Annotated in this window: 71 protein-coding genes and 1 tRNA gene (2 of these 72 running past the window's edge); 33 read left to right on the top strand and 39 right to left on the bottom strand. The window is 37.3% G+C overall.

The window, feature by feature from the left end; translation table 11 throughout:
• The 5 genes from purU to PHC76_RS08750 form a co-directional block, all read left to right on the top strand.
• Positions 1 to 652: the 3' portion of a formyltetrahydrofolate deformylase gene (gene purU / locus PHC76_RS08770; RefSeq protein ID WP_299971884.1), read on the top strand. 188 nt of this gene lie to the left of the window's left edge; the window shows 652 of its 840 coding nt (coding positions 189-840); its start codon lies beyond the left edge, outside the window; the stop codon is at positions 650 to 652.
• Complete coding sequence (locus PHC76_RS08765) at positions 652 to 1,122, top strand: tRNA (cytidine(34)-2'-O)-methyltransferase (RefSeq protein ID WP_299971883.1); 471 nt, start codon at positions 652 to 654, stop codon at positions 1,120 to 1,122. The genes purU and PHC76_RS08765 overlap by 1 nt, the downstream gene beginning before the upstream one ends.
• Positions 1,122 to 1,247, top strand: a complete 126-nt coding sequence (locus PHC76_RS08760) for a hypothetical protein (RefSeq protein ID WP_299971881.1) — start codon at positions 1,122 to 1,124, stop codon at positions 1,245 to 1,247. Before PHC76_RS08765 ends, PHC76_RS08760 begins: the two co-directional genes overlap by 1 nt.
• 234 nt (positions 1,248 to 1,481) lie before the next feature.
• On the top strand, positions 1,482 to 2,141 hold the full coding sequence (locus PHC76_RS08755) for a LexA family transcriptional regulator (protein WP_299971879.1): 660 nt from the start codon (positions 1,482 to 1,484) through the stop codon (positions 2,139 to 2,141).
• Positions 2,142 to 2,160: 19 nt separating this feature from the next.
• Positions 2,161 to 3,624 carry an SH3 domain-containing C40 family peptidase gene (locus PHC76_RS08750; protein ID WP_299971877.1) on the top strand — a complete coding sequence of 488 codons (1,464 nt, stop codon included), beginning with the start codon at positions 2,161 to 2,163 and terminating at the stop codon, positions 3,622 to 3,624.
• Here the strand turns inward: PHC76_RS08750 and PHC76_RS08745 are convergent.
• Entirely contained in the window at positions 3,614 to 3,919 is a 306-nt protein-coding gene (locus PHC76_RS08745; protein ID WP_299971875.1) for a flagellar basal body rod C-terminal domain-containing protein, read from the bottom strand. The genes PHC76_RS08750 and PHC76_RS08745 overlap by 11 nt on opposite strands.
• Before the next feature lie 88 nt (positions 3,920 to 4,007).
• Positions 4,008 to 5,204, bottom strand: coding sequence for a tetrahydrodipicolinate N-succinyltransferase N-terminal domain-containing protein (locus tag PHC76_RS08740; RefSeq protein WP_299971874.1), 1,197 nt, complete (start codon positions 5,202 to 5,204; stop codon positions 4,008 to 4,010).
• 106 nt (positions 5,205 to 5,310) lie between these two features.
• Here PHC76_RS08740 and PHC76_RS08735 point away from each other — a divergent pair, with 106 nt between their 5' ends.
• Positions 5,311 to 5,796 carry an ankyrin repeat domain-containing protein gene (locus PHC76_RS08735; RefSeq protein ID WP_299971872.1) on the top strand — a complete coding sequence of 162 codons (486 nt, stop codon included), beginning with the start codon at positions 5,311 to 5,313 and terminating at the stop codon, positions 5,794 to 5,796.
• A gap of 224 nt (positions 5,797 to 6,020) precedes the next feature.
• On the opposite strand, the gene PHC76_RS08730 is transcribed toward PHC76_RS08735, so the two are convergent.
• The gene (locus tag PHC76_RS08730; RefSeq protein ID WP_299971870.1) at positions 6,021 to 6,764 is read right to left on the bottom strand and encodes a molybdopterin-binding protein; all 744 of its coding nucleotides are present in this window, start codon (positions 6,762 to 6,764) and stop codon (positions 6,021 to 6,023) included.
• A gap of 81 nt (positions 6,765 to 6,845) precedes the next feature.
• Here PHC76_RS08730 and glyS point away from each other — a divergent pair, with 81 nt between their 5' ends.
• Positions 6,846 to 8,969 (top strand): glycine--tRNA ligase subunit beta, encoded by a 2,124-nt coding sequence (glyS, locus tag PHC76_RS08725; RefSeq protein ID WP_299971868.1) that lies wholly within the window; start codon positions 6,846 to 6,848, stop codon positions 8,967 to 8,969.
• Here glyS and PHC76_RS08720 read toward each other — a convergent pair.
• Positions 8,959 to 9,324, bottom strand: coding sequence for a hypothetical protein (locus PHC76_RS08720; RefSeq protein ID WP_299971866.1), 366 nt, complete (start codon positions 9,322 to 9,324; stop codon positions 8,959 to 8,961). The genes glyS and PHC76_RS08720 overlap by 11 nt on opposite strands.
• Before the next feature lie 106 nt (positions 9,325 to 9,430).
• Between PHC76_RS08720 and PHC76_RS08715 the strand changes: the two genes are divergently transcribed.
• The 3 genes from PHC76_RS08715 to PHC76_RS08705 are packed head-to-tail and all read left to right on the top strand — an operon-like array spanning position 9,431 to position 11,205.
• Positions 9,431 to 9,724 carry a type II toxin-antitoxin system HigB family toxin gene (locus tag PHC76_RS08715; protein WP_299971865.1) on the top strand — a complete coding sequence of 98 codons (294 nt, stop codon included), beginning with the start codon at positions 9,431 to 9,433 and terminating at the stop codon, positions 9,722 to 9,724.
• Between the two features lies 1 nt (position 9,725).
• Positions 9,726 to 10,079, top strand: coding sequence for a DNA-binding protein (locus PHC76_RS08710; RefSeq protein WP_299971863.1), 354 nt, complete (start codon positions 9,726 to 9,728; stop codon positions 10,077 to 10,079).
• A 4-nt stretch (positions 10,080 to 10,083) separates the two neighbouring features.
• A complete protein-coding gene (locus PHC76_RS08705; protein WP_299971861.1) occupies positions 10,084 to 11,205 on the top strand; it encodes an FAD-binding oxidoreductase in 1,122 nt (373 codons plus the stop codon).
• Here the strand turns inward: PHC76_RS08705 and PHC76_RS08700 are convergent.
• Both PHC76_RS08700 and PHC76_RS08695 read right to left on the bottom strand, forming a co-directional pair.
• Positions 11,196 to 11,660, bottom strand: coding sequence for a hypothetical protein (locus tag PHC76_RS08700; protein WP_299971860.1), 465 nt, complete (start codon positions 11,658 to 11,660; stop codon positions 11,196 to 11,198). The two genes, PHC76_RS08705 and PHC76_RS08700, sit on opposite strands and share 10 nt — an antisense overlap.
• 5 nt (positions 11,661 to 11,665) lie before the next feature.
• A complete protein-coding gene (locus PHC76_RS08695; RefSeq protein WP_299971859.1) occupies positions 11,666 to 12,454 on the bottom strand; it encodes a C40 family peptidase in 789 nt (262 codons plus the stop codon).
• 144 nt (positions 12,455 to 12,598) lie between these two features.
• On the opposite strand from PHC76_RS08695, the gene hemH reads away from it, so the two are divergent.
• From hemH to PHC76_RS08665, 6 genes are read left to right on the top strand one after another with little or no spacing between them, the layout of a single operon-like run.
• Positions 12,599 to 13,546, top strand: coding sequence for a ferrochelatase (gene hemH, locus PHC76_RS08690; protein WP_299971857.1), 948 nt, complete (start codon positions 12,599 to 12,601; stop codon positions 13,544 to 13,546).
• A gap of 2 nt (positions 13,547 to 13,548) precedes the next feature.
• Positions 13,549 to 14,187 carry an HAD family hydrolase gene (locus PHC76_RS08685; RefSeq protein ID WP_299971855.1) on the top strand — a complete coding sequence of 213 codons (639 nt, stop codon included), beginning with the start codon at positions 13,549 to 13,551 and terminating at the stop codon, positions 14,185 to 14,187.
• A 3-nt stretch (positions 14,188 to 14,190) separates the two neighbouring features.
• Complete coding sequence (locus tag PHC76_RS08680; protein ID WP_299971853.1) at positions 14,191 to 15,423, top strand: hypothetical protein; 1,233 nt, start codon at positions 14,191 to 14,193, stop codon at positions 15,421 to 15,423.
• Positions 15,424 to 15,470: 47 nt separating this feature from the next.
• Positions 15,471 to 16,202, top strand: coding sequence for a DUF695 domain-containing protein (locus tag PHC76_RS08675; protein WP_299971851.1), 732 nt, complete (start codon positions 15,471 to 15,473; stop codon positions 16,200 to 16,202).
• The gene (locus PHC76_RS08670; RefSeq protein WP_299971850.1) at positions 16,189 to 16,557 is read left to right on the top strand and encodes a diacylglycerol kinase; all 369 of its coding nucleotides are present in this window, start codon (positions 16,189 to 16,191) and stop codon (positions 16,555 to 16,557) included. The genes PHC76_RS08675 and PHC76_RS08670 overlap by 14 nt, the downstream gene beginning before the upstream one ends.
• Before the next feature lie 59 nt (positions 16,558 to 16,616).
• Positions 16,617 to 17,801: a saccharopine dehydrogenase family protein gene (locus tag PHC76_RS08665; protein ID WP_299971848.1), complete on the top strand. Its 1,185-nt coding sequence runs from the start codon at positions 16,617 to 16,619 to the stop codon at positions 17,799 to 17,801.
• Here the strand turns inward: PHC76_RS08665 and PHC76_RS08660 are convergent.
• The gene (locus tag PHC76_RS08660) at positions 17,798 to 19,021 is read right to left on the bottom strand and encodes an EAL domain-containing protein (RefSeq protein WP_300209993.1); all 1,224 of its coding nucleotides are present in this window, start codon (positions 19,019 to 19,021) and stop codon (positions 17,798 to 17,800) included. The genes PHC76_RS08665 and PHC76_RS08660 overlap by 4 nt on opposite strands.
• A gap of 196 nt (positions 19,022 to 19,217) precedes the next feature.
• On the opposite strand from PHC76_RS08660, the gene PHC76_RS08655 reads away from it, so the two are divergent.
• Complete coding sequence (locus tag PHC76_RS08655; RefSeq protein WP_299971844.1) at positions 19,218 to 19,973, top strand: M15 family metallopeptidase; 756 nt, start codon at positions 19,218 to 19,220, stop codon at positions 19,971 to 19,973.
• Here the strand turns inward: PHC76_RS08655 and amrB are convergent.
• Together amrB and amrA are read right to left on the bottom strand one after the other, a co-directional pair.
• Positions 19,970 to 20,770: an AmmeMemoRadiSam system protein B gene (gene amrB / locus PHC76_RS08650; RefSeq protein ID WP_299971842.1), complete on the bottom strand. Its 801-nt coding sequence runs from the start codon at positions 20,768 to 20,770 to the stop codon at positions 19,970 to 19,972. The genes PHC76_RS08655 and amrB overlap by 4 nt on opposite strands.
• A complete protein-coding gene (amrA, locus tag PHC76_RS08645; RefSeq protein ID WP_299971840.1) occupies positions 20,763 to 21,320 on the bottom strand; it encodes an AmmeMemoRadiSam system protein A in 558 nt (185 codons plus the stop codon). The genes amrB and amrA overlap by 8 nt, the downstream gene beginning before the upstream one ends.
• A gap of 108 nt (positions 21,321 to 21,428) precedes the next feature.
• On the opposite strand from amrA, the gene nspC reads away from it, so the two are divergent.
• On the top strand, positions 21,429 to 22,574 hold the full coding sequence (gene nspC / locus PHC76_RS08640) for a carboxynorspermidine decarboxylase (protein WP_299971838.1): 1,146 nt from the start codon (positions 21,429 to 21,431) through the stop codon (positions 22,572 to 22,574).
• Here nspC and PHC76_RS08635 read toward each other — a convergent pair.
• Genes PHC76_RS08635 through tgt form a run of 4 tightly spaced genes read right to left on the bottom strand, consistent with a single transcriptional unit; the run spans position 22,571 to position 26,469 of the window.
• Positions 22,571 to 23,650: a PilZ domain-containing protein gene (locus tag PHC76_RS08635; protein WP_299971836.1), complete on the bottom strand. Its 1,080-nt coding sequence runs from the start codon at positions 23,648 to 23,650 to the stop codon at positions 22,571 to 22,573. The two genes, nspC and PHC76_RS08635, sit on opposite strands and share 4 nt — an antisense overlap.
• Positions 23,650 to 24,573 carry a 4-hydroxythreonine-4-phosphate dehydrogenase gene (pdxA, locus tag PHC76_RS08630; protein WP_299971834.1) on the bottom strand — a complete coding sequence of 308 codons (924 nt, stop codon included), beginning with the start codon at positions 24,571 to 24,573 and terminating at the stop codon, positions 23,650 to 23,652. The genes PHC76_RS08635 and pdxA overlap by 1 nt, the downstream gene beginning before the upstream one ends.
• Positions 24,561 to 25,346: a pyridoxine 5'-phosphate synthase gene (locus PHC76_RS08625; RefSeq protein ID WP_299971910.1), complete on the bottom strand. Its 786-nt coding sequence runs from the start codon at positions 25,344 to 25,346 to the stop codon at positions 24,561 to 24,563. The genes pdxA and PHC76_RS08625 overlap by 13 nt, the downstream gene beginning before the upstream one ends.
• A gap of 1 nt (position 25,347) precedes the next feature.
• Positions 25,348 to 26,469, bottom strand: a complete 1,122-nt coding sequence (tgt, locus tag PHC76_RS08620) for a tRNA guanosine(34) transglycosylase Tgt (RefSeq protein WP_299971832.1) — start codon at positions 26,467 to 26,469, stop codon at positions 25,348 to 25,350.
• Between the two features lie 111 nt (positions 26,470 to 26,580).
• On the opposite strand from tgt, the gene PHC76_RS08615 reads away from it, so the two are divergent.
• On the top strand, positions 26,581 to 27,066 hold the full coding sequence (locus tag PHC76_RS08615) for a hypothetical protein (RefSeq protein WP_299971830.1): 486 nt from the start codon (positions 26,581 to 26,583) through the stop codon (positions 27,064 to 27,066).
• Here PHC76_RS08615 and PHC76_RS08610 read toward each other — a convergent pair.
• From PHC76_RS08610 to gltX, 3 genes are read right to left on the bottom strand one after another with little or no spacing between them, the layout of a single operon-like run.
• Complete coding sequence (locus PHC76_RS08610) at positions 26,975 to 28,633, bottom strand: transglycosylase SLT domain-containing protein (RefSeq protein WP_299971828.1); 1,659 nt, start codon at positions 28,631 to 28,633, stop codon at positions 26,975 to 26,977. The two genes, PHC76_RS08615 and PHC76_RS08610, sit on opposite strands and share 92 nt — an antisense overlap.
• On the bottom strand, positions 28,630 to 28,917 hold the full coding sequence (locus PHC76_RS08605; RefSeq protein WP_299971826.1) for a YggT family protein: 288 nt from the start codon (positions 28,915 to 28,917) through the stop codon (positions 28,630 to 28,632). The genes PHC76_RS08610 and PHC76_RS08605 overlap by 4 nt, the downstream gene beginning before the upstream one ends.
• Positions 28,914 to 30,212 carry a glutamate--tRNA ligase gene (gene gltX / locus PHC76_RS08600; protein WP_299971824.1) on the bottom strand — a complete coding sequence of 433 codons (1,299 nt, stop codon included), beginning with the start codon at positions 30,210 to 30,212 and terminating at the stop codon, positions 28,914 to 28,916. The genes PHC76_RS08605 and gltX overlap by 4 nt, the downstream gene beginning before the upstream one ends.
• 167 nt (positions 30,213 to 30,379) lie before the next feature.
• Here gltX and PHC76_RS08595 point away from each other — a divergent pair, with 167 nt between their 5' ends.
• The 9 genes from PHC76_RS08595 (at position 30,380) to PHC76_RS08555 (ending at position 39,143) form a co-directional block, all read left to right on the top strand.
• Entirely contained in the window at positions 30,380 to 30,811 is a 432-nt protein-coding gene (locus tag PHC76_RS08595; RefSeq protein ID WP_299971823.1) for a CoA-binding protein, read from the top strand.
• Positions 30,812 to 30,821: 10 nt separating this feature from the next.
• Positions 30,822 to 32,033 carry a threonine ammonia-lyase gene (gene ilvA / locus PHC76_RS08590; protein WP_299971821.1) on the top strand — a complete coding sequence of 404 codons (1,212 nt, stop codon included), beginning with the start codon at positions 30,822 to 30,824 and terminating at the stop codon, positions 32,031 to 32,033.
• An 11-nt stretch (positions 32,034 to 32,044) separates the two neighbouring features.
• Positions 32,045 to 34,174, top strand: coding sequence for a hypothetical protein (locus PHC76_RS08585; protein ID WP_299971818.1), 2,130 nt, complete (start codon positions 32,045 to 32,047; stop codon positions 34,172 to 34,174).
• 4 nt (positions 34,175 to 34,178) lie between these two features.
• Positions 34,179 to 35,081 carry a phosphatase gene (locus PHC76_RS08580; RefSeq protein ID WP_299971816.1) on the top strand — a complete coding sequence of 301 codons (903 nt, stop codon included), beginning with the start codon at positions 34,179 to 34,181 and terminating at the stop codon, positions 35,079 to 35,081.
• Between the two features lie 83 nt (positions 35,082 to 35,164).
• Entirely contained in the window at positions 35,165 to 36,859 is a 1,695-nt protein-coding gene (locus tag PHC76_RS08575; protein ID WP_299971813.1) for an acetolactate synthase large subunit, read from the top strand.
• Positions 36,859 to 37,329, top strand: a complete 471-nt coding sequence (gene ilvN, locus PHC76_RS08570; RefSeq protein WP_299971810.1) for an acetolactate synthase small subunit — start codon at positions 36,859 to 36,861, stop codon at positions 37,327 to 37,329. The genes PHC76_RS08575 and ilvN overlap by 1 nt, the downstream gene beginning before the upstream one ends.
• A complete protein-coding gene (gene lpxD, locus PHC76_RS08565) occupies positions 37,329 to 38,279 on the top strand; it encodes a UDP-3-O-(3-hydroxymyristoyl)glucosamine N-acyltransferase (protein ID WP_299971807.1) in 951 nt (316 codons plus the stop codon). The genes ilvN and lpxD overlap by 1 nt, the downstream gene beginning before the upstream one ends.
• Before the next feature lie 18 nt (positions 38,280 to 38,297).
• Positions 38,298 to 38,849 carry a hypothetical protein gene (locus PHC76_RS08560; RefSeq protein ID WP_299971805.1) on the top strand — a complete coding sequence of 184 codons (552 nt, stop codon included), beginning with the start codon at positions 38,298 to 38,300 and terminating at the stop codon, positions 38,847 to 38,849.
• A gap of 72 nt (positions 38,850 to 38,921) precedes the next feature.
• Complete coding sequence (locus PHC76_RS08555) at positions 38,922 to 39,143, top strand: hypothetical protein (RefSeq protein WP_299971802.1); 222 nt, start codon at positions 38,922 to 38,924, stop codon at positions 39,141 to 39,143.
• Positions 39,144 to 39,182: 39 nt separating this feature from the next.
• Here the strand turns inward: PHC76_RS08555 and PHC76_RS08550 are convergent, their stop codons facing one another.
• Complete coding sequence (locus PHC76_RS08550; RefSeq protein WP_299971799.1) at positions 39,183 to 40,349, bottom strand: pyridoxal phosphate-dependent aminotransferase; 1,167 nt, start codon at positions 40,347 to 40,349, stop codon at positions 39,183 to 39,185.
• A gap of 147 nt (positions 40,350 to 40,496) precedes the next feature.
• Here PHC76_RS08550 and PHC76_RS08545 point away from each other — a divergent pair, with 147 nt between their 5' ends.
• Together PHC76_RS08545 and PHC76_RS08540 are read left to right on the top strand one after the other, a co-directional pair.
• A complete protein-coding gene (locus tag PHC76_RS08545) occupies positions 40,497 to 40,964 on the top strand; it encodes a DUF420 domain-containing protein (protein WP_299971796.1) in 468 nt (155 codons plus the stop codon).
• 9 nt (positions 40,965 to 40,973) lie between these two features.
• Positions 40,974 to 41,579: a class I SAM-dependent methyltransferase gene (locus PHC76_RS08540; protein WP_299971793.1), complete on the top strand. Its 606-nt coding sequence runs from the start codon at positions 40,974 to 40,976 to the stop codon at positions 41,577 to 41,579.
• Between the two features lie 107 nt (positions 41,580 to 41,686).
• Here the strand turns inward: PHC76_RS08540 and PHC76_RS08535 are convergent, their stop codons facing one another.
• The 21 genes from PHC76_RS08535 to PHC76_RS08440 all read right to left on the bottom strand — a co-directional run bounded on the left by PHC76_RS08535 (position 41,687) and on the right by PHC76_RS08440 (position 52,678).
• The gene (locus PHC76_RS08535) at positions 41,687 to 42,046 is read right to left on the bottom strand and encodes a D-Ala-D-Ala carboxypeptidase family metallohydrolase (RefSeq protein ID WP_300209989.1); all 360 of its coding nucleotides are present in this window, start codon (positions 42,044 to 42,046) and stop codon (positions 41,687 to 41,689) included.
• Complete coding sequence (locus PHC76_RS08530) at positions 42,043 to 42,234, bottom strand: hypothetical protein (protein ID WP_300209986.1); 192 nt, start codon at positions 42,232 to 42,234, stop codon at positions 42,043 to 42,045. Before PHC76_RS08530 ends, PHC76_RS08535 begins: the two co-directional genes overlap by 4 nt.
• On the bottom strand, positions 42,234 to 43,004 hold the full coding sequence (locus PHC76_RS08525; RefSeq protein WP_300209983.1) for a hypothetical protein: 771 nt from the start codon (positions 43,002 to 43,004) through the stop codon (positions 42,234 to 42,236). The genes PHC76_RS08530 and PHC76_RS08525 overlap by 1 nt, the downstream gene beginning before the upstream one ends.
• 18 nt (positions 43,005 to 43,022) lie before the next feature.
• Positions 43,023 to 43,370 (bottom strand): hypothetical protein, encoded by a 348-nt coding sequence (locus tag PHC76_RS08520; RefSeq protein ID WP_300209981.1) that lies wholly within the window; start codon positions 43,368 to 43,370, stop codon positions 43,023 to 43,025.
• Between the two features lies 1 nt (position 43,371).
• The gene (locus PHC76_RS08515; RefSeq protein ID WP_300209979.1) at positions 43,372 to 43,716 is read right to left on the bottom strand and encodes a hypothetical protein; all 345 of its coding nucleotides are present in this window, start codon (positions 43,714 to 43,716) and stop codon (positions 43,372 to 43,374) included.
• Between the two features lie 475 nt (positions 43,717 to 44,191).
• Positions 44,192 to 44,557: a hypothetical protein gene (locus PHC76_RS08510; protein WP_300209976.1), complete on the bottom strand. Its 366-nt coding sequence runs from the start codon at positions 44,555 to 44,557 to the stop codon at positions 44,192 to 44,194.
• Positions 44,558 to 45,382 carry a hypothetical protein gene (locus PHC76_RS08505; RefSeq protein WP_300209974.1) on the bottom strand — a complete coding sequence of 275 codons (825 nt, stop codon included), beginning with the start codon at positions 45,380 to 45,382 and terminating at the stop codon, positions 44,558 to 44,560. It abuts the gene before it with no gap.
• Positions 45,379 to 45,558, bottom strand: coding sequence for a hypothetical protein (locus PHC76_RS08500; protein ID WP_300209972.1), 180 nt, complete (start codon positions 45,556 to 45,558; stop codon positions 45,379 to 45,381). The genes PHC76_RS08505 and PHC76_RS08500 overlap by 4 nt, the downstream gene beginning before the upstream one ends.
• A 10-nt stretch (positions 45,559 to 45,568) precedes the next feature.
• Complete coding sequence (locus PHC76_RS08495) at positions 45,569 to 46,354, bottom strand: hypothetical protein (protein WP_300209969.1); 786 nt, start codon at positions 46,352 to 46,354, stop codon at positions 45,569 to 45,571.
• On the bottom strand, positions 46,351 to 47,760 hold the full coding sequence (locus PHC76_RS08490) for a hypothetical protein (protein ID WP_300209967.1): 1,410 nt from the start codon (positions 47,758 to 47,760) through the stop codon (positions 46,351 to 46,353). Before PHC76_RS08490 ends, PHC76_RS08495 begins: the two co-directional genes overlap by 4 nt.
• Before the next feature lie 125 nt (positions 47,761 to 47,885).
• Positions 47,886 to 48,395, bottom strand: coding sequence for a hypothetical protein (locus PHC76_RS08485; protein ID WP_300209965.1), 510 nt, complete (start codon positions 48,393 to 48,395; stop codon positions 47,886 to 47,888).
• A 61-nt stretch (positions 48,396 to 48,456) separates the two neighbouring features.
• Positions 48,457 to 48,690 (bottom strand): hypothetical protein, encoded by a 234-nt coding sequence (locus PHC76_RS08480; RefSeq protein WP_300209962.1) that lies wholly within the window; start codon positions 48,688 to 48,690, stop codon positions 48,457 to 48,459.
• Positions 48,691 to 48,732: 42 nt separating this feature from the next.
• Positions 48,733 to 49,326: a hypothetical protein gene (locus PHC76_RS08475; protein WP_300209959.1), complete on the bottom strand. Its 594-nt coding sequence runs from the start codon at positions 49,324 to 49,326 to the stop codon at positions 48,733 to 48,735.
• A gap of 2 nt (positions 49,327 to 49,328) precedes the next feature.
• Positions 49,329 to 49,535, bottom strand: a complete 207-nt coding sequence (locus PHC76_RS08470) for a hypothetical protein (protein ID WP_300209957.1) — start codon at positions 49,533 to 49,535, stop codon at positions 49,329 to 49,331.
• Positions 49,536 to 49,548: 13 nt separating this feature from the next.
• Positions 49,549 to 50,805 carry a hypothetical protein gene (locus PHC76_RS08465; RefSeq protein ID WP_300209955.1) on the bottom strand — a complete coding sequence of 419 codons (1,257 nt, stop codon included), beginning with the start codon at positions 50,803 to 50,805 and terminating at the stop codon, positions 49,549 to 49,551.
• Between the two features lie 170 nt (positions 50,806 to 50,975).
• Positions 50,976 to 51,347 (bottom strand): hypothetical protein, encoded by a 372-nt coding sequence (locus tag PHC76_RS08460; RefSeq protein ID WP_300209953.1) that lies wholly within the window; start codon positions 51,345 to 51,347, stop codon positions 50,976 to 50,978.
• Entirely contained in the window at positions 51,340 to 51,531 is a 192-nt protein-coding gene (locus tag PHC76_RS08455; RefSeq protein ID WP_300209950.1) for a hypothetical protein, read from the bottom strand. The genes PHC76_RS08460 and PHC76_RS08455 overlap by 8 nt, the downstream gene beginning before the upstream one ends.
• Entirely contained in the window at positions 51,532 to 51,789 is a 258-nt protein-coding gene (locus tag PHC76_RS08450) for a hypothetical protein (protein ID WP_300209947.1), read from the bottom strand.
• A 2-nt stretch (positions 51,790 to 51,791) separates the two neighbouring features.
• Positions 51,792 to 52,163: a hypothetical protein gene (locus PHC76_RS08445; protein ID WP_300209944.1), complete on the bottom strand. Its 372-nt coding sequence runs from the start codon at positions 52,161 to 52,163 to the stop codon at positions 51,792 to 51,794.
• 13 nt (positions 52,164 to 52,176) lie between these two features.
• Positions 52,177 to 52,362 carry an HTH domain-containing protein gene (locus tag PHC76_RS14930; protein WP_366943499.1) on the bottom strand — a complete coding sequence of 62 codons (186 nt, stop codon included), beginning with the start codon at positions 52,360 to 52,362 and terminating at the stop codon, positions 52,177 to 52,179.
• The gene (locus PHC76_RS08440; RefSeq protein WP_300209942.1) at positions 52,352 to 52,678 is read right to left on the bottom strand and encodes a hypothetical protein; all 327 of its coding nucleotides are present in this window, start codon (positions 52,676 to 52,678) and stop codon (positions 52,352 to 52,354) included. The genes PHC76_RS14930 and PHC76_RS08440 overlap by 11 nt, the downstream gene beginning before the upstream one ends.
• Positions 52,679 to 52,764: 86 nt before the next feature.
• Between PHC76_RS08440 and PHC76_RS08435 the strand changes: the two genes are divergently transcribed.
• The 3 genes from PHC76_RS08435 (at position 52,765) to PHC76_RS08425 (ending at position 53,814) form a co-directional block, all read left to right on the top strand.
• Complete coding sequence (locus PHC76_RS08435; RefSeq protein WP_299971790.1) at positions 52,765 to 52,971, top strand: hypothetical protein; 207 nt, start codon at positions 52,765 to 52,767, stop codon at positions 52,969 to 52,971.
• Between the two features lie 105 nt (positions 52,972 to 53,076).
• The gene (locus PHC76_RS08430) at positions 53,077 to 53,625 is read left to right on the top strand and encodes a response regulator (RefSeq protein ID WP_299971786.1); all 549 of its coding nucleotides are present in this window, start codon (positions 53,077 to 53,079) and stop codon (positions 53,623 to 53,625) included.
• A 114-nt stretch (positions 53,626 to 53,739) separates the two neighbouring features.
• Positions 53,740 to 53,814, top strand: a tRNA-Glu gene (locus tag PHC76_RS08425).
• A 29-nt stretch (positions 53,815 to 53,843) separates the two neighbouring features.
• Here the strand turns inward: PHC76_RS08425 and PHC76_RS08420 are convergent.
• Positions 53,844 to 54,727, bottom strand: the final stretch of a protein-coding gene (locus tag PHC76_RS08420) for a hypothetical protein (protein ID WP_299971783.1). The gene runs 1,498 nt beyond the window's last position; 884 of the gene's 2,382 nt are visible here — the last part of the coding sequence; the start codon falls outside the window, past its right edge; it ends in the stop codon at positions 53,844 to 53,846.

Here is a 54,727-nt window from a genome sequence, read left to right as displayed (position 1 = left end):
TGAGCTATTAGCAGTTTTACCAAAAGAATCTCGCTTAGAGGTTATTGCACCGCGAAAAAAACGGATTGTTTTAATGGTTACCAAAGAGTCTCATGCGTTGGGAGATATTCTCATCCGTTATGAAGCAGGTGAATTGGATGCAACCATCGTCGGGGTAGTCTCAAACTATGACCTTCTCGAACCGTTGGTCTCTAAATTTGACATCCCTTTTTATACTGTTTCTCATGAAGGAGTGGATAGAGATACTCACGAAGCACGTGTTCTTGAGTGTTTACACTCTTTCGGTGAACTTGATTATATCGTTTTAGCAAAATACATGCGTATCTTAACACCCCGTTTTGTTGATGCGTATGAAGATAAAATTATCAATATCCACCACTCATTTTTACCGGCATTTATTGGGGCAAATCCTTATAAGCAGGCGTATGAGCGTGGTGTTAAGATTATCGGTGCAACGGCCCATTTTGTCAATAATCATCTCGATGAAGGGCCGATTATTGCTCAAGATGTTATTCATGTCGATCATGCTTACGGTTGGGAAGATATGCAACGCTCAGGGCGTGACGGTGAAAAAATAGTCCTCTCCAAAGCGTTAAAATTGGCTTTGGAAGATCGCATTTTCGTCCATAGTAATCGCACAGTTATCTTTTAATGTTTAATATTGTACTAGTAACACCGCAAATTCCGAATAACACGGGAGCTATTGGTCGTCTTTGTGTCAATACTGGCTCAACGCTCCATTTAATCAAACCACTCGGGTTTGATATCGATGAAAAAGCAGTTCGTCGTGCAGGTCTGGATTATTGGCATAAGATTGATTTGCGTGTATGGGAAAATATTGATGAGTTTTTTGCCGAAAACCCACTCAGCGAGCGTTTTTTCTTTGCCACAACTAAAACAACTATCCCCTATTTCGACCACCAATTTAGAGAAGGTGATTATCTCTTTTTCGGAAGCGAAACAGCAGGTATCCCCTCTGAAATTTTATTAGCATCACCACAACAATGCATGACAATCCCGATGACCAAAGAGGGACGTAGCCTCAATCTTGCTATCAGTACCGGAATAATTTTATACGAAGCAATCAAACAAAACTTTACCACGTATCAAGAGGGGATGTAATGCTTTTTCAAATTGTCGATAATCTTATCATCATTCTATTTGTCCTTTTCCTCATTTATATCTTTCGAGGTTATCACCTATCACGACGGGAAAAAGAGTTTAACGACGATGAATGTGATGAGTAATAGAACGTAATTAAAACAATTGGGATGCCCATTTCTCCATTTGTGACTCAAATCGAGTCATAAATCCATTTGCTTTTTTGATAACCTTTGCCATCTTCTACTCCTTGAGTAACTTTTTATTGACAAAGTGTAGAAAAAAAATAAATATAGTATTAAAAATATTGCAAATTGACATATTATTTCTAAAAATATGGCATAATGGTGTTTTAAATTGGATTTGGAGGGTAAATTACGATGAAAAGTTTTTATGATATTGTCGAAATGATTAAAGATGTTATTTCCAACGAATATGCCGACAAGAAAGTTTTCGATAAAGATGTTGCGGAGTTGCTCGGTATTTCACAGATGAATTTTGCAACAATGAAAAAGCGCAATAAAATCCCTTTTAATGAGTTATTGGACTTTTGTGCCAAACGCTCTATTGCTATCAATTGGCTTTTATACAATCAATCTCCTGAAAGTCTCATCGAACCAACCAATAAAGTCTACATGGTTCGTTATTTTTCATCGGTGAGTGCATCAGCTGGTGGTGGCGCAGATAACGATGAATTTGAATCTGAACCGTTGATGCTAGAAGAGAATTTTGTTGCATCATTAGGTGGTGAAAAAGAGCTTCGATATATTGAAGCGATTAATGTTTCGGGAGATTCCATGGAACCCTCTTTTAGTTATAACGATATTGTTTTTATTAACCGTTCAAAAATCGATGTCGGTCGTGGAGGAATTTTTACAATTCGTACTGAACACGGGCTCTTTATTAAACGTATTCAAGTAAGAATTGATGGCAAACTCGATATTATTTCGGACAATAAAGATTACCCTATCTCTATTGCACGTCGTGATGAAGTAGAGGTAATAGGGCGTGTTGTCGGTCGTTTTGGCAGTATAGATTAGTAGAGGATTTCATTTTTACATGCATTATAAATTTTTAGTATTTTTAGTTATCATTTTTTTTACTGGTTGTAGCTCTACAAAATCTCCTGTAATCTCTCAAATTCCTTTAGCTCCACCCCCTCCGCTTATTTGTAAAGAAAACAATATAAGCGTTACTTCTGATGAGCAAATTTTTGTACAAGAGATAGAAAATGAGATTCCTCAATATGGTAAAAAAGCAAATGATTTAGAAAATTTCCCTCAAGATATTAGTGTTTACGTAGATAAAAACGGTATGAATCAGGAATCGATTTTTGAAATTCAAAAACAGTTTGAAGGCAACTATTATCGGCCATGGAATTACACCACTGCACCGATTTGTGCCAAAGAAGCTATGTGGCCGATAGGTGCATTTAAAAGCGGGTATGGGAGTAATTTAAAGCCACATGATACGACATGGTTTCGTGAGATGGAATTGCAAAGTAATTTTAGTGCTTTTTCAACGGTTAATAAGCCTGCAATCACAACCCGATGGATGAATCTTCGGGTAATGCCGACGATCAAACCTCTCTATAAAAATCCAGCAAAACCGGGTGAAGGGTATCCGTTTGATTTACTCCAAAATAGCAGTATAGCCTTTAATGAGCCTATATTTATCTCCCATTACTCACAAGATGGAGCATGGGCATACGTTTTTACCAATAACGCTTCTGGTTGGGTTGAAGCCAATAGTATAGCGATCCTTAGAATGGATCAAATTGATTTGTTAAAGAAAAAAGAGAAGCTCTTTATCACACAAGATAGGATTCCACTTAAAAGTATCGATAACCAATTTATAACCTATTCACGTATCGGAATGGTGTTGTCTGCCATCGGTGAATCCGATGAGGAGTATAAAGCATTATGGATTGATAATAGCGGAGCTGTGAGAGAATTGCGTGTTCCGAAATATGCAGCACATATCGGTATACGTTTGATTACAAAAGAAGAGTTACATCAAATTGGCTCTAATCTGTTACGTAATACATATGGCTGGGGTGGTATGTTTGAAGAGCGTGATTGCTCTTCCATGATACGTGATTATTTTACCCCTTTTGGGATTTGGTTACCTCGTAATTCGGCAGAACAAGCACGAAAAGGGGAAGTGATTTCACTCAAAGATTTAAATAATACCCAGAAACTGACCCTTATCAAAGAGAAAGGGATCCCTTTCCAAACAATACTCTATAAAAAAGGGCATGTTCTCCTTTATGTGGGTACGTATGATGATACGGTTATGGTAATGCATAATATATGGGGAATACGTACTAAAAATAAAGAAGGTGTCAAGGGTAGGGTAGTTATTGGAAAAGCAGTGATTAGCACACTTGAGCTGGGTCGTGATGTCGAAGATTTTGATTTTGAAAATATGCTCTTAAGTACGATTACCAGTATGAATATTTTTACAAAACCGTCACTACCGATTGCACAAAAGAAAAGCGATAAAAAGCTTTCTAAGCTTTAATATCGAGTAGTGAACCTAGCATCTCATTTTGGGTACGGATTGCTTGTACATTGGCTTCACTCACTTTTTCGATAGAGATTTGGTCTGTAACCTCTTTGGTGAGATCAGTTTGTGATTTTTCACTTCCATTTGAAGTTGCCATTGATGTATTCGCTTTAGTACCACCATTGGTTGTTTCGCTAATAGTCGTATTACGTGGAATGTATCCATCGGTATTAACATTTGCAACATTAGAAGCATTATTATTCATGTATGTTTGATTAGACATTAATGAAGAGACATTTGAGCTTATCATCTAAAGCTCCTTTTATATCAAATATGAGAAAAGTATAGACCCCTTCACCTTAAAAGAGAAGAGGAAAGAGAAACTAATTATTCTATTGTTAGTGCAAATCGGCGTTAAGTTTTACTTCACGAGTTGAACGACGGATGAGCAATTGTCCTGTGGTAGAGTCTTGGCGGTAATGGATACCGTTCAATCCGACCAAATCTTTCCCTTTGAAACTCGTACCGCTGAGGGTTTTCGATGGGTTTGCTTCTTGGATTTTGGTAAGTTCTTCGGTATTTACTGCAAACTTGGTTCCCGCTAATACCGCGATTCCTGCATCAACGATACATCCATCACCGAGTGCGATACCCGTCACCGAGTTAGCACCTAGAAGAGTGTTTTTACCGATAGTGACAGGGATACCGTCCGTTCCGCTGAGAACTCCTAGAATTGATGCTCCTCCGCCAACGTCTGAACCATCACCCACAACAGCAGAGCTTGAAATGCGACCCTCTACCATGCTTACACCAGTAGTTCCCGCATTGAAGTTAACATAACTCGCTCCTGGCATAATGGTGGTTCCTGCATGAAGTTGTGCTCCGAAACGGACTTTTGAATCATCTAAAATACGAGTATTGTTAGCAGGAATAATGTGTTGGAGATAGCGAGGAAATTTATCGACGAAATCGATTTTCGGATATTCATTAGCAAATTTGAGTTCAATCTCATTTTCACGAAGCCATTCGAGTTCGATTGGTTGCCCATCCGACCATGCGACATTGTGCAATGCACCGAATGCACCGTTAAGATTAAGTGAGCGAAGAGCCGCTTTAGAAGTAGAGAGTGCGTAGAGTTTGAGGTATGTCCCCTCTACGCTCGTACACGCTACATCGTTAAAGAGGATAACAAGACGAAACTCGCCATCGCGCATACCATGCTCTTTGATTTGATTGTAGAGGTGATAAACAACTTGAATATTTTTATGAGCATCACCGAATGCTTCATCCGCATAAGGGGTAAATGCATTTAAACACCCCTCTAAAAATTTCAACGTTACGGGGATAATCACTTCATCAGCGGTAAAATCAATAGTGTAACCTTGTTCTTGTGCATTAGCAATAAAGATTGCAGCACTGCCGAAGTTTTCATTCCAGTTGATATGAGGGAATGTTGCTTGTAATATCTTTGAACTGTCAAGTTGCCCGAAATCGACACGGCAAATTCCGAATGCGAGTGGATTTTTGTACCCATCTGACCCCGCTATAGCACTAACACACTCTTTGAATGCACTTTCTGTTTCGATAATTGTCATAAAAACTCTCTTATAGTAAAATGAATAGTGTATTTTAGCATAGGAGTACCGAGGTAGAGTTGAAGGTGACATGTTATACTACGTGAAATTATTGCATGGATTTTGTATGGAACAATGGATTGGATTATTAAAAGCAAATGATTATCTTGGGGTAAAAAAATATCTCAAAAATGGCGGAAATCCTAATGAAGTAGAGGAAAACGGTGAGTCGGTCATTTGTTTTGCGATGCGGTATCATTGTGATAGTGAAATTCTCGATTTACTCATCGACAATGGTGCTGATATTCATCATACTGATATCGAAGGGGTAAGTGTTTTCGATGTAGCGGTAACGTATAATAATATCGCGTTGATCGAAAAACTGATTGCTGATGGTTTTGATGTTAATACCTCAACAAGACGCAGTGGTTTCACACCGTTGATGGGAGCTGTCTGTTATGGGCGTAGTGACGTGATTAAAAAACTGCTTGAGTTGGGTGTAGATGTTCGTGCACGTGATGGTCATGGATTAAGTGCAATTGATTTTGCCCGTAAAATGCATAAAAAATCTATATTGGCTTTATTGGAACGCGATAAAGAGGAAAATATATAATTGTTATACCCATTCGGTATTATTACTTGTAATCCTATTATTCGTGTTCGATTTTGAGTGTAAAATGAGGTTTATGTGATGTTGATATATTTTTTTGAAAAAAATAATACCGATAAAAAAAGTAGGCTATGACCATAACTACGAGGGCAATAATTAAATAACCTATCATAATTTTCCCCTAAAAAAGTTTCTATATAACTAGATCGTCTTTTTAAGTAATAATCTTAAATAATAATCTCGAATTTTATATTTTTTTGTTCCAAATCACGTTCAAAAAGGGCAAAATTTTCTTCACATAGCTCTTTATCGTGGGATGCAATAGAAATTTCAACAGTAGGTTGTCCGTTATTAATCATCGGCAAAGAGGAAAAATCAACATCACTATTGAGTATTTCCATCACTTCTATCAACGTATTTTCCGAGGTTTGCGCGATGAGAGTTTTTCGGTACGTTATCACTGATTTGGGATAAAAACGCTCCAACGCCTCCTCTACCATAGCATGAGACATTTCAGGGAAACCGGGCATGAAAAAGTAGCGATCTTCCAAATAAAATCCCGACATATTATTGATAATATTGTGCAATAATCCCGAATTTTTTGGTAACAATGCCATATTAACACGATGGGGAAATGCTTGATCTCCAAAACGCTCTAAAATATCACTGTAAAATTGGGGATGAGAAATAAGTTCTCCATCACTAAAGACATCACTAGCAAGTTGTCGGGTTAAATCATCAGGTGTTGAGCCGATACCACCGAAGCTGAACATCACACCATTGGGATCATTTTTAACAAGTGAAAAAATGGAGTTGATGAGATTTGTATCATCTTTGATGATAAATGTCGAAAATAAAACATGCCCTCGATGTAATAGAGCATCACGAATGAAGGTAAAATGTTTATCTTCACGACGGCCGTTGAGAATTTCTGAGCCGATTATAACGGCATAAAAGTGTGGTGTTTTCATGAGATGATTATAGCGTAACAGCCTATTTTAACCAATATAGCGGTAAAATCTACCCCAATAATATTAGATTGGATAGAGAGTATGACAAAACCACTTTTGATAGAAATCGGTGTTGAAGAACTTCCGGCAGTCCCATTACTCAAAGAGTTGAGTGAAATAGAGAAAAAATGGGCTGATATTTTAGAAAAAAATACCCTTATGTGTGAGTTCGAATTTTATTACACCCCTAGACGTTTAGTGCTATGGCACAGAGAGTTCAAAACTCAACAAGAAGATCGTATTGAGGAATTTTTCGGCGCACCCGTTGATATTGCGATTAAAGATGGCATACCAACCCCAGCGGCGTTAGGGTTTGCTAAAAAATGCGGTGTAGAGTTTAGTGCAATCAGTCGCAATGAAAAAGGTGGTAAAGAGGTTCTTTATTATGCTAAAAACATTGAAGGACAAGAGAGCTCAAAACTCCTCTCTGGCATGATTAACCAGTGGATTAAAAGCCTAAATTTCGGAAAATCGATGCGTTGGGGTAGCAACAGCGAGAGTTTTATCCGTCCGATCCGTTGGCTCAATGTGATGTTAGGGGACAAGCAAGTAGAAGCAGAGCTGTTTGGTGTCCAATCAGCTCCTTTGACCTATGTCCATCGTATCAGCCATTTTGAAGCCAAGCCGCTTGGATCATTGCATGAGTATTTTGATGTACTTAAAAACGGTGCTGTGACCTTGTTTCCGGAAGTGCGCCGTAGCACTATTTTAGAAGCATTTAAAAATCTAGAGAATGAACATGGAGTGACTATCGAAATCGATGATGATTTGCTCGATGAAGTAGTTGCAATCACCGAACATCCGACACCGTTATTAGGCAAATTTGACGAAACATTTTTGGAACTTCCTCCCGAAGTTATCATCACTTCGATGAAAGAGCATCAACGCTATTTTCCTGTGTTCAAAGAGGGGAAACTCATCAACGCATTCGTCGTGGTCTCTAATGCCCTCACCGATGATTTCAGCCATGTTATCGAGGGGAATGAACGGGTTCTCCGCCCACGCCTCTCCGATGCACTCTTTTTCTACCGGAATGACCTCAAAAAAGGGCTCAGTACAGCAGGGTTAGAAAAAGTGGTCTTTATGAACGGCTTGGGGACGTTGGCAGAGAAAATAAAACGGGAAAAAGTAGTTGCAACGACTATCGCCAATCTCATATATGATAATATTAATCCTAATTATTTAGAGCGTGCGATGGAATTAGCAAAAGCCGACTTAATGTCGGAAATGGTCTATGAGTTTACTGAACTTCAGGGGCTTATGGGGTATTACTATGCGTTAGCTCTGGGGGAATCTACCGAAGTAGCCACCGCGATCAAAGAGCAATATCTCCCTACGGGTGAAGATAGCGCATTGCCAAGCACAATGCTCAGTGCTATCGTTGCCATGTCGATGAAAGTCGATACTCTCATCGGTATGTTCAGTATTGGTGAAATTCCAACAGGTTCACGAGACCCGTTTGCCCTTCGTCGTGCCGTTACTGGGATTATCAAAATTACCGAAGCATATCAAATTCCGTTAGACTTCTCTACCTTGATCGATCAGCTCTCATCACTCTATCCGCAGGGCAAAGAATACAAAAAGAATATTGAGACCTTTATCATTGAGCGTCTCGGTGGTGCTTATGATGATGTCAATCCATCGATTATTCAATCGGTTATTGCATCACCTAAAGGAGTGGAACGTAAAGCTAATGTTGGAACAGTAAAAGTGATTGTAGATAATGAAATTCACAATGCTATGACAGAAACTGAAAAATCAAATATTAGTTTAAACATACTTGAAATTGGACGTAAAATACGAGCAGTCTCTGCTATCGCATCATCCGAGTCATTCCTCGAAGCATTTTCTACCTTTAAACGGGTCAGTAATATCCTCAAAGACGAAGCGATGGACAAAGGTTTCAGTGTCAATGAATCACTCTTTGAAAACGACTCTGAGCGTAATCTCTATTCTGCCGCAACGTCTGCTATCTCTACGAACTACGAAACCCTCGAAGAGCGTTTAGATGCGTTGTTCGCTCTCAAAGCACCTCTCGATACCTTTTTCGACAATGTTATGGTCAATGCAGAAGATTTAAACGTTAGAGCTAACCGTAAAGCGTTGGTTGGTATGATTTATGCCGAAATTTATTCGATTGCCGACATCAAAAATATCACTCTCTAGCTTTCTCGTCATTCCCGACTTGATCGGGAATCCATTGTTCACTTTTTTTGGCTGTTTTATTTGATATACGTTGAAAAAAAGTCATTAAAATAATCCACCAAAGTAGAAGTCCATACAAAAGGCTATTTATGTTAGTTGCAATAATTGGACTATGTAATGGATCATTTTCTATTGCTGAATAAAACCAACTATCAGGAAAAATAAAAAGTAGTATGGCGTTTATAACCATTCCAGGATAAAAAAATAAGTACATGATTAGAGTTGCATTGCTTGCCATTAAAATAGCATAGATCATTATAATTATTACGCCAGATATTAAAGAAATAAACAATAGATTTAATATACTTTTTATCATTATAACGTTCCTCTAATAACTAAATTTTATGATTATAGAATAAAATTACTTCTCTTTCAAAATAGTGTTATTCCCATTTTGGGAAATATACGCTATACTTTCTTTCATGAGAGTCATTAAAAAACGGACATTGCTCGATTTCTGGGAAAAACATCCTGACGCACTGAGTCCACTCAGCGCATGGTATGCCGAAGCAGTAAAAGCGCAGTGGTTAACACCGCAGGATATAAAAGTCCAGTATGCTACCGCAAGTATATTAGGTGACAACCGTGTTGTCTTTAATATCGGTGGTAACAAATACCGTCTGATTGTTAAGATTAACTATCCCTACGGTACGGTCTATATCCGTTTTATCGGTACACACGCCGAATATGACAAAATCAAAGCAGAGGAGATTTAATATGAATATTTTTCCGATCCGAACCGAAGCCGATTATGAGAAAGCACTATCTCGTATCGAAATGCTGATGGATGCTGAGTATGGCACGCCAGAGGGGGATGAACTCGATATTTTGACAACCCTTGTCGAGAATTACGAAGCCAAACATTTTCCGATCCCCGCGTGTGATCCTGTAGAAGCAATCCGATTTCGGATGGAGCAGATGGGGCTTGAAGCAAAAGACCTGACCCCCATTATCGGTTCACGATCCAAAGTTTCTGAGATTCTAAACCATAAACGTCAGCTCTCCATTTCTATGATTCGTAACTTACACGCACAGTTGAATGTACCGTATGAATCACTGATCGGGGCATAAAGCCTTGTATGATGTCATCATCATCGGTGCGGGGATAAACGGCTGTTGCAGCGCCTACACTCTCGCGCAAGCAGGTCTAAACGTCGCCCTGATCGATCAAGACGGTATTGCCTCAGGCGGGAGCGGTGCGGCAGGGGCATTTATCTCGCCCAAAATCTCCAAAGCCGGAGAGCTCAAAGAGATTATGGGTGAGGCGCACGCCGAAGCACTCGAATTTTACACAACCCGTTTCCCCCAATTTACCCTTACAAAACCGCTTTTGCATATCGCTAACTCTCCCCAAGAATCAGAGAAGCTTGAATATTACAAATATGAAACCACATTACAACACTCTAAAATAGACAATGAGCTTAAATCCCTCCTAACCTCAGAAGCCTCTGTAGATAGCTATATCTATTTCTCTGAAGGTGCCGTCGTTGATGCGCAGGGGGTATGCAATGCTATGGCGGAGGGGATTGATTTTTATCCCCTCAAGGTCGAAAGGCTGATTCACAGTGACGGTGAGTGGCAGGTAGGTGATCTTCGCGCCAAACATATTATCCTCTCGATTGGAGCCTATCCGAAGCTTCTCCCCATCGATTACGTCGGTTTACGAGGTATTTGGGGACATCGTATCGATATAAAGACGGATACAAATATTCCCTGCATTTTCCATCACCATGTCTCGATTTCTCCGACAACCAAGGATGGAATCGTCGCTATAGGAGCGACCCACGATGTCCATTATTCGCCGTTCACCGGTGAATTGTACGATAGGGAGCAGGGGAGATTACAACTGCTCGAAAAGGCCTCTAAAACATTAAAATTAAATAATATTAATATCCTTAATGACTATACGGGATTACGTTCGGGGTCAAATGATTATCTCCCGATGTTGGGAACTCTTGTAGATGCAGAGGCAACATTGAATAAATTTCCACATCTGCGATATGGTGAGAGAGTTAATCCATCTGAATATACCTATTATCCGAATCTGACGATGATTAACGGTTCAGGAGGGTATGGATTTGTCCTTGCGCCGTATTTGGCTAAGCGATTGGGTGAATGGTTGGTTGATGGGAAAACGTTGAACCCTATATTATCACCATCGCGTTTTTTTCCGCGTTGGGCAAAACGTCAATCGTAAACAACAACACCGTAGTTATCATCGATACGATAAAAGCGTGAATCAGCCGTGATGATGAGTTCATCCAAACGTGCTAAATGGACATAGCTTTTTTTACCGATTTTGATCCCGTTTTCGAGAAAAAATCGCTTGAGATTGACAAATTTTATATCATTAATAAATTTGTATTCAAATTGATTGTAAAGACGCATTTTTTTATAGGCAAATATATGGCTATCGATTCCAAGCTGAGTCGCAGCATATTGTGTCGGCAGATAACCGCTTAAATCGGTTAGATCTTCTTCAATATGGGCATATTTTGGGGGAAGAGTCTGTTTTTCGAGAAATACGTAACGGTTTAATTTAATATGTCGTGTATCGTTCCAATATTGATATGCGGGTGAGGAGATATCGAGTTTAGTATAGACCTCTTTCCAAAGCCAGTGTTTATCCAGTGTGGAGTAGAGGGCTGACATGATATTTACTCGCTAGATGAATCTACGTTATTAAGAGCAAGTCGTTTAGCATACATAAAACGTTCTTTATAATACCCTTTATTAATAGTATCATATTGAACTTTTTTACTTCTAAAAGAGGCATGGATGATTTGACCCTCACCTGCATAAATTGCAACATGTGATGGCTCGTTTTTATAGGTATGGTAAAAGAGCAAATCGCCGATTTGTAAATCTTTAGCATCAACATCTGTTCCAAGACGTGCTTGTTCTGCGGCAGAACGGGGTAATGTAACTCCAAATTGGCGAAAAACTTGTTGTGTAAATCCTGAACAATCGGTTACATAATCATCTCTTCCAAACCCGTATGGGGTGCCTAAAAACTCTTTTGCTTTTGCCAAAATTTTATCTTTTTTGGATGTTAAATTTTCAAAAAGAGATTTTTTAGGTTCTTTTACTGTGATTGCTACCTCTTTATCTGTCGGTTTTTCGATACAAATCGGTACAATGTCCACCGGTTTATTGATAACTAAATAGGGAAGTGCATCTTGTCCGATGGTTGGTTTTTCAGGCGGAATGGGAGCAGTAGCGACAGTTGGCTGTATCGGAACGTTGACATAAGGTGTTGAAGGTTTGGTAGGTGTTAGTTTAGTAATAATTTTTTTAAAGGGATTCTCTTGATCTGTTGAAGAATCATTTTGATGGGAAATTTCACGTTCATATTCTAAAAATAGAGAGGTTTCATGTTTTTGTACATCGGCTAAAAGGTGTGTTCCATAAAGGAATAGAGTGACAATGAGTAGTCTATTTATCATTTATCCTCCTACAGTGATATGAAAATGCCATTTCACCTCTAGTTCATTATAAATCTAAAAAACTTTAATTTTTATTATAATTTAATTTTTTTGTCAATACGGTATGGTACACTATCACTAAAAACAAACGGTTAATGGAGTAATGTGAAAGAAGCAATTGTTCTTTTAAATATGGGTGGACCCAATAATTTAGCTGAAGTTGAGACATTCTTGACCAATATGTTCAATGACCCTGCAATCATACGGACAAAAAGTTCCCTTATGCGTCGTTTTATCGCAGGGGTGATTACATTATCACGTGCTGAAAAATCTCAAGAGATTTATCGACAAATTGGAGGCAAATCTCCGATTGTTGATTTAACAAAATCGTTGGTACAAAAACTGGCTGTAGCGTTAAATGATTCGGTTATGGTAGATTTTGTGATGCGTTATACTCCTCCGATGGCTGAAGAGGTTGTGCTAAAGCTTAAAAGTGCAGGGGTTCAAAAAGTCTATCTTATCCCTTTGTACCCACAATACTCATCGACAACAACGCAATCATCCATTGATGATTTTGAAATGGTTTCTCGTAAGATAGGATGGTTTCCGATTATTGTTGAAATAAAACATTTTTTTACTAATCATACATATAATTCAGCACTCCTCTCTCTTATAAAAGAGTGTTTGAACACCAATAATGCAGATGAATTTGATCTCATTTTTTCTGCTCATGGATTGCCCCAAAAAATAGTAGATGATGGTGATCCCTATCAAAGACATGTGAGCGCCCATGTTGAGCTTCTAAAAAATTTACTGATCGAAGAGGGTATCCATTTTAAAGGTATTTATCTCGCGTACCAATCCAAAGTAGGTCCTATGAAGTGGCTGGAACCTTCTTTGGAGAGTGCCCTACGAGGGCTGGAAAATAAAAAAGTGATTATTGTCCCTATCGCATTTACAATCGATAATTCTGAGACTGACTTTGAACTGAGTATTGAATACGCAGAAATAGCCCATGAATTAGGATATAACGATTATCGAGTATGCCGATGTCCCAATGATCATCCCCTCTTTGTAGAAACACTCAAAGCGTTGTATGAAAAAATGAGATAGTTGTGAAAAAAATAGTCATTTTTGATATGGATGGAACACTAATAAATTCAGCTCAAGATATTACTATCTCTATCAATTATGTTCGTAATCAACTCTATACACTTCCTCCGCTCGATAAATCGTATATTATTGAAGCAATAAATGCACATGATCGGAATTTAGCTGAGTTGTTTTATCAAACTGTACACTATGAAGAGGGTGCAAAAGTGTTGTTTGAAGAGCATTATCATGAACAGTGTATTCAAAATGTTTATTCTTATAACGAAATTGTTGAGACACTAGAATGTCTTCAATCGCGTGGATGTAACATGAGTGTTGCAACAAATGCACCGAGTACATTTGCCCATCGCATGCTTAATTATGTCGGTATTGCCCCTTTTTTTAGCTCTATTATCGGTGCAGATAATGTAAAGTTTCCAAAACCTCATCCTCAAATGATAGAACTACTTTTAGAACATCATGGTTATAATCCAATGGAAGATAGTGCATGGATGATTGGTGACAACAGTAAAGATATGATGGCGGGGAGTGAAGCGTCGATTAATACAATCTTTGCAGCATGGGGATTTACCAACACCGGATTAGGGGAGAGAGTTGCTTTTTCTCCATTGGAAATTGTACAATTTATTTTTGAGGAGTAATGTGTGTTTGATCTCGATATTTTAGTCTCTATAGTATTAATGTCATTGCTTTTTTTACGTCATATCAGTGTCTATAAAGATCCTAATAAAATTAATTATACCCCTGTCGTTTTAGCGATTGGTTTTGGTGCTGCCCTTTTTCATTTTGTGATGTTAAATGATAGTTCTGAATGGTTGCTTTCATTACGTGAATCTTTGGTGAGTGTGATTGTCGGTATTATCCTCTCAACCATAATGAGTGTTATGTCTCAAACGCAAACTGCACTCAACCAGTATTCAAAAAATTTACGTCTGCAAGCGATTGCCGATGAGGTGGAAGGGTTCAAACAACTCCTTGGTTCACTCAATAGCTCCCTCTCACGTGTAGCGCAGATGGAAAATTCAACCCATGAACAACTCAAAAATATCTTTAAAGAAGAGATAGAAGCGTTAGAATCTATCCTAACCAATCAAAAGTTTTTTATCCAAAAAGTAGAATCAGTATTAGCACAACAACAATTGGCTCAAGAGAAATTTGAAGAGTTTACATTAAGCGAACTCCCCAGTTTGGATAATGTTGTCCATCGCCATATTGATCTTTTGCGTATTTCGGAACAAGATCATTTTAATCAACTCAAAAGTGCCATCAAAGGTTCTGTCGAAGAGAAAAAAGAGTTGCATAATGAGTTTGTCGAGATTATGAATAGATTGGAAAAACTTCAAAAATCACACATCTCTGAAGGGGTAACGGGTGTAATTGAACATGAACTCTCTCGAATTACAACCGATGCCGCACGACAAATTCATCATATTGTCTCCAAAGCAGAAGGGATTGGGACGACTTTGTTAGAAAATGAAAATATTCTCAAAGCTTCTCGTGAACAAAGTGAGCTAATTATGCAACAAATGGTACTCTCCTCTAATCAAATGAGAGATATCAATCATAACACCAAAGAGTTGCACGACTCTCTCAAACCATTATCGCATCTATTTACCTCCGCAGAAACATTACACAAAGAGTTTATGGTGGCTAAAAGTAAACTCTCTGAAGCTATTGTGACGTTAGAATCTTTTGAAAAGCACGAACATCGAGGATTGCGTGAACAGTTAGAAAATGTAGCTGCAACGGCAATAGCACAAATGGAACTTTTTGCTGATCATGTTTCTAAATACGAACAATCACACCATATTTCTCCTAAAGAGGTACAAGAGTTGAGTCATAAAGTAAAACTCCATCATAGCTACAATGGTGAATAAGAGATAGTTTCGGTACAATTGCGATTATTAAAACGATGAGGTAGTGCATGATTGATTTTTACGATACTCTTGATAATGAAGAGACAAAGAGTAGGGTGGAAGTCGATTTGTCGCTCATTGATGAAGCTCCTGATGCTGAACGACCTTGGTTGTTATGGATATTCTTTAAAATTTCAGACCCTTTTTCTACCGAATTTATCCGTTTTAGAGATGATTTAGCCTCAACGTTGTTTGAACAACTCGAAGCACTTTATGCAGGATGTATCATCAAAGACGGTTGGTGTGAATTTTATTTTTATGCCTCAACTTCTAAAAAATTTGAAAATATCACTTCAGATGTGATGGCTCGACATGGTAGTTATCCCTATGAGCGTGGATCGTCGAAAGATGCTAAATGGGAGATGTATTTAGAACGTCTCTATCCTGAACCTATCGATATGATTAAAATGCAAAACCGTGATACGATTGCCGCTTTGTTAGAAGCAGGGGATGATTTAAATAGAGCACGTGAAGTGGAACATTATTGTTTTTTTCAAACACCCACTGCACTTAAACGTTTTAGTGAATCAATTATCTCTGAAGGTTTTGATGTTAAAGAAGAGATGAACAATGATGAATCTGAATACGCTTATGGTGTAACGCTTATAAAAGATGAATCTATCACCCCCGAACAAGTTGAGGAGACAACATCCACGTTGTATGAAGCTACACTCATAGAACATGGAATATATGAAGGATGGAGTACGGTACTAGCGGAGGATGAACATGGCGCTGAATAAACCAAAATACACTCTTTTTAAAAATACTCGCTATGCGTTGAATGGTTTAATAGAAGTGAGTAAAAATGAAAAGTCATTTCGTTTGCAAATACTCCTTTTTATTAGCGGAATGATAATCGCATGGGTAATACCCATCTCTTTTGTCCAAAGCTCCATTTTGGCTATTTCACTCTTTATACCGCTAATGGCGGAAATGATTAATAGTTCTGTTGAACGTACGGTTGATTTGGTCACGTTCGATCATCACGAACTTGCTAAACGGGCAAAAGATGCCGGGGCAGCACTTGTATTTCTCTCATTGGCTATGTTGGCGTTTATTTGGGGGCTAGTCCTCATTGACGCATTTTGTCTGTAACATTTTCGTAAGAGACTTTAGCTTATAATTTCCATTATATTTTTATCAGAGGTTTTATTATGGCAACTGCACTTATTATCGGCGCCGGTGGAGTAGGGCGCGTTGTGGCACACAAATGTGTCATGAACAACCAAATTTTTGATCGTATTATTTTAGCAAGCCGCAGTATTTGGCGCTGTGAAGAGATCCAAAACGAACTTCCAGCAGGTGCCATCGAAATCACTACGGTCGATGCGGATAACACCAATGAAGTAATTGCATTGATTCAAAAATACTCTCCTGATATTTTGATCAACGTTGCATTGCCATACCAAGACCTCAGCATCATGGATGCGTGTATCGCAACCAAAACCCCATACCTCGATACCGCGAACTATGAACACCCTGATGAGGCGAAATTTGAGTATAAACTCCAATGGGAACGTGACGCGGTGTTCAAAGAAGCGGGGATCATGGGATTGCTCGGTAGCGGATTTGATCCGGGTGCAACGAATGTTTTCTGCGCCTATGCTCAAAAACACTATTTCGATGAGATCCACACCATCGATATTCTCGACTGTAACGCCGGAGATCACGGCTATCCGTTCGCTACGAACTTCAACCCTGAGATCAACCTCCGTGAAGTGAGTGCCAAAGGTCGTTATTGGGAAAACGGAGTGTGGATTGAAACCGCACCTATGGAAATCATGCAAGTGTGGGATTATCCTGAAGTAGGACCTAAAGATAGTTATTTGTTATATCACGAAGAGATGGAGTCTCTCGTCAAGCACATCAAAGGGCTCAAACGCATCCGCTTTTTCATGACCTTCGGACAAAGCTACCTTACCCACATGAAATGTTTAGAAAACGTCGGCATGCTCGGTATCGAGCCTGTTGAGCATCAAGGGATGAAAATCGTTCCGATGGAATTCTTGAAAACATTGCTTCCGGATCCGGCGTCACTCGGTCCTCGTACAAAAGGGAAAACCAATATCGGTATCGTTGCCGAGGGGCTTAAAGACGGCAAAAAACGCAAAATTTATATCTACCAAGTCAAAGATCACGAAGAGTGCTACGCCGAAGTGAAATCACAAGGTGTCTCTTATACGACAGGCGTCCCTGCTGTTATCGGTGCAAAATTGATGGTAGAGGGAAAATGGAGCGGAAAAGGGGTGTTCAATATGGAACAACTCGATCCTGATTTCTTCATGGATGAGATGAATACCCAAGGCTTGCCTTGGAATGTTTTAGAGATGGATGTTTAACTATCTATTTTAAAATTATTGGCTTTACAAAAGAGGCGATAAATCTCCTCTGATGTAAGCCCTAATTTTATTCCGATTGCATCCAGTAAGTGTTCTAAATTTTCATTAGTTTCCATTTTTTCTACAAGAGATAGTAGTTTACCCAAATAACCTTCTCGGTGTAAAAGGGCATCAGTAATTGATTTGCCTAAAATTATTTTTCCTAACATCTCTTCCATACTGACTTGTAAATAGGTGTCGATAAGTGATAAACTCCCCGTTAAAAATGCCTCATCAGCAAACTGATTTTTTTTGAGTGCAATAACCAATTCCCTCATCATATTAGCTCTGAATTTAGCCGATTTCACAATTGTATCACCAAATATACGTTTGTTGTTGCTACTATACAAAAAGAGTCCTAACCATGAACGTAATCTTTGTGGACCAAGTAGATTGATAATTTGGCGGATACTAGTGATGTGACTACGGAAACTGTATTCAGCTGAGTTGATATATTGTAAAAGGCTAAAAGTAAGATCAGGATAAAGGGAAAACTTATCGGTGATAACATTGATATCGGGATTGATATGTAATGTGTTGATAATATCGATGACACTCGCGGTTAAAAGCTCTATTTTTTTACCGGTAATAATGGTCGGTTTTTCAAAAAAATAGCCTTGAAAAAGTTTAAAACCAGATTTTTTACACCGTTCAAAAACACTAAAATCCTCTACTTTTTCAGCAAGTAATTGAAGCTTATAAGGAGAAAAATGTTCAGCCATCTCTTCGATACTATACTCATGCATGAGTAACAAATCAATTTTAACAATCTCCATAAAAGGAAAAATAGGTTTAAAATATTCCAAATTTTGTGGATTACAAGAGAAATCATCAAGTGAAAATCGATATCCTAAATGGTAATAGTATCCTATTTTTTCAACTACTTCAGGTGTAATAGGTATGGTTTCCAAAACTTCAAATACAAATTTTTCTTTTGGTAGTGAGAGGAGTATATCATTAAGTAAAATTGTTTCATCAATATTGATATAGCCAGTTTTATTATCTGTAAAAGAATCAAAGCCGATATTATGCATAAAATTAATCAAAACACGTGCCGTTGCTTCGGCATTATCGGTTACATTTGCGTGAACTGCTTTTTTATTTTTACGATACAGTAGCTCATAAGCAACACACTCTCCACTCAGATCAAAGATTGGTTGACGTGCAATAAAAGTCTGCATTGTTTTTTTCACAATCAATATTAATTTATGACTATTTTATGTGAATTTTTCTTAATTTAACTTGACGTTACAAAATGGTATATTATCGATAAATATTATTGAGTATCACTAAATTATCAAAGAAATTTTCCGATAGTATAGAAATAGGAATTTTTATATTACAATAACATATTGAAAGAGCAAGAGGTCATACTAAGTGGACAGAAGAACATTTTTAACTCTTAGTGCATTAACGGGAGCAACAACTCTTTTTGCGCAACTTGATGAAATTGAGGGCAATAAGCAGATTTTCAGCGGTAATATATTGGTCACATCATTACTTCAAAAACTTACTATCGTTCAAAATCAAGTGGGTTATGTTCAATTTAATATTTTGAGTTTTGATGAATTACTGAAAACTGCCGTACGCTGTAAAAAACCATTAACTCCTCAAGAAGTTCAATTTATAGAATCAATTTTTTATGGTGATCCAAGACGATACGGTTTTTATGGTGAGCGGACTGTGCCTCAACTTAGTACAGTAACCCAAAAAAAAGATGTTACCTATATGGATAAAACGGGACATTTTTTGATGAGAGGTCCTGCAATGGAGAAATATACTCAAATCAAACGGTTAGTGGGCAATGATTTGGTTCTGACCTCAGGAGTACGTGCTCCGGTGAAACAACTATACCTCTTTTTAAAAAAAATGGAATTTGCGGGGGGAGATTTACGTTTAACCTCAACATCGATTGCCCCTCCGGGATTTACCTTTCATAGTGTCGGAGATTTTGATATCGGTAAAGTAGGATTTGGGCAATACAATTTTACGGAAAAATTTCAAGAAACCGATGTCTTTAAAAAACTGTATGATGGCGGATATATCTCTATACGCTATACTACAAATAACCCCTATGGTGTCCGTTATGAGCCATGGCACATAAAAGTGACCGGTGGCAATGAAACAGCTTAACTAAAAAGGGCACTCGCATATCCGACAACGCGTGAACTATCCCCGCTAGCATCGGCACTGGTGCGATAATCGAGTAGGATTGCTTCCATATTTCGTTTATGAGCAACATCCAGCATCGCTTCAACACCTATTTTTCCACACGCTTCACACCCTTGATGTAACATCGTGCTGTTTTTATTCCGGATGGCTTCAAGACAGATGGTATCAAGATGTTTGGCTTCTTCCAAGGAATAATAATGGCTAAGATCGGTACTGATAACAACGGCAGTTGATGGTTTCTCGAGCAGATAGTCAATAAGAGCGGTTATGTATGCAGGATCTGTATTTCCATAGACCATCTCTACCACTTTGACATCGCTCATATAGTGTTTAAGAAAAGGCATTTGTACTTCTGTACTGTGCTCATGGTGGGCTTGCTCAAACATGGTGAGTGAAAATCGTTCTGTGAGATCATCAACTAATGCAGTGTTGATAGTTAAATCTCCAAGCGGTGTTTCAAATAGTTCCATTTTAGCGATACTTATCCCCTCAAAACTGACTTTATGACTAGGCCCAATGACAACAACAGTAGCTGGAGGTGTATGGGCGAGAATCCGATAGGCAATGTTGGCACTAAATCCCGAATAAACCCAACCTGCATGGGGGACAATAACGCTATTTCCACTTAATGCATCAAATCGCGCCGCAACATCAGGGTGTGAATCCAATATTGTGTTAAAATAATCAATCATCGCGGTAATTTCAATAGATTCAGAAGGGTAAAAACTCCCTCCAACACTCATAGTTCTTTTATTCATTGACTTGTTCCTTAAATTTTTTTACCTGATATACAGAGATTTCGGGATGATAAGAGAGAGGATCACTTCCAATCCCTGCTTTATGTCCCAAATGGTCAAAAAAAGAGTCAAAATGTTCTAATTCTTCCCACACTTGCGGTAAAAATGTGGCTTGATGATTACCCAAAAGGAGTATAACACCATCAATATTGGGACGAATAAGACGTTTGAGCTCTTCTTTATCAGCATACGTAAGTAGTTGTGGATGGGTTAGTAATGAGACTTCAATCATGATTTCACCGAATTCATTGGGTGTAAGCGGTGTAAAACGTGGATCACGAAGGGCAGCAGAACGTGCATTGGATATTAAATCATCGATTAATGATCGATGTGCGATTAACGAACCGATACACCCCCTCAATCTACCGTTAATCGTTAGAGTAACAAAGGTTGCTTGATGATGAGAAAGTTCAGGATAAACTTGTTGTAACGCTTTGGTATCAATCTCTGAGTTTTGAAAAACAGTGAGAATTGCTTCTCGTGCAATCATAAGATACAAGGAACCATCCATATTCGACTCCCTCTAAAAAGATATGATTATTTTACCATGCTTTAGGGGTGTTTCCGTATTGATACGACATTTTGGTACAATCACACCATTATTTTTCAAGGATTGTTTATGACTCCCATCGATTTTTCAAAACTTCCCCACACGCCATGCTATATTTGTGAAGAGGCTCTTTTAGAAAAAAACCTCCAAGTGATGGAACATGTTCAGAAAGAATCGGGGGCAAAAATTATCCTCGCCCTCAAAGGTTTTGCGATGTGGTCAACCTTTCCGATGGTGAGTAAATATCTCCACGGATGTACCGCTAGCGGTCTGCATGAAGCTAAGCTTGCACGCGAGAAGATGAACAAAGAGGTGCATACCTACTCTCCTGCGTTCAAAGACGAAGATATAGACGAAATCGCTCGTATTAGTGATGACATCGTATTTAACTCCCCCGCGCAGTTTCACCGCTATGTTGAGCGGGTCAAAGTAATCAATCCGAATATTTCGGTCTCACTCCGTGTCAATCCCGAATACTCCTCTAGCCCTGTCGATCTCTATAACCCGTGTGGTCTTTACAGCCGTTTGGGGACGACGTTGGCAAATTTCGATGAGAGCATCGTTTCTAAACTCGATGGACTCAACTTTCACGCCCTCTGCGAACAAAACGTCGATGCGTTGGAGGGGGTTCTCGAAGCGTTTGAAGAAAAATTTGGCTCCTACATCGATGGACTGAAATACGTCAACTTCGGAGGAGGGCATCATATCACCCGTAGTGACTATGATGTCAATCGTCTGATTGAGGTGATTTGTGCATTTAAAGCACGCCATAACGACATCACCATCTATCTCGAACCCGGTGAAGCGGTGGGATGGCAGAGCGGACCGTTGGTCGCCTCGGTGCTCGATATCGTCCATAACGGAATGGATATAGCGATCCTCGACACTTCCGCCGAAGCGCATATGCCCGATACCCTCGCGATGCCATATCGTGCAATGATCCGAGGCTCAGGAGAAGCGGGAGAAAAGGCGTATACGTATCGTTTCGGAGGCAATACGTGTCTGGCTGGGGATATTATGGGTGATTATTCGTTCGATGTACCACTAAAAATTGGTGATAAAATCATTTTTGAAGATCAGATTCATTACACATTTGTGAAAAATACAACATTCAACGGAATTAAGCTCCCATCGCTCGCGATCTGGACGAAAGAGGGTGAACTCAAAATGATCCATGAGTTTGGATATGAAGATTATCGAAATCGTCTCTCTTAAACGATTTCGTCACGAAGTTTTTTGATAATTTCCTGCTCACGTCTTTTAATATATTTACTTAGTTCACTCTCTTGTTGAACAGTTGGTCTGGTTTTAAAGTGGTATTTAAAACCTCCTTCATAAGAGGATTTATACACCATTTCTCCCATTATATCAATGAGACTTCCAAAAATTTCGGCTGGAAAAGTTATTACTACTTCACTTGATATAGATAACGGATAAGAGTGTTTTGTTATAACAGCAACTCCATCGATGGAGAGATCATACAAATGAGAACGAAAATTTAATAAAGAGTGTTTGATACCGAATAACATAGGTTCAGCGGGTTGTACTCGTATACTTTGACGATGAAAAAGTGATGTCTCAAGTTGATCGAATCGATTTAGCTCTAAAAATCGTTCCCCATTAATATTGATAGGTGTTACTGATGCATATACATCATTTTTAAATTCATCATTTTTAAGAAGATAGAGCCCATTTTGTTTAATTGCTGCTGTTTCTTGGAGTGGGTGTGCTTTTAGAATAACACTGTTGGCATCAGTATGAATAATTTTAGCGGAGTTTTGGATAGGAACACCATAATAGGTGTTGAGTACTATGATTGTTCCTGAACGCTGTCTAAGTATTTCTAAAACATCTATTAGAGAATCTTCAAAGAGAAACAACGATTCATCATTGAGATGATCGGTCATATTAGCAATTAGATTTTTAATCGCTTGTGTAAACGGGACTATTTTTTCCCATCCATTAGCTACACCATAAAAAGATTTAATATAGTGATGTAAGACAATGCAAAAAGTATCGGATAAAAACTGTTCTACTTTATCTTGATTTGAAAACAGACTATGAATATTTTCAACATTTTTTTCAAAATTATTTTTCTTATTGCTGAATAGAGTATCAAAAAAGGATGTAATAGTATTTTGAAATTGAGTTTGTGACACAGGAGAATCTTCAATTTCATTATATACTTTCCACGCACCTTTGATAAAAGTGATGCGAAATATCTTTAAATCAAAATGATCATGAGAAAGATTTTGGAAGAGATATAAAAAGTCTTTATTTTGTCTATTCATTAAGATTCCGTAAGTAAAATAGATGCTTTAATAGCATTGATATAACTTAATATTAATGCTTTGTTCTGATAGGCAATATCGAATGCCGTCCCGTGATCTACAGAAGTACGGATGATAGGCAGACCCAGAGAAACATTTATACCTTCATCAAAATAGAGTGCTTTAAGGGGGGCAAGTCCTTGGTCGTGATACATGGCAACGATGGTTTTGTATCTCTCACGAGCATGAGGTGTAAATGCAACATCGGGAACCAGTGGCCCTTCGAAAATATTTTCACCGATTGCTCTATTGGCTATCTCTATTGCCTCTTCGATAAAACGCTCTTCATCCCCTAATACACCGTGATCTCCTGCATGAGGGTTGAGACCTAATACCCCTACGGGTGAGCGATGGATACTTTTATGAAATCGGAGTAAAAAATTGCTCAGCCTTTCGACGCTAATGGATTCAGCAACATGACGAAGAGGGATGTGTTCGGTATAAAGTGCAACATACAGTTTTTCGCATCCGAGCATCATAATCGCTTCGCTTTTAAAAATATCACGCAGTGCATCGGTATGCCCCACATACTCAATCCCTGCCATCATCCACGCCTCTTTATGAATCGGGAGGGTTACGATAGCATCCACTGTTTTGGATTTGGCAAGCTCAACCGCCGCGATAAAAGAGTCATAACTGTAACGTCCACTTTGAGACGATACTTTTCCTGCTTCTATTGTAAACTCTCCTGAGACTTTAAACATATAAAAATCATTAGGGATTTGTCTATGCAACAACGCGGCAGCTTGATGTGCCATGGTATCGTTGATACAATAGAGGGGTTTGCAGAGCTGTTTGATAGTATCGTGAGCTTTGAGAGCAATCTCAAACCCTACACCGCCCAGATCGCCGACACTGATGGCGACTGATTTTAGCGCTTGCATAACGCTTTCATCTCGGAAACTGCACTAAAAAGTCCGGTAAATACAGAACGGGCAATAATACTTTGTCCGATATTGAGTTCTTCAATGGTATCAATATCGACGATTGTAGAGACATTTTGATAATTGAGTCCGTGACCCGCGGCTACTTTTAGTCCACAAGAACGGGCAAGGTTTGCAGCATCAACGATGCAAGAGTAGGCAAGTTCTAGCTTTTGATCCAGCTGAGTTCTTGAGAGATTTTTTAAAGCCTCTATGGAATGATGGGTATGTGGTAGTGAGCTATAGCGCATGGCATAAACATTTGCATAACTTCCGGTATGGAGTTCTACCCATTGGGCACCGAGTTTTTCGGATAATTCTACCGCTTCAGATGTCGGGTCGATAAACAAGGATACTTCAATATCATGCTTCTTTAATTTATTAATAGCATTTAATATCATATCAAAATATTTATCTGCGTCCAATCCACCCTCAGTAGTAACCTCTTCACGTTTTTCAGGGACGAGGGTAGCTCTGTGCGGTCGCAAGGAGCAGACAATATCGATAATATCAGGATTAATAGAACACTCAAGATTAACGGGTAGGGTAGAGGAAGCGATAATTTTTGCAGCATCCTCATCATGAATATGTCGTCGATCTTCACGCAAGTGAATCGTGATTTGATTGGCTCCCGCTTGAGCACAAATTCCCAGTGCCATGAGAGGATCGGGATCGTTAATTTTACGTGCTTCGCGTAATACGGCGATGTGGTCGATATTGACTCCGAGAGTCATATTAGGCTTGACGTTTGGCATAAAAATCCTTTTTAAATTGGGTAAATGTTCCTGCAATAATCGCTTGGCGTGCTTCTCCTACCAATTGCAGATAGTAATGAAGATTATGGAGTGAGGCTAGACGGAAAAAAGTGAGCTCTTTGGAGCGAAAGAGATGGTGCAGGTAGGCGCGACTGTAACGACGACAGGTGTAACAATCACATGCAGGGTCAATAGGGTCGGTATCGAGTTTAAAACGTGCGCCACGGATATTGATTCGCCCAAAAGTAGTGAACAGTGTTCCGTTGCGGGCATTTCGTGTCGGCATGACACAATCGAACATATCGACACCCCGCTCGATATTCTCTACTAAATCCTCAGGAGTACCAACCCCCATCAAATAGCGAGGTTTGTCGTTCGGCATCAGCGGGGTAGTGTGTTCTACGGTATCGTACATCAGGTTATTGGCTTCACCCACAGAGAGTCCACCGATAGCGAATCCGTCATAATCCATCGCACACAGTTCATTCGCCGATTGGGTACGGAAATTAAAATCGGTTCCCCCTTGGATAATCGCAAAGATATTTTGATCTCTACCGATACCCATGGATTGTTTATGACGAAAATACTCTATAGATTGCTTCGCCCACTGAGTTGTTCGCTCTATAGAGGTTTTTATACGTTCTTGAGTTGCGGGGAGGGCGACTAAATCATCGAGAATCATCATAATGTCGCTGTTTAGGTTGTTTTGGATGTCGATTACTTTTTCAGGGGTGAAAAAGTGTTTGCTACCGTCGATATGGCTGCGAAATTCGATTCCTGATTCGGTCGGTTTGGAAATGTCGCTGAGGCTGAATGCTTGAAACCCACCACTGTCGGTCAAAAAACTTTTCGGGTAGGTGGTAAATCCATGCAATCCCCCCAGTTTAGAGATGGTTTCATCACCCGGTCGCAAATAGGTGTGGTAGGTATTGGCTAAAATAATTTGTGCACCTAGTATATCATGCATGTCAAACATATCCAGCGCTTTAACGCTTCCAACTGTCCCTACCGGCATAAAAATAGGGGTTTGAATCGTGGAATGTGCTGTGGTTATGGTACATGCTCGTGCATTGCCACAAGTGGCATCGATGGTAAAATTCATACAATCTCGTTTGTTTTTCCGTATTTTATCCAAATTCTGCCGTAAGCTTATAGTTTATTATCATTGAAATTTTGTTAAGATGACACATATGAATGAGTTAAAAGGGGTGAGATGAGATTTTCCATCATAGCTTTAAGCATAATGATCGGTTTTAGCGGATGCGCTGATAAAGGTGCATTTGATCTTTTTAAAATGGATAAAGCACATGAACGATCTGTTGAACAGCTTCGAACAGGATCAATTCTTCAGTCTTTGGAAACCAAAGCAGTTGTTTCTGCTATCTATTTGAATCCTGTCTATCCTGAGCAATATACTGATGGTGAATATTTTGTTATTGCTGTATATTTTGAAAAAGATAACCGAGATTTGAAGAAATGGGATATAAACGCACATGGATATGCGTTAACATTAAATACAAAAATTCCGACACAGATTGAAGAGCTAAAAGAAAGTGATCCTAAACGGGGACTTATCCCTGTCCAAAATAACTGGAATCAATATTATTTTATTCGCTTTGACTCACTACCACAGGGTTCTTTAGCGCTTCAGCTCGAAAATAATCAGACTGGGAAGGTTGTATTAAATTATCAAAAATAGAGGTAATTTTTACCTCTTCTCCCAGTATTTTCTTATAGATTATATAATTGGCAAGCACTTTTTTCCCATACTCACGATTTTCATCATTCGCCATCAGCTCCATGCTCAAAAACGGTTCATACTCACCCGGCATAAATCGCCCGCTTCCATCAGTTAAAAGCCGTTTGGTTGAGCCAAAACCTGCGTTATATCCATAAGCTATTAAAACAGGATTGTAGTATTTGTCGCTCAAATGTTTAAGATGCAAAATTGAATATTGGATGCTGTACTCAGGTTTTAGCATATCAAAATAGGTAGTCGGTTTTAAAGGGGCTACTTTACTTATAGTGTCTACATTGAACGGCATGATTTGCATTAATCCTAGAGCGAATGAACGTGAAATTAATCCCGGAATCAAGCGTGTTTCTTGTCGCATAAGGGCATAGACAAGTGCTTTTTGGTCGTTATTAAGTGTTGTCATATATTGATTATATGGCATTGTAAAATTGTGGATATAAGGCTCATATGTACGTTCTAAAACATACCCTTGGATACCGATGGACTCTTCACCATCACAACGTTTGATAAGATTGACGAGCGTGTTAGGATTAGATGCCATAATCTCATCCGAAAAAGCTTTCCACTCGAATGGATCAATGCCGGTAATACTTTGGGGGTTATTGCTCGTCGGTAATGTAGTAAAATAATTTTCAGTCGGTAGATTGAGAAGTTCGCGCGCGTACAAAACATACATATTAATATCGAGACTTTTAGAAAGTTCATTTAGATAACTACCATCTTTAGTGATTTGATAGAGCCAAAAAAGGGTTTTATCTTTATCTATAGGGGCATAAAAATTGGATTTAGCAATCTTGAGATGTTCTAACGCATTGAGCATATTTCCATGTTTAATTGCATTCATAGCTAAAAAGAAGTTAGTTTGCGCTCCATAATTGTGCAGTGGTGCACCGGTTAATGAGAGTTGTAGTTGTTCCATTTTTGGATCGGTAACGGTGAGATAGACGATTTGACTAAAACTATTACTTTGAGCTAACGATAAAAGAACCTCAGCAGATAAGAAATGGTTAAAATGATCATAGCGGTACTGTGCACCGGCAAGTCGGAAAAGTGTAGTTTCATTATTGAGATTTTCTGTTGTAGTATAAAAACTCTCTTGATTCAATGCTCGAAGCCACTCTGTATTGCCAAAACGGTTATTAAGTCTCTGGGCAATTATTTCACGCTCATCTGGTTTTAAAACAGATGCTTTAGCAGGAGTAAGTGCCAAGATTAAACAATCATCTTCTTTTATAGATAAGAGCTCATTTCCTTTTTTTTGAAGACACTCTGTGGTGTATTTGATTTCACTCTCATTGGTTTTAGCGGCATAATCGAATAAAAAGCGTTCGTTGACATTCTCTACTTGATAAAAGGCTTCGCTTGCTTGAGTCGCATTGATATCTTGATGTAAAAACTGCCAAATTAAGAAGTTTTTTTGCCGTGAAGAGGGTTTAGTGTTTATCTCTTCCAGTGTCACTGCTGAGGAAGAGATTGTAAGTAGTAAGATAAGAAAAATAGAGTACTTCAAGATAGAACCAGTGCATTTATAATATTAATCAATATTATATCGATAACATTGAGGATAACAACCAAAATAAGGGGAGCTAAATCAAGACCGTTAAACACCGTAGGTATAGTACGGCGAACGAGACGATAGGCAGGTTCGGTAAGTCGATATATAATCTGCACAATAGGATTGTACGGATCAGGACGTACCCATGTGAGGAGTGCTCCAATGATCACAACCCAAATATACATGGTGATGAGAGAATGAACGATACCCCCCACACCGGAAATAATTCCAGCTATCATTTGGCAACCTCTTTAAGATAATTTTTGAGATACGTATATATATCATTGAGTTCCGGTCCATGCTCTGAACCGCTTAGGAGATAGCGGAGCGGTTTAAAAAGGTTCTTCCCTTTAAGCCCTGAGTGCTCTATGAGATAGCTTTCATAAGAGTCGTAATCATCAAAATGGGGAGCAACAAGGGTGAGTTTTTTGAGAACATCAAACCCCTCTTTGAATTCATCAGGGACAATTTTTGGGGCAAAAATGGCATTGATTTTAACTCTAAGCTCTTTGAGTGTACTCACTTCATCCAAAAAGATTTTTGCCAAACGTCCAATCTCTTCATCGGCAAATCCAACATAGCGTGAAAGCTCTTTGGGATCCAATCCTTTAAGATGTTCACGGTTCATAAATTTGAGTTTATCGATATCAAATTGTGCGGGTGCTTTAGAAATTGATTGAAGATCAAACCACTTGATTGCCTCTTTGAGGGTGAAAATTTCACACGGTGTTTTATTACCGATCCAAATAAGATAGTTACTGATTGCATCAGGCAAAAATCCCTCTTCCAATAGCCACTTCACACTTGATGCATCGTCACGTTTGGACATTTTTTTACCCTCGATGCTGAGGATAATAGGGAGATGGGCATATTCAATTACTCTATCGTAACCCAATGCTCGTTGTATTGCGATCTGTTTTGGGGTATTGCTGAGATGATCTTCACCACGGATAATGAGTGAGATGTCAGAGAGCATATCATCAACCGCACACGCAAAGTCATAGGTCGGGAGCTTATCGGCACGCATAATAATAAAACTATCGATGTCGTTAGGGGCAAATGTTGATTCCCCTTTTATAATATCTTTCACCGTAATGGATTCTGAAGGTTTTTTTAGACGAACGGTAAAAGGATTTGTATTGTCAATGACCTCTTCAGCTCGTAAGTTTTCACATTGTCCATCATAACGGTAGGCTGTTTTATTCTCTTTTGCCGCTTCTCTAGAGGCTTCGAGAGTTTCGGGGGTACAAAAACAGCTAAATGCTTTTTTGTCGTGTAACAGTTGCAGTGCCATAGCACGATGAAAACGGAGATTATTACTTTGAAATTGATGCTCTTGATGCTCAATCCCAAAAAGGGCTAAAATCGCTAATATTTCATCCTCTTTGCCGGGAATATTGCGCTCTTGATCAGTATCTTCAATCCGAAGTAAAAGAGGTTCAGAACGTTGTTTTGACATAATATAGTTAAAAAGTGCCACACGGAGATTGCCGATATGCATATCACCTGTCGGGCTTGGGGCAAAACGAAGCATTAAAAGTTCCTAGGTTAAATTATGGATGGAATTTTAGCAGAAAGAGTTTTAAGCATGGCACATTTTTACTCAGCGCTTATTTTATACCCTGAAAATTTAAATTTTGTTAGTCTTCTGCCGTTCTTTGGGTATAATAACTCTAATTATAGAATTTTTAGGAGAGTTTTATGGAATGCGAATTTCCGAGTGTTAACTCAAGTAATGACGAAATCAAAGAAATTTTGTCAACAATTAAGACCATAGCAGTTTTAGGTCTCTCTCCTGATTCGACAAAAGATAGTTATCGTGTTGCAGAGTATTTACAGAACGCGGGTTATAAAATTATCCCTGTTTATCCTAAAGAAGAGTCTATTTTAGGTGAAAAGGTTTACCGCTCACTTGAAGAGATTCCTGATGTTGTCGATATGGTTAATATCTTCCGTAAACCCGACGCGTTGCAAATGATTGCAGAAGCGTGTGTTAAACGGGGAGATGTTAAAGTTTTTTGGAGCCAAAAAGGGATAGTCAATAACGAAGCGGCCAAATTTGCAGAGAATGCAGGGATGAAAGTAGTACAAAATCATTGCAGTATGGTTGAGCATCGACTCATCCATGCATAAAAGGATACCATTGATCGATTTAGTGACGATACAAGATGCGCATGAACGTATCCGCTCTGTTGTAGTGGAGACCCCTTTTTCATACGCTCCTCGTTTGAGTGAACAAAGCGGGTGTGAAGTTTATCTAAAAAAAGAGAATCTACAAGTAACCGGTGCGTTTAAAATACGTGGTGCCTACAACAAAATAGCCTCTCTAAATGAACATGAACGTTCATTAGGGGTCATTGCTGCAAGTGCCGGAAATCATGCACAAGGTGTTGCAATGGCGGCACAAATATTTGGGATTAACGCATTGATTGTTATGCCCGAATCTACTCCACTGACAAAAATTAACGGTGTCCGCTATTATGGTGCGGAAGTGATCTTGGCAGGTAGTAATTATGACGAAGCATATGCTTATGCAAATGATTATGGTCAAAAAGAAGGGATGGTTTTTGTCCATCCTTTTGCTGATGAAGCAGTGATGGCAGGTCAGGGGACGATAGCATTAGAGATGTTGGATGCAATTCCCGATCTTGATGCGATTGTTATTCCAGTCGGCGGTGGCGGTTTGATTTCGGGCATGGCATCGTGCATCAAACAACGATCTCCTCATGTTGAAGTGATCGGAATAGGGGCACTAGGGGCACCTGCTATGAGAGAATCGTATGAGGCAAAACAGCCTATTGATAGTCTCAATGTACGCACCATTGCTGATGGGATTGCAGTAAGAGATACCTCGCCTATTACCCTTTCACACATTTTAGAATCGGTTGATCGTCTCATAAGTGTTGATGATGAAGAGATAGCTAATGCGATTTTATTTTTATTAGAGCGACAAAAATTAGTTGTTGAAGGGGCAGGAGCCGCAGGGGTTGCCGCATTGCTCCACCACAAGCTTCCTCATCTTCAAGGTAAAAAAGTGGGCGTTGTCTTAAGTGGAGGCAATATGGATGTAACGTTGCTTTCGATCATCATCGAAAAAGGGCTTATTAAATCTGGACGTAAAATGAAACTCATCGTTACTCTGATCGACAAGCCCGGTTCTCTTATGCAACTCACACGAATGCTACAAGAGTTGAATGCCAATATTGTCCATATTGAGTACGATCGCACCTCTACATCGCTCGCATATGGGGATGCTAATGTAAAAATACATTTGGAGACCAAAGGTGAAGAACATCAGTCGCAAATCCGTCAATTATTGCATGAACACCGCTATTTAAGCAGTGAAGAAAACTAAAGGAGATAGCCATGGATGTTTTAAAAGTACTGAATATTAAAACACCCATACTACAACTAAAAATGCTATCAAACGGATCGCTTGCGATTCTCGATGCGAATACTACATTACGGATAATTACGATCCAAGATTATAAAGTGGTTGGGGGATTTAAAAGTAATCTTGTTCATGAACGGTTATCAAGCTTTGTCGTTGATGTCTCTTATAAGGGTGATTTTTCAATCTCTATTATCCCAAAAACCAATCAAGCCGCCCTTTTTAGTACCAATAAAAAAGAACTTTTATACAAACTAGGTCGACATCAAGGTGAAATAGAGAGTGTCGCAATTGATCCTAATAGCCGCTATTGTGTAACGTGTGGACAAGACGGAAAAGTATTTGTATGGGCTTTAAAAACAGCGAAATTAGTCTTTTCGATGCCTCCACATGCCGATTTTGTTACTACCGTTGCTTTTAATGACAGTGGACAGTGGATTGCTACGGGAAGTTTTGATCGAAGTATCAATCTCCTGAATCTTGCAACAATGAAGCATCCTATGAAACTTACAGGTCATGGCAGTGTTATTGTACGAATGGTATTTTTGCCTGAGATTCGTCTTTTATCAGCAGAAAAAGAGGGCGGTCTGATTGTTTGGGATATCCGTACCGGACGATTATTAAAACGTTTGCCAAAAATGAATGACACGATTACTGCAATGTGTATCAGTAGTGATAAACGTTTTGTATTTGTAGGTACTAAACTAGGATATGTCGGATTATACGATATGCAATCAATGGAATTGGTGAAACAGCGCTATCTTAAAGAGTCTGAAGAGATTACTTCAATGGTGTTTGTAGAAGATGATTATCGTCTTGCTATCGGGACAATGGGTGGAAGTGTCCGTTTTTACTCACTATTTGGAGATCAAGATGCTTCAATGAATTTCTTGCGTCAACGGAACTACAAAGCTTTTTATCTACTATTAGATGACAATCCGATGCTTTTGTATTCAAAACCTTATGAAGTAGTTGAAAAAATTTGGCAAGATATTCTGACAAAAGCTAAACTCTATTTGCAAAAAGGTGACAAAGTCAAAGCGAAAGAGCTTCTTGATCTTTTTAGCGGAATCACAAATAAAAATGGGTTGATAACTCAGATTTTACGTGATTATGAAAAATACTCCCAATTTCAAAAATGTGTTGAAGAGGGGCGGTTTCCTTTGGCGTATACCATGGCAAAACAATATTCTGTTTTCCAAGATTCAGAACCGTATCGACAAATGGAGGCACGATGGAAAAAACTTTTTTCCAAAGCGCAAGAGCTTATTTTGGGAGTAACTGGAGAAGATCAAGCACGAACGCTCCTTGCACCTTATCGAGGTATATCGGAAAAAACAGTCTTGATTCAACAACTTTTTGCCGAGAAACGTCTTTATGAGTATTTTAAAAAAGTTATTGCTTCCCGTAATTTTATTAAATTCTTCGATTTGATTAGAAATCATCCATTTTTAAGAGAGTTTTCTGAATACAACAGCGTCATGCAATATGCGGATAAACTTTATATTCAATCTGTAAAAGCTTATCAAGAGGGGGATTATACAACTGCAAAAAAAGGGTGCGAAATCTTAATCTATTTTCCTGATTATTCTAAGGAAGCCACCGAATTATTAGAGACAATTAGAGTTAAACACCTTTTCTTTGATGCAATTACCTCTGAAAATTATCTGAATGCTTTTGCCTATCTCTCTTCATATCCGCTCCTCTATGATACACCAGAGGCACAAAAACTTGAAAGTGCATGGAATAAAACACTTGATTCTGCTCTCCGATATGCTCTCAAAGGTGATGTTGATGGACTACGCAACGAATTTCAGTTCTATCTCCCTATCAGTGCAAAACACTCGGCGATGGGGAGTGTTTTTGCTCAATGTTATTCTGTTCAGCTTGAAGAAAAATTTCGTGCTCATGCCTCATTATCTGTACTTGAAACAGGAATCCGAAATTATGTAGCAATGTTTGGTCTTGATGAGTATATACTTTATTTTTTCAATATCTTTAAGCGTGAATATGAGAGTTCAATGGATATACAAATGGTTAAAAAAGGTGATTTGGATACATGGTCTCCCTCAATGCTTGTACCCGATATTACCGTCAAAATATGATTAGATGATAGCTATTGATTTAGGTTCAAATACCATCCGTTTTATTGAATTCGACGGATTGAATTGGGGTAAAAGTTTTGAAAAAATTGTCCGCACCGCTGAATCGCTTGATTTAACAGGTCAAGTAAGTCATGAAGCAGTAGATCGAATTGTAGATGCATTTTCCGAAGCCAAACAGGTTGTTGAATTTAGAAATCAAACAATAGTAGGTGTCACAACAGCTGCTATTCGGATGGCAACCAACCAAAAAGAAGTTTTAAGTGAGATTGCGACACGATGTAACGTACATTTTACCGTTATAGATGGGATTGAAGAGGCAAGATTAACCCTTTTAGCAGTTCAAAATCGCTTAAATTTATTGCAACTAACAACTGAAGAGTTCATTTTAGTAGATATTGGTGGAGCGTCGAGTGAAATTACATTGATGCATGATAAGAAAGTTTTTTCTACTAGTTTAAATATTGGTATCTTAACTATGCATGAAAAATCATTGCATACACCTTTATCACGATTGTTAGCTGATTTTGCATCTAATATAACGGATTTTATCAACTCAAAAAATTTGGCAATGAGTGTCAAACCTCTTATTCTGACAGCTGGGACACCGACAACTATTGCCGCTTACAAAATGGGCATGTCGTATGAGTCGTATTCTCCAAAAAATATAAATGGATCAACGATCACTATGCAAGATTGCATTCAAACGTTTAAAGAGTTAAGTGAAATGGATACATCTTTGTGTGCTTATTATGTCGGTGTAGGTCGTGAAGGGCTGATTCCTACCGGTATTTTGATGGTACAAACACTTTTTAAGGCAATTGGTGTAGACAAAGGAATTGTTATAGATGACGGTTTACGCGAAGGGGTCGCACTGGATTATTTTTTTAGTGAGAGTTTCCCCATTTAACGTAATTCATAGTAATTATCTTCTATAATTCTGTAATTTTTTTTTCACAATCATAAATGATATTTTTAGTTAAAGGAGACGACATGCAAATAAGTGGTGCACAAATGGTTATTGAAGCCCTTATCGCTGAAGAAGTTGAAGTAATTTTCGGCTATCCCGGCGGTGCAATTATGAACGTCTATGATGAAATTTACAAACAGAGTTCTTTTCAGCACGTTTTAACACGTCATGAACAAGCAGCCGTTCACGCAGCTGAAGGATACGCCAAGGCGTCTGGTAAAGTTGGCGTTGCCATGATTACGTCAGGTCCTGGTTTTACCAATGCTATCACCGGTATCGCGGATGCGTATATGGACTCAGTTCCTCTAGTGGTTATCAGTGGACAAGTCCCGATGTCGTTAATCGGAACTGATGCATTCCAAGAGATAGATGCAGTTGGAATTAGCCGTCCGTGTACCAAGCATAACTATCTTGTTACCGATGCAAATGATCTTCCCCGTGTCTTAAAAGAGGCATTTTATTTAGCTCGTACCGGACGTCCAGGTCCTGTTCATGTCGATATTCCTAAAGACGTAACGGCACAAATAGCACTTTTTGATTATTCAAAAGAGGTTGAACTAGAGACCTATAAACCTAATGTTAAAGGGAATATGCGCCAAATCAAAAAAGCGATAGAGGCGATTGCATCATCAAAACGACCACTTTTGTATCTCGGTGGTGGGATTATTAACGCTAATGCAGCTGAATTGGTTCGCGAATTTTCTAAAATGACACAAATACCGGCAGTTGAGACCTTTATGGCTCGCGGAACATTGCATCATAGTGATCCTTTACTTATTTCAATGCTTGGAATGCACGGTTCTTATGCCGCTAATATGGCAATGTCAGAGACTGACCTCGTTATTGGTTTAGGTGCTCGTTTTGATGATCGTGTTACGGGGAAACTCTCTGAGTTTGCCAAAAATGCCCAAATTATCCATGTCGATATTGATCCGGCAAGTATTTCAAAATTGGTTAATGCACACTTTCCCATCGTTGGTGACGTTAAAAATGTATTAGAGCAGATGATGCCCCTTGCAAAAGAGCAAATTGATCCATTGCGTTATCAACCATGGCACAATACCATTGCAAATTTTAACAAATTACACCCACTCTCCTATAAAGAAGAGGGAGATCGTTTGAAGCCTCAATGGGTTATTCAACGTATCGGTGAGTTGCTAGGGGATGACGCTAATATCTCTACCGATGTCGGACAACATCAGATGTGGACAGCCCAGTTTTATCCATTCTCTCGCCCTCGTCAATGGAGCAGTTCCGGTGGATTGGGAACCATGGGATACGGTTTTCCGGCAGCTATTGGGGTTAAACGGGCTGATATGGAGCGTGTAAGTATTAACATTACCGGTGATGGTTCTATTATGATGAATATTCAAGAATTGATGACCGCTGTTGAGTTCAAGCTTCCCGTAATTAATGTTATTCTAAATAATAATTTTTTGGGAATGGTACGTCAATGGCAAACAATGTTTTACGATAAACGCCATTCACAAACCGATCTTTCCGTACAACCCGATTTTGTTAAATTGGCTGAGAGTTTTGGTGGGTTGGGGTACCGTGTTACCACCAAAGAGGAGTTTGATGCAGCCCTAAAAGATGCTGTTGAGAAAAACGTTGTTGCACTTATTGATGTTGTTGTAGCCCGTTTTGAAAACGTATTGCCTATGGTGCCGGCAGGCGGGTCACTCTTTAATATGATGTTAGAATACAAGGATAAATAATGGAACAAGCACGTCGCGTTATTTCCGTTATCGTTTTAAATGAGGCCAGTGTTCTTTCACGTATTTCTGGTCTTTTTTCGGGTCGAGGATACAATATTGAATCTCTTACCGTTGCACCGATACCGGAATCAAAATACTCTCGCGTAACTATCGTTACAGCAGGATCGCTCAAGGTAATAGAGCAGATTATCAAACAATTGCATAAACTTATCCCTGTTTTAAAAGTTTACGAACATGCCGATTTAGTAGAAAAAGAGATGGCAATGGTAAAAATTCCTCTTAATGAATCATTAGGAGATATTGAAGCTCTTGCACATGCTTATAATGGACGTATCGTCAATGTCGGAAGTGATACAATGATTGTTATGGTTGCGGATGAGCCGACGAGAGTAGGGCACTTTCTCGAAGCAATCAAACGTTTTCATCCTAAAGAGATTGTTCGCAGCGGTTCCGTTGCATTGGAGCGCTAATGACCCTTCAAGAGATTGTTGATTTTTTAAAATTTGATATTGTCATTGAAAATAATTGCCTTATCACTAAAATGAATACCCTTAAAGATGCGGTTGAGGGGGAAATATCTTTTTTATCCGACTCAAAATATGAAAAAGATTTGGCTATTACCAAAGCTTCTGCTGTTATTTTGCCCTCTTCAAAAGCACGTTTGCTCCCTTCTAGTGCTATTGCATTGGCAAGTGAAGAGGCTTATCTGGATATTGCAAAACTTTCTAAACTTTTTTCTAAACCGATAGTTACAAGTGATATTTCTCCTGTTATTGGTGAAAATACAATTATCTATCCTACAGCCCATGTCGAAAATGGTGCACAAATAGGGTCAAATTGTACTATTATGGCGGGTTCTTATGTAGGATGTGATGTGCTTATCGGAGATAATGTTATCCTTTATCCGAATGTATCCATTTACCGTGATTGTATTTTAGGTAATAATGTCATGATTCATGCCGGAAGTGTTGTCGGTAGCGATGGTTTCGGATATGCTCATACTAAAACCGGTGAGCATGTTAAACTCTATCAAAATGGTAATGTTATACTTGAAGATGATGTTGAAATTGGAGCAAATACGACGATTGATTGTGCCGTTTTTGGTTCTACTATTATTAAAAAAGGGACAAAGATTGATAATCTCGTCCAAATTGGTCATAATTGTGTTGTGGGTGAACATACTATAATGGTATCCCAATCAGGTATTGCCGGTTCGACTACTTTGGGAAGAAATGTGGTGATGGGAGGGCAAAGTGCCGTTGCAGGTCATCTCACTATCGCTCCATTTACAACCCTTGCTGCCCGCGCTGGTGTCACAAAAAACATTACTGTAGGGGGAGTCTACAGTGGATTTCCTCTGATGGAACATAAATTATGGCTGAAACTTCAAGCAAAATTGGCTAAAATATTACAATCTTAAGCAAAGGGGATACGGTATATGAAAAAACTAGGTAGTTTATTAATTCTCTCTACTCATTTATTGAGTGCTGATATTGATACTTCCGGTGTTCGTATGCCTGATATTGTCCTTGACGCTATTAGACATTGTGAATGTTTAAAAGAAGCAGATGGTCAATGTAATCCAAATGTCATACGTATTAATGCTATTGAAGAAGCTCAACGGGCACAAGCGGCAGGTTTTGCTGTCAATGGACATATCATTAAATGTAACTCACCTGAAGAGTGTTCTTCACAAGCTCAAGCATTAATCAATGGCGGAATAACCAATCTTGATCTTGGGCCCTATCAGATTAATTATAAATACCATCCTAATCCTAACCTAATTGATTACTTTATTGATGCCATAGAGCGAGAACAAGCGAATCAGATAATAACTGGTTTGGTAAAGAGTTTTGGGTATTCTTGGGAAACTTTGGGACGTTATCACCATTTTAGTGCGACGGATCGTACACGTAATGAACAATATTATCGCAAAATGTATGCATTTATTTATGGTAATGCTACACAAACTGCAACCTCGAATCAATAACGATTTTTTTAAGCTTTTTTTAGCAAAAATCCCGATACACTCTTTAAATATCTAAATTATTAGGAGTTGTTTGTGGGCTCATCTGCATCTATTATTAAAGAAATACCATTAAACGGGACAAAAAAAGGGGTCATAGCTGTTAGTAAAATTGATACACCCTATGGTGAGGGAAGTGACAGTGTTGCCAGTATCGGGATTTCACTCTCCGGTGATGCTAAAAACCCTGAATGGAAAGTTCACCTTCCATTAGGAAATATTGATGAAGTAATTGAAGCTTTAAAATCTATAAAATAGACTTTGAGACCCTGAATAAATTTCAGGGTGACGAGGTAATTATTTTTTACTTACTACAAATGTAGCAATACGTTTAATACCTTCACGAATGCTTTCAATATCGGTTGCAAAACTAAAGCGAAAATACCCTTCACTACCGAATCCTACACCCGGTACTACCGCAACTCCTTGATTTTCCAGCAACTCTTTACAAAACTGCATGGAATCATTACTGATTTCTTTAATATTTACAAACAAATAAAATGCACCGGCAGGAGAGAGAACTGATAAACCATCGATCTCATTAAAGAGTTTTACCGCTTCATCACGTCGAGCTTTGAACTCCACACGCATTGCTTCGATATCGCTGTCAGCTGCACCGTTGAGACCTACAACAGCCGCTTTTTGAGTAATACTGTTGATGTTAGAAGTGCTTTGACTTTGTAGTTTTTTAGTTGCTTGGATAATTTCGGTATTTGCAGCCGCCATATACCCAAAACGCCATCCGGTCATGGCTACCGATTTACTTAACCCGTTGATAGTGATAGTACGTTGATACATGTCATCACTGACCGCTGCGGCAGAGGTAAATTCTCCATCATAAATCAATTTTTCATACATCTCATCACTAGCTACGATAACGTTTGTCCCCTCTAATACTTTTCCAAGAGCAGCAAGCTCATCACGTGTATAGACGGCACCTGTAGGGTTTGATGGAGAGGTCAAAATAATCATTTTGGTTTTAGGTGTTAAAGCAGCCTTGAGTTGTTCAGGGGTCATTTTAAAACCACTTGCATCATCTGTCATAACCTCTACGACAGTACCACCACAATACATAACAAGTTCAGGATAAGTAACCCAATACGGAGCAGGGATGATTACTTCATCTCCAGCTTGAATAGTACACGCAAAAAGGTTATACAAAGAGTGTTTTGCCCCATTATTTGCAATGATTTGATTAGCTTTGTACTCTAATCCATTATCACGTTTGAGTTTTAAAGCGATTGCTGCTTTTAATTCAGGTATACCATCAACAGCGGTATATTTAGTAAAACCATCATTGATAGCTTTTATGGCAGCATCTTTGATCACTTGTGGAGTGTCAAAATCAGGTTCACCTGCTGAAAAGCTGATAACATCTTTTCCGGATGCTTTGAGCTCTTGAGCTAAAGTTGAAATAGCGATGGTAATCGATTCTGATAGAGTATTTACGCGATCGGTTAACATTGTGCAGCCTTTAAAATTTTTTTGAAATTATAGCATAACACACACAAAGAGTTTTTATAATTTAGAATTCTAAAGCAGTAAATAAAAATTATCGTTACTAAATCTTTCTTATCCTATAATACTAAAAATTAGCATGGATGGATTATTATGTTTTTTGAACCCGGATTTTTAGGAACTAAGGCCCCATTCTATATGGATTTGGTTACCCTCTATTTCGCACTGCTACCTTTCTTGTTAGCAACCTCAATTTATCAGGCAATAAAAGGGAATATTACACTCCATTACCGCTCTCAAATAGTTATTTTAGCAATGACAATAGTCATGGTATTAATTTTTGAACTTGGTGTCCGTATCAGCGGTGGATTTGTGGAATACGTTAAGATGTCCGGACTCTCGTATGATTTTTTATTGCTCTTTTTATTAGTGCATGTATTTATTGCATTAATGGCGGTTGGGGGATGGATTTATTTAATGATTTCATCATATCAAACATTTAAAAGAGTAGGGCACTTAGGGGAAACGAATCATAAACGGATTGGAAGATGGATTTTTGCTGCCCTAACCTTAACTTCTGTTATGGGATGCAGTATCTATCTATTTTTATTTGTATTTTAAGGGAAATATATGACGGAACGTTTTAACAATGCTGCATCTACATGGGATAAAGGAGATATGCGTACATCCATAGCTTCTTCTGTTTTTCAAACACTGAGTAATCGTATAGCTTTAAAAAATACGATGGATATACTTGATTTTGGGGCTGGAACAGGTCTTTTAAGTTTTAAGGTTCGCCCTCATGTACGTTCCGTATCCGGAGTTGATGTATCGATTAATATGCTCGAACAGATTGAATTAAAGAACAGTGATGGTGTAGAGGTAAAACCGATATGTCAAGATATATTAGCAAATCCGCTAGAAGAGCGTTTTCATGGAATCGTAAGCTCTATGGCAATGCATCATGTCGAAGATACCCAAAAACTTTTTGATACGTTTTATACCCATCTAAAAAAAGATGGTTTTGTTGCTATCGCTGATCTTGAAGCTGAAGATGGAAGCTTTCATTCACATGGAAATGATGGCGTTTACCATTTTGGTTTTGAACGTGAAACGCTTCGTGCTATCATTGAAAATGCTGGATTTAGCAATGTTCGATTTCATCATGCGTATACAGTTGAAAAAGAGGTGCAAAATTATCCGATATTTCTTGTTACCGCCCACAAAGTCGTATGAGTATTTTTCAATATAATTTATATTATTGTTAACCACTTTTTGGACTACCAAATATAAACATATATTGAATTTGAGATTAAGAATGTTAGTTCTAAAAAGCTTAAAAACTACTTATGCCAAATTACATTTTGTGGAAGAGTTGTATCACTATCACAATGTATAAAAGTTGAATAGACACCAATACGCTTAAATCCGACTTTTAAAAGAGCGGAAATGATTAAGAATTTTTCTTGACTTGTTTTTGCTGATATATCAGTAGCTAGACCTCTCAAATGTGAGCTATTATCCTCTCCGCCTTCATCTTTATTATGTTTTGGGCAACGTGTACCGCAATTAACAGAAAAAGGGATGTTAGCAAGTTCACGGGCTTTATCAAGTTTGAGAAGTTGAGCATCTTGCATATTATTAAGACCGCATCCGCATTTACACGTAAACTCTGAGAGTTTGAAGAATTTTAGTTGAATCATTTATAAACCTTTTTTTGGATTATTTCGATGTCTTTGATAATGTCTGCTTGATTGAGCTTGATATATTCAATATCTTTTTTAAGAGTCGTTAAACATGAAACGCCTTTAACGAGTACGTTACCGAGATAGCCAATAAAGGCTATAGCACCAAAAAGAATTGTTAGTAAAACTGATATATCGATATGCATTATTTAACCCTTCGTAAAATCATTTTTGAATTGCCCCATAGGAAGCGGACAGTAGAGTTTGCTACCTCTGTACCGATTGACAAAGTGATATTTCCGTTATTTGCTACAACAATAAAACCACGAACTATTGCAGTAAGATATTGATTAATTGCCGTTACACCAGTTCCAACGACTTTGGAAACATTTGAATTGTAAATAAAGTTTGGAAACTGATTTACGATAGTTTGAATTCCATCAAGATGTGATGTAGGGATATCTATATCAACAAAATTGACACTGGCGGAGGGGCTATTTAACTGTACAGAAACGCCCGTTGTTGCAACGGTTGATAGAAATTCAATCGCTCCCATAATCTCGTAAACTTCACCTGCTTTGACGGCATAAGATAAACCTTCGATGGGGGAGGGGGTTACAGAAGTTACAACAAAATCAGCCGTAGCTTCGCAAAGGATAGGATCGTAAATGCATGGAGGAATAGGAGGAATGAGACTAGTTAACCATTCTTGCTCAGTACCTATAAAGCCATTATTTAATGCTATTTGATAAGCTGTTAAACCGTCTGAACCATTATCACCCTTATCACCCTTCATAGTAGAACCATCTAAAACAGAAGAAATAATTATTAATTCGTTTAAAAGTGCCTTTTCAGAAGAAATAATTTCATCAATTGTAGAAGTATTTTGTGCCAAATCAGAGAGAGCGGGACTTAAATCGTTATTAATAATCGCTTTGATTATATCAACAGCGGAAGAAATTTGTGTAAATTCCATGTAGGTATCCCCCTCTCATTAAGAGAAGGTGATAGGAGAATAGAGAAGTACGACGACTTCGTCAACTTTAATCATGTTGATTGTGATACCAGTAAGTGCGGTTTGAATCTCTTCAGGACTAACAGAACTTTTTGCAAGAATGTTAAGGTAATCTTTTTTACCTGTTGCACTATCGCGAAGTTGTACTTTAACATCGTAACATAAAGTTACACCCGCATCTGTACCAACTTGACCGCCATCGCTTTCAAATACTTCGTAAGTACCTTCAGAAACAGCTTCCATAAGAGTTACAGCGTTTGCGCCCGTCATTGGCAAATAACTTGTTAAAGTAGTGTCACCAAGTTTGTTTTTAATCATAGATTTCATATTACGCTCCTTGATGAATCAATTTGATTTTTTTAGCGGAAGTTGTTGCAACATAATCAGCATCGAAAAGACCGACCAACGCAAAAACATCACCTGCGTGTTTTGACGCTTTGATGTGTTTAAGTGTTGCAGTAGCACTTAATTTAAGATCAGGGTCACTGATTCCAAACTTCAAAGCTTTCAATTTTGTAGGAGCAGAAGGCAAAGAAGTTCCCCCCGTTCCGATAGATTTAAAAAACTCTACTTTCCCCTCCATTAAAGAAAAAAGCACATTTTCATCATTTTTAGACATCATCTTGTTATTAGTGCGGTGAACACCTTTAACGCTTTGTGAAATGTAAGACATTTTTGTCCCCTTTTATTTTTTAGCTTAAAATCGCAATCGTTGAATCTTTGCAAAGATTGTTTTTTTAAAACATCGAAATTATTTGATATTTTTTAATATAAAGGAATGGCGACATGAGAGGGATTTTAAAGCCGTGTAATTGGAAGCTATAAAGGGTAATATGTCGCTATTAGCGACTAAAAAGAAAAGTAAGTTTAAATTTATTGGCTCGAACCGTACGCGTCGGATACTGTAAAGAAGCAAAAAGTGTTTGATTTATCAGGGAAAATGAGGGGTGAAAGTGCCAAAGGTGGAAAGCTACTATCCCCTCAGAAAAGCTCATCGTGTTTAAATAAGTGTGTTAAGAGCAGTTGCGCTCCGCTTGATTAGGGGTAAACCCCTAAAAACCCCAAGAGAAAAAAAGAAGAAGATTTTGGGCTTCAGAGGGACATAGTCCCCTTTCGCCCAAAAGGGGAGAGGGGAAAGAGAATGATAATTAAACCAATTTGTTTTTAAGAAGTCCTGCAAAAGTTGAAGTAACGTTTAAACCATCGATCTCAAGACAAAGACGAGCTAAATTATCCACATCATCACTATTCTTTGTTAGTTTAATATTTTGTAATATAAACTGGTGAGATTTAGATGATGATTCATTTCTTGCTATAAACTTGCCAAGAGGATAATATTGCATATCGTCGATGGGTTGAAGGGTATTATTTTCATATTCAATCTTTAAAACCTCTGTTACTTTCATTGTGGTAAGAGTTTCAAAAAATTGGATAACAGCCTGAACGCTTTTGGCTTCAATATTATTTACTATGGTACGTGAACCCTGTTTGAGTTGTACGCGATATTTAGGCATTTAGATAACTCCTTGTAATAAATTATTAAATCGATTATTTAACTCATTAACATACTTATTATAAAAATTAAAATGGTCAACATTATGAATCATTGAACAAGAATTGAAATTTACTGCATTATTAAATAATGACTGATCGTGACCATTTAGATGCATAAGTGTATAAACAGAGGAAAGAAGATTGTTTGGCTTAAAAATTGAAAAATCACTGAAAAACTCATAAGTACGACGATTACCCGAATTCAAAATATCATAATTATCATAACGATAATTAAATAAGTAATCAAAGTGAATGTTATAAGAGCGTCCACTTGAGTAGTCTAAATTTCTATCATCGATAAGGTTAAAATAGGGATATAACGAAAGTGTCAAAAGTGATTTATAATCAATAAGTGCATAGCAAACAATTTTAGGACAAGAAGAACCACCGCCAACAAGATTAAAAATTATAGGAAATTCTGTATTTAATGGCTCATAATAAAGTTTTAATTGCTCATCTTGCAAAGATTGACAAAATAAAATTTGGTCAGCATGAGAAAATTCGCTAAGGAACTTTGAACTTAAAAGGGTAGTATCGCCTAAGTTTTCTAAAACATTTAAGATCATATTATTAAAACCTGCATACTGTTGTACACCAGTGTAATGATACATAACCGTATTAGAATTGAGATAAAAATAATTGTTTTGATAAGAGAGATAAAATCCCGAATTGTTAGTTATCAATTTATTAATAAATCCCACAGTATGAAAACCATTGGCGTAACCAGTTCCAAAAAAATCAAAAAGCAAAAGCTTGTGATCGATGTATGAATGTGATATTATCATTGTTGCGGTGTAGCCGTTTGAAAATTGATAGTATGAAATTTCAAACCCAATGAGTTGACAGCATTACCACCTGCAAGAGTGAAAGCTATAAATTCTAATAACATTTGATGATCGTGTAAGTAATCGAGCTCTTTTGTAAAAATATCACGAGTATCGGGAGTTGTAGTGTCAGCCATTTGTTTTTCCTTATTTATTTATAAATGCAAGCCCATTTAAAAGCTCTGTAAAGACTTTAGTAAGTCCGACAAATTTACCGTTTGAGTCCGTAATTATCATAAATTCTTTTATTTTGTTTAATTCGTTATGATCTATAGGAGTTGTTGCAAAATCAGAACGTCCAATAACTTTTTTTAAAATTGCTTCATCAGTTTGAGTGAAACCGCCCGTGGCAATTTTTAAAAGAAGAGATTTAGAAAAAGCGTCATTGTTAGCTTTTGCAAAATTTAAGTTAGTGTTTTCACGATTAAGTGCATGTTCTTGCTCAGCAGTTCCGGCTTGGATTGTATCCGTGACACTAGAAGAATCTCTGCCATGTATGATCGTTTGCATTGCTTGATAAACTTGACCAACAAAACTATTAGTTACATCGGTTTGAGAATCATGAGATTGTTTTTTAGTTACTGCTTTGTAGCCACGCAATGCGCCAATTTTTGCTTTTGCTGATTCAATCCAGTTTTTATTACGAGCATAAAGAACAATAATTACAGCCTCACCCGCTGCGAAAAGATACTCAAGAAATTTTTCTTCTTTTTGAATAAGTTTCATAGTTGCAGACGTAAAAAGATAAGATCCACCACCGCTCAAAACTTCCAAAGGTATATTCATTTTTTCTTTACCGTTTGCATCATATTCAGCAGGAAGATACTTAGAAAGCTTATCATGTATAAACTCATTAAAAAGAGAATATCCCACCATCATAGTGACATCCTCAGCCATGTTTTGAACAGTATTAAAACCTACACCCTGAGTCATTGATTAGCCCCCATATTTAAAGGCATAAATACATTATGGTCAATACCATCGATTTCTGTATCAGGATTAAAAACGTAATCCCGTCCAACAAAAGGGATAAATGGGAAAAATGAAGAAGGGTCAGGAAGAGGGCGAAAGTCATCATCCTCAATTTTTATTGTGTTTTTATCGTCAGTAAGTTTGACATTTTGAGCATTGTTGTATGCTTGAAGTTGTTGTGGTGACATTTCAGGAGCAAGTGCAAAACCTTCTGAATCTAAATGAGTTTGTGGAGCTTGTTTAAAGAGCTCATTTTCGTGTGCTGTTGAAGCCCAGTTAGAGAGATTTTCTAAATGTGTACCATGTGAAGTTGTTTGTTCTCTAATTGCAGTAGCGACATCAGCATGAAAAGCAGTTTGTGTATTAATAGCTTCAGTCAATGGAGCATAATTTAAAGTATTGCCTATAGTGTCATTTACTTGTTTTTGAACAGCGATAATCTCGTTCCATTTTTGCTCAAAAGTTTTAGTTTGTGATTCTAAAGATTTAGTTTGATTATCAATAGCATAACCAACAGGAGTGACATCTAAGTTAACATTTTGTTGATTGTTAACAATCGGTTGAGACTGTGCAATTGAATCAGCAACCTTCTGCAAACCATCAAGAGTAGTGTACTCGTTTAAATTGTTTGCAATATCATTAACAAAATTAGCAATAGCAAGAATAGAGGCAATAGAACGCTCATTTTGCTCATAACTATTTGTCATATTTTGTAATGCTAAACCGTTTTGTAAATCAAAAGATTCTTTTAATGTTGTAGATAAGCCGTCAATAGCTTTTGCAATCATTACTGAGCTATTCATAATCCCCGAAACTAAAGGAGGGCTATTGTCAGGATTGTAAATAAATGCTTGAGGCTGATACTGAGGTGCTGTAGAAGCTGGATAATTGAAATGAGGCTCAAATGGAGTTGTAGGTGACAACAAATTCTTAGTTAAATTGTCTACAGTTGTAGAAACAGATTTATGGGTAGAGTCTAATTGATTTTGTATCTGAGTAGCTTTATTTGTTAAATAAGTACCACCGACAAGAGCACCTGTTAAAATTGCACCTGTTTTGCCACCTATAAAATCTAAAGAAGTATCAACAATAGAACCGTCAGAACCTTTTAACCATTTTTCATTAATTATTTTAGAATAATCCGCCTCAGCTTTTAACTGTTCTGCTGTTTTTAAAACAGTTGGCTTTGTTAACGAGTCAATCGAAGAATAAGGAGAATTTTTTAAACGTAAATTTTCCCAACCGTATTTTGGTTCTGAAATATAATCCAACATACTCCTAGGAGGAGTAAAGGTATTATAATCTTTCTGCATTTGCTTGAGCATTCTCTCCATCCAAGGAGAAGTAACACTTGAATTAAAAGCCATAAAAACTCCAATGAATTATTATTGGAAGTTTGTTATTTTTTTAAAAATAAAGGAATAGCGACATTAAAAAGACAATAAAGGAACGTATAAGGGGAAGAAAAGGGCTAGATAGTCGCTATTAGCGACTAGTGAGTAGATATAAAATAAGTAATTTTATAAATAAAATATATCATTAAAAAAATTGTAGCAAAAAATTTAAATGTAGAAAATGAAAAAAAAATAGACTCATCTAAATTAGAAGAAGAATTATTAGAAGATAAAAAGGTAGGATAAGCTTTATCGTTAGAATAAGAAAAACGCTTATTTTTAAACTGATTATTATCCTCAAGAAAAGAATGCATTTCAAGAGACCTATCTGTATAAACTGAACTAGATTTTCTAAGACAATCATCAGGAATAAAAACATTTTTTGTGTTAGAACGATGTCTTTGTGCCTCTAAAAATAATATTTCTGATTGAGATAAATCTTGCTCAAAATCAGAAGATTTGTTATTAGTTATTTCCAATGATAAATCACCTGATTTAGTATATTCAAAAGTGGAATTCTTTAAACGTTTTCCAACTTGCAAAACGTATTCCATTTTTTTATAATCGAATTCTTTAGCTCTAACGTAATCACGATCATGAATCGACATATTGCAACCTTTTTTGAGGGATGCAATATTTTAACATATTATTGTGAACCTGTTGTTGCTATTAACGGCTAAATAAAATAATGATAGCAAAAAAAAGCAAAACAAAAAAAGAAATTCTAATAAATTTAGAAGAATTATTATGCAATCTTACATTATCATTTAAGTCTTTTTTATCACGCAATAAAGAATAATCATTGAAGCCTTTTGATTTGTTATACAAAGATGGATTAACATATTCCATTTTCTTATAATCAAATTCTTTATCTCTAACGTAATCACGATCATGAATCGACATATTGCAACCTTTTTTGAGGGATGCAATATTTTAACATATTTTTTATGGAGTTGAAGTTGTTGTGGGGTCAATATTTGTAACGAAATCCATTGGAGTGATAAGAACATCACCGTTAACGTCTTGTAACTCGTAGACGGGAGAGAAAACGCGATTACCGCTAAGCATAAGATAAGAACGCTTTACAGTATATTTGCGATTTTCAGGGTAAACCCAAACAGATTCATTATCTTTATAAGAATAGTTCTCACCATCCAAAGATAGAAGAGGGGTAGGCGCAGGTGATTGAATGCCAAAATAAGAAATTATTGAATTAGAATCTTTGAAAGCACCGAAACCATAAGTAAAATTAGAGCCAAAAGTACCAAGGGGTGAATTAAATTGCAATTCGTAAGGAAAAGGAAGACCAAAGGTGATCACAGAAAATTCGGGATAATCTTGAAGAAGCAAATCAAGATTTGCAGTAAAAATTGAATCATCGACTAAGAAAAAATAACCGGTGGAAAGGTCAAGAGTAGAAGAAGAACAAACAATAAAATCAAAAGTCTCGACAATAAAATTATTAACAACAGTGTCATAACGTGAAAATGTCAAAGAATGATTAGTAGAATCAAAAGATTGAAATTCAAAAAAAAGCATAATTAAAACTCCTCCTCAACCCATGTTTTTTTAATAGTAGAAAAATACTCATCGGAAACGTTATTATTATCTTTTTGAGCAAGATAACCGATTGATTTTTTAACAATACCTAAAACTTCACCATCTTTTGATGAGTCAGAATTGTTGAGATAAGAACGTACAAAGTACAAAGCCAACGGGAGCACAATTTGAGTAATGATAACAGGCATTACAAACCTCCTTTTATATTTTTTGGGCTACAGAGCCATTTTTTAGAGGACTTAAGGCATCCCAAACGAAGAAGCTAAAATTATCGGTAAAATCCTGAGGAGTTTCGATAATATCAAGCCCTAGCCGTGATTGTTGTTCAACTTTTGCAAAATAATCTTGTAGTTTTTTGAAAGATTTATCTATTAATCCGATATCATTATTTTTGTAACTTCTATCTTCCGCTTTTTGAATAACTTCTTGCAATATTTCGGGAGTAAACGTTCCATATTGCTTCGTAATAGTTGAAACTAGACCACAAACAGCGTTCATTGCATAGACAGGTTGAGATTCTTTAACTTGATTAAATCGGAACCAATAGGGCGGTTTATTGCTTGAAAAATGTTTAATTTTTTCCCAAAGAGGGTGAATAGGTGCTTTTTTGCGAATTTGTCGTTTAGCTTCTTTTGTGAGAAGTTTCGGTGTACCGTCTTTTTTTATGCGGTAACCACGAATAAAATTTATTGAATCCTCTTCCGAAATGTCTTTGTATGAAAAATATGTAATAAAGAAATTCCAAAGACCGTCAAGATTTTCGAGCAAGACTTTTGTATAGTCGTAGGGTTCTTTGTTTTCTGTAAAAAGTTGTTTGAGTTTTTCTCTACGAATTTGAAATTCTATTCGCCAAACGTCTTTATGTTCTTTATAATTGTCACCATTGTTAAGTTTCCAAAGTTTTTCAATATGTTGGCTATCGGGATTCTTTTTAAATTCAACTGTTTTATCGTAAATTCTTAGTTTGTTTGAGCTAGTGCCAAAATAGAGAGTTTCGAGACGGTCGGAAGTGTAGACGAATTCTTTACCTAAATCACCATCTTCACCTAAATATCCCCATTTCTTTTGAGCACGGGTTTTAATAGAAAAAGTATCGAACATAGTGAACGTGTGACCTTGGATGTCCGATGCTAGATGAATTTCTTGAGTTTTTGAGAGGTAATCGTTGTGTATGTTTTTTTGAAAGTAATCGTTTATTTTTTTGTGAGCTTCTTGGAGTCCATATAATACGAGAAATTGAGCACGGTATTCTATTTTAACAGAAGGGTTTCGGTCGGATAAAGTATTGCCCTTTTTTCTAAAAGCTATGGATACATCATTGTTTTTTATTACAACACTGTAACCAGTAACGGAAGTACTCATAACGTGCCACATAATACCATCGATTGTAAAAGGGATGAAACGGTTTTCGTTGTTGATATCTTTAATTTCTTGAGCTTGATTTTTAATAGTAATCAAGTCTTCGATAAAATCATTGTATTTAATGCAGTCACCGTTTAGGTAAAAAGCTTCTTTGAATGTATCGACGTGGTGAGATAAGCAAAGCATTTAAAAAACCTTTTTAGAAAATTTGCCGAATTTAATCTCAGAGCGGAGGAGAAAATATTTTAGTAATAGTTTGTATTTAGTCATTTAATGCCGTCCTTGTATTTGTTTTGGAGGTCGGAAAGGATTTTTTCATTTTGTGAAAAAGACCGTTTAAACCCCCTTGTTAATCCAGCTTGGGGAGAACCTAAACGAGGACAAAAAACAAAAAATTCACGCTTTGAATATGCCTCATCAAACTCTTTTTTTTCAATTGTTTCAATATTTTTTGATTGATTTAGCCTTTTAAAATAACCAAGATTAGTTTTAAAATATTGATAATTTTGAAAAGTACATGAAGAAAGAAAATAATCACCATAAGGAATTTTTCTATCACTTACTGGAATTTCATTTTCAAAACGATTATCACGAGGAGGGTAAGCTAAAAAGTTGTCATAGTTATTTTTTTTAGCCATTGTGAATCTCTAAATCTGAGATATGAACACGAATAGAACCTCTGTTAAGATGTTCATCAAAAGCTACAAAAGCACTATTGAATATAATTTGTGTAACGTAACCAATACCGAAGTTTGGATGTAAAACGTCATCATAAAGACTAAGGATAAAGCCGTCTTTTGTTGTTATTGAATCTTTTGACATTCAAATCTCCAGTAAAAGTTGTGTTTTTGCTTTTTTAAGTGAATTTGAATTTATCCAAGCAGAACGCTGAAAGTTATACTCGGATGAATTAATTTGCTTCCAACGAGTTTTATAAACTGGTTTTGTAAAGTATTGGGTTGGTGTACGAATAAAATTTGTGTCGTTATATGTAAAATTATCCATAATCAAAGAACTATCGGGAGTGTCGTGTGTATTCTCTCCCCCGAAGAGAGAACCTAAGGAAGAGAGAATAGACATTGTTAAATCTCTTCGATTGTAGAGAATTCAGGCATAAGTGTAGGAACGCCAAATTCAATAACCGTAGTGATAAAACCTGTGCCAAGATAAAGTTCATTAAATTTAATTTGATCATATTGGTCTTTTGTGACGTAAAATGACATTTGACCACCGTTGTATGCACCAACAATTTTGTATTTTGATGGATAGCGAACATCTTCACCATGCTCATCGACCATCGGCAGTTTTGTTTCTCGGTCTTTTTTAATTCCTCCCAGAACTTCGTCACGTTTGATGACAGTAAAAGCAAGTTTATAAAGATGTGTACGAGTTAGTTTTGAATATTCACGTGCTTCATCTTTGATTGAATCTAGGTGTAGGGTATCTTTTGACATTTGTTAACCTTTTTTATTGTGTTAGTTGATTTAATTTTCTATAAATAGTGGAGCTATTTAAACCGAGTTCTTTAGCAATTTTATAGCCCGTAATGTTTGGAACATTGTCTATAATAAGCATTGCGACCGTTTTTAAAATTCGTGTATCTAACGTCGTTTCATTTGTACCCTCCGTGTGTTTGTTTTGATTATGAAGCATTTTGTAAACCGCCATACAAGTAAGAAACTTGCTCTTTGTAGAGTTTGAACATGATTTGTAACAATTCGCGGTTATCCATATTTAATGTAAAAATGCGATAGAATTCTTGTTCATTGAAAGAAACATCATTTGCATTAAAAATTGCAATAACTTTTTTTTGGATTTTATCGATAAGAATTTTTTCGTGTTCATAAAAATTAATCTTCAAATAGGCAGGTTTTAGATGGGGTTTAGAATTATTACCGTAACGAGGAATTGGCACATCGAAGTTAAAACCACCAACGGGGAGAGGCTTAAGAGTTTTTTTAGAAAGCAATTCGAATCCTTTTTTGAAAAGATATTATCAAATGTTTCAATATAATTTATATTATGTTAACCAAATGATACTTTTGGAGAAATAGAATGGAATCAACAAAAGAACAATTAATTCTTGATATACAAAATATGCTTAATCGATATGATGGTGTTAAACCGACAATGATTAACCCTTCGCTTTTAGAATTTATGGATAAAGAGACATTAATACACATCATTGAATCGCTTTTAAAACAGCAAGAAACGGTGAATGATGACAATATTGAATGGCTTCAACAATTTAAACAAATTTAACCTCTTTTTTTAAAGTTGTTAATAACTGTTTTTACATATAATACCACGATTCCAACACCATGACAGTTTTTAACATGTCATACAAAATAACCTAAGGAGTTTCCTATGTCGAATATTGATTTAATCCAGCTTACAGAACAAACAAAAAAACTTACCGCAATGGTAGTTGAAGATGAAGTGGTTGCTAATGATCTTTTGAGCTCTACATTTAAAAACTTTTTCGCCGATGTAACTTCAGCATACAATGGTTCAGAAGCACTTCGTATGTATGAAAAAATGAATCCGGATATCGTTTTCGTTGACATTATTATGCCTGAGATTGATGGTATTGAACTTGCTCGTCGTATCCGTTCAATCAACCCGTCACAAATCATTATCGTTATCTCTGCAAGTAACGATATTCAAAAAATCTCTGAATCTATCGAAGTCGGTGTAAATAGCTTTATCCAAAAACCGATTGATACCAAAAAAATTCTTGAGATGCTTCAAAACATCACTTCATTGATCTCTAAACGTAAAAAAATTGAGACTAAAACTTTCTCAATCTCTTTGCCACTTGATGTTTATGAATTGGTAGATGACAATGCTAAAGCAGAAAGTATCTCTAAAAACGCCGTTATTATTCGCGCACTACGCTCATTTTATAACGACTAATTAAACAGCCCTACTTTCACGATGACAATTTCATCGTGATTTAGGTTTTTTTCAGCAAACAGACACTATAATTTCGGCTCAGGAATTAATAGTTCCTTCTTTCTTTTTTAAAGTGGCCCCATCATCTAATGGTTAGGATCTCAGATTTTCATTCTGGTCATAGGGGTTCAAATCCCCTTGGGGTCACCACTTTAACTCCCCTATTTTTTAATTATTTACTAGTAAGATGGCATATCTAAATAAACTTGTTGTGTTAACTCCGCTAAGATCTCCAAGTTATTTAAATTGTTAACCGTATATGCTGAAATTAACTCCTGATGCTTACCACCTTTATTTTTCCACACACTTGAAAATCCTGCATAATCTTCTATAAAAAGTTCTAATCCTGTTAAAATCATGATATGTGCTCTTCTTTCATAATTCTTAGTGTTATATCTTCTACCCCATTCTGCAAATTTTCTAAGACGATTAATCTCATCTTTTGAAAACTCTTCATGATCTTTCATCGTAGCAAATACAAGTATAGAATTGGGGAATGTTTCAGCAAGTAATTTCATTTTTTCAATATCTGAATCTTTAAAAGCATCTTGTGCAAAACTTTTGGCTTCGCCAAATACAATATTTGTGGTTTTATTTAACTCTAGAATTTCTTGTTTTTGAGTCCAAAGGATAAAATCAGCTTCGGCTTTTTCACCTGATTTCAGTGTTAATTCTTGTCCTGCCGACCAAGTCATTTTTAGTTTACGTGCGTTATCAAGACTTCTTTCAAAAAAATGTATTGTCAAAGCTGTGGCATATCCTCCTCTAGCATAATCAGGTATGGCGAATGGTCCTATAACTCGATATGACCATCGTGAATATTCAGACTTAGATGGTTTTGTAATAGGAAAATCAAATTTTTTTAAACATCGACTACATGTAAGAGAATAATCTAGTTCTTTGAGTGTATACCAGCTCCAACTATCACATTTGGAACATTTTACTTCTAATCCAAGTTCTACTATTTTTTGACTGGCTAAATATTCTGAACGAGGAAGAATCCATTTTTGTTTCTTAATATCTTTGTTTATCATGTTTTCAAATTTATTTACTTGAAAACTTC

The organism is Sulfuricurvum sp. (assembly GCF_028710345.1).
Taxonomy (GTDB): Bacteria; Campylobacterota; Campylobacteria; order Campylobacterales; family Sulfurimonadaceae; genus Sulfuricurvum.
The sequence above is the reverse complement of the archived record's forward strand: the minus strand, read 5'-3'. Positions and strand labels throughout refer to the sequence as shown.

Excerpts from the sequence above, each read along its gene's own strand:
- PHC76_RS08765 (WP_299971883.1), top strand. The coding sequence starts at position 652 with ATGTTTAATATTGTACTAGTAACACCGCAAATTCCGAATAACACGGGA.
- PHC76_RS08760 (WP_299971881.1), top strand. The coding sequence starts at position 1,122 with ATGCTTTTTCAAATTGTCGATAATCTTATCATCATTCTATTTGTCCTT.
- PHC76_RS08755 (WP_299971879.1), top strand. The coding sequence starts at position 1,482 with ATGAAAAGTTTTTATGATATTGTCGAAATGATTAAAGATGTTATTTCC.
- PHC76_RS08750 (WP_299971877.1), top strand. The coding sequence starts at position 2,161 with ATGCATTATAAATTTTTAGTATTTTTAGTTATCATTTTTTTTACTGGT.
- PHC76_RS08745 (WP_299971875.1), bottom strand. The coding sequence starts at position 3,919 with ATGATAAGCTCAAATGTCTCTTCATTAATGTCTAATCAAACATACATG.
- PHC76_RS08740 (WP_299971874.1), bottom strand. The coding sequence starts at position 5,204 with ATGACAATTATCGAAACAGAAAGTGCATTCAAAGAGTGTGTTAGTGCT.
- PHC76_RS08735 (WP_299971872.1), top strand. The coding sequence starts at position 5,311 with ATGGAACAATGGATTGGATTATTAAAAGCAAATGATTATCTTGGGGTA.
- PHC76_RS08730 (WP_299971870.1), bottom strand. The coding sequence starts at position 6,764 with ATGAAAACACCACACTTTTATGCCGTTATAATCGGCTCAGAAATTCTC.
- glyS (WP_299971868.1), top strand. The coding sequence starts at position 6,846 with ATGACAAAACCACTTTTGATAGAAATCGGTGTTGAAGAACTTCCGGCA.
- PHC76_RS08720 (WP_299971866.1), bottom strand. The coding sequence starts at position 9,324 with ATGATAAAAAGTATATTAAATCTATTGTTTATTTCTTTAATATCTGGC.
- PHC76_RS08715 (WP_299971865.1), top strand. The coding sequence starts at position 9,431 with ATGAGAGTCATTAAAAAACGGACATTGCTCGATTTCTGGGAAAAACAT.
- PHC76_RS08710 (WP_299971863.1), top strand. The coding sequence starts at position 9,726 with ATGAATATTTTTCCGATCCGAACCGAAGCCGATTATGAGAAAGCACTA.
- PHC76_RS08700 (WP_299971860.1), bottom strand. The coding sequence starts at position 11,660 with ATGTCAGCCCTCTACTCCACACTGGATAAACACTGGCTTTGGAAAGAG.
- PHC76_RS08695 (WP_299971859.1), bottom strand. The coding sequence starts at position 12,454 with ATGATAAATAGACTACTCATTGTCACTCTATTCCTTTATGGAACACAC.
- PHC76_RS08675 (WP_299971851.1), top strand. The coding sequence starts at position 15,471 with ATGATTGATTTTTACGATACTCTTGATAATGAAGAGACAAAGAGTAGG.
- PHC76_RS08670 (WP_299971850.1), top strand. The coding sequence starts at position 16,189 with ATGGCGCTGAATAAACCAAAATACACTCTTTTTAAAAATACTCGCTAT.
- PHC76_RS08665 (WP_299971848.1), top strand. The coding sequence starts at position 16,617 with ATGGCAACTGCACTTATTATCGGCGCCGGTGGAGTAGGGCGCGTTGTG.
- PHC76_RS08660 (WP_300209993.1), bottom strand. The coding sequence starts at position 19,021 with ATGCAGACTTTTATTGCACGTCAACCAATCTTTGATCTGAGTGGAGAG.
- amrB (WP_299971842.1), bottom strand. The coding sequence starts at position 20,770 with ATGAATAAAAGAACTATGAGTGTTGGAGGGAGTTTTTACCCTTCTGAA.
- amrA (WP_299971840.1), bottom strand. The coding sequence starts at position 21,320 with ATGGATGGTTCCTTGTATCTTATGATTGCACGAGAAGCAATTCTCACT.
- nspC (WP_299971838.1), top strand. The coding sequence starts at position 21,429 with ATGACTCCCATCGATTTTTCAAAACTTCCCCACACGCCATGCTATATT.
- PHC76_RS08635 (WP_299971836.1), bottom strand. The coding sequence starts at position 23,650 with ATGAATAGACAAAATAAAGACTTTTTATATCTCTTCCAAAATCTTTCT.
- pdxA (WP_299971834.1), bottom strand. The coding sequence starts at position 24,573 with ATGCAAGCGCTAAAATCAGTCGCCATCAGTGTCGGCGATCTGGGCGGT.
- PHC76_RS08625 (WP_299971910.1), bottom strand. The coding sequence starts at position 25,346 with ATGACTCTCGGAGTCAATATCGACCACATCGCCGTATTACGCGAAGCA.
- tgt (WP_299971832.1), bottom strand. The coding sequence starts at position 26,469 with ATGAATTTTACCATCGATGCCACTTGTGGCAATGCACGAGCATGTACC.
- PHC76_RS08615 (WP_299971830.1), top strand. The coding sequence starts at position 26,581 with ATGAGATTTTCCATCATAGCTTTAAGCATAATGATCGGTTTTAGCGGA.
- PHC76_RS08605 (WP_299971826.1), bottom strand. The coding sequence starts at position 28,917 with ATGATAGCTGGAATTATTTCCGGTGTGGGGGGTATCGTTCATTCTCTC.
- gltX (WP_299971824.1), bottom strand. The coding sequence starts at position 30,212 with ATGCTTCGTTTTGCCCCAAGCCCGACAGGTGATATGCATATCGGCAAT.
- PHC76_RS08595 (WP_299971823.1), top strand. The coding sequence starts at position 30,380 with ATGGAATGCGAATTTCCGAGTGTTAACTCAAGTAATGACGAAATCAAA.
- PHC76_RS08585 (WP_299971818.1), top strand. The coding sequence starts at position 32,045 with ATGGATGTTTTAAAAGTACTGAATATTAAAACACCCATACTACAACTA.
- PHC76_RS08580 (WP_299971816.1), top strand. The coding sequence starts at position 34,179 with ATGATAGCTATTGATTTAGGTTCAAATACCATCCGTTTTATTGAATTC.
- PHC76_RS08575 (WP_299971813.1), top strand. The coding sequence starts at position 35,165 with ATGCAAATAAGTGGTGCACAAATGGTTATTGAAGCCCTTATCGCTGAA.
- ilvN (WP_299971810.1), top strand. The coding sequence starts at position 36,859 with ATGGAACAAGCACGTCGCGTTATTTCCGTTATCGTTTTAAATGAGGCC.
- lpxD (WP_299971807.1), top strand. The coding sequence starts at position 37,329 with ATGACCCTTCAAGAGATTGTTGATTTTTTAAAATTTGATATTGTCATT.
- PHC76_RS08560 (WP_299971805.1), top strand. The coding sequence starts at position 38,298 with ATGAAAAAACTAGGTAGTTTATTAATTCTCTCTACTCATTTATTGAGT.
- PHC76_RS08550 (WP_299971799.1), bottom strand. The coding sequence starts at position 40,349 with ATGTTAACCGATCGCGTAAATACTCTATCAGAATCGATTACCATCGCT.
- PHC76_RS08545 (WP_299971796.1), top strand. The coding sequence starts at position 40,497 with ATGTTTTTTGAACCCGGATTTTTAGGAACTAAGGCCCCATTCTATATG.
- PHC76_RS08540 (WP_299971793.1), top strand. The coding sequence starts at position 40,974 with ATGACGGAACGTTTTAACAATGCTGCATCTACATGGGATAAAGGAGAT.
- PHC76_RS08535 (WP_300209989.1), bottom strand. The coding sequence starts at position 42,046 with ATGATTCAACTAAAATTCTTCAAACTCTCAGAGTTTACGTGTAAATGC.
- PHC76_RS08530 (WP_300209986.1), bottom strand. The coding sequence starts at position 42,234 with ATGCATATCGATATATCAGTTTTACTAACAATTCTTTTTGGTGCTATA.
- PHC76_RS08525 (WP_300209983.1), bottom strand. The coding sequence starts at position 43,004 with ATGGAATTTACACAAATTTCTTCCGCTGTTGATATAATCAAAGCGATT.
- PHC76_RS08520 (WP_300209981.1), bottom strand. The coding sequence starts at position 43,370 with ATGAAATCTATGATTAAAAACAAACTTGGTGACACTACTTTAACAAGT.
- PHC76_RS08515 (WP_300209979.1), bottom strand. The coding sequence starts at position 43,716 with ATGTCTTACATTTCACAAAGCGTTAAAGGTGTTCACCGCACTAATAAC.
- PHC76_RS08510 (WP_300209976.1), bottom strand. The coding sequence starts at position 44,557 with ATGCCTAAATATCGCGTACAACTCAAACAGGGTTCACGTACCATAGTA.
- PHC76_RS08505 (WP_300209974.1), bottom strand. The coding sequence starts at position 45,382 with ATGATAATATCACATTCATACATCGATCACAAGCTTTTGCTTTTTGAT.
- PHC76_RS08500 (WP_300209972.1), bottom strand. The coding sequence starts at position 45,558 with ATGGCTGACACTACAACTCCCGATACTCGTGATATTTTTACAAAAGAG.
- PHC76_RS08495 (WP_300209969.1), bottom strand. The coding sequence starts at position 46,354 with ATGACTCAGGGTGTAGGTTTTAATACTGTTCAAAACATGGCTGAGGAT.
- PHC76_RS08490 (WP_300209967.1), bottom strand. The coding sequence starts at position 47,760 with ATGGCTTTTAATTCAAGTGTTACTTCTCCTTGGATGGAGAGAATGCTC.
- PHC76_RS08485 (WP_300209965.1), bottom strand. The coding sequence starts at position 48,395 with ATGTCGATTCATGATCGTGATTACGTTAGAGCTAAAGAATTCGATTAT.
- PHC76_RS08480 (WP_300209962.1), bottom strand. The coding sequence starts at position 48,690 with ATGTCGATTCATGATCGTGATTACGTTAGAGATAAAGAATTTGATTAT.
- PHC76_RS08475 (WP_300209959.1), bottom strand. The coding sequence starts at position 49,326 with ATGCTTTTTTTTGAATTTCAATCTTTTGATTCTACTAATCATTCTTTG.
- PHC76_RS08470 (WP_300209957.1), bottom strand. The coding sequence starts at position 49,535 with ATGCCTGTTATCATTACTCAAATTGTGCTCCCGTTGGCTTTGTACTTT.
- PHC76_RS08460 (WP_300209953.1), bottom strand. The coding sequence starts at position 51,347 with ATGGCTAAAAAAAATAACTATGACAACTTTTTAGCTTACCCTCCTCGT.
- PHC76_RS08455 (WP_300209950.1), bottom strand. The coding sequence starts at position 51,531 with ATGTCAAAAGATTCAATAACAACAAAAGACGGCTTTATCCTTAGTCTT.
- PHC76_RS08450 (WP_300209947.1), bottom strand. The coding sequence starts at position 51,789 with ATGTCTATTCTCTCTTCCTTAGGTTCTCTCTTCGGGGGAGAGAATACA.
- PHC76_RS08445 (WP_300209944.1), bottom strand. The coding sequence starts at position 52,163 with ATGTCAAAAGATACCCTACACCTAGATTCAATCAAAGATGAAGCACGT.
- PHC76_RS14930 (WP_366943499.1), bottom strand. The coding sequence starts at position 52,362 with ATGCTTCATAATCAAAACAAACACACGGAGGGTACAAATGAAACGACG.
- PHC76_RS08435 (WP_299971790.1), top strand. The coding sequence starts at position 52,765 with ATGGAATCAACAAAAGAACAATTAATTCTTGATATACAAAATATGCTT.
- PHC76_RS08430 (WP_299971786.1), top strand. The coding sequence starts at position 53,077 with ATGTCGAATATTGATTTAATCCAGCTTACAGAACAAACAAAAAAACTT.